Source organism: Hydrogenophaga sp. L310, assembly GCF_055703065.1.
The window spans coordinates 444141-501008 of sequence record NZ_JBVPZA010000002.1 but is presented as its reverse complement, the minus strand read 5'-3'; the positions used below and the strand labels follow the sequence as shown (position 1 = coordinate 501008).

49 protein-coding genes (1 of these 49 cut by a window edge) are annotated in these 56868 nt (G+C 67.0%); 18 read left to right on the top strand and 31 right to left on the bottom strand.

The annotated features are described in order from the left end of the window. Positions 1-102 precede the first annotated feature (102 nt). From AC0GNO_RS06075 to AC0GNO_RS06060, 4 genes are all read right to left on the bottom strand, one after another. Complete coding sequence (locus tag AC0GNO_RS06075; RefSeq protein ID WP_472903328.1) at positions 103-2190, bottom strand: DUF1631 family protein; 2088 nt, start codon at positions 2188-2190, stop codon at positions 103-105. A gap of 103 nt (positions 2191-2293) precedes the next feature. After that, the gene (locus tag AC0GNO_RS06070) at positions 2294-2839 is read right to left on the bottom strand and encodes a DUF1415 domain-containing protein (protein ID WP_472903327.1); all 546 of its coding nucleotides are present in this window, start codon (positions 2837-2839) and stop codon (positions 2294-2296) included. Between the two features lie 115 nt (positions 2840-2954). Next, positions 2955-4616 (bottom strand): energy-dependent translational throttle protein EttA, encoded by a 1662-nt coding sequence (gene ettA / locus AC0GNO_RS06065; protein WP_472903326.1) that lies wholly within the window; start codon positions 4614-4616, stop codon positions 2955-2957. Positions 4617-4671: 55 nt separating this feature from the next. Next, on the bottom strand, positions 4672-5217 hold the full coding sequence (locus tag AC0GNO_RS06060; RefSeq protein ID WP_472903325.1) for a hypothetical protein: 546 nt from the start codon (positions 5215-5217) through the stop codon (positions 4672-4674). A gap of 340 nt (positions 5218-5557) precedes the next feature. Here AC0GNO_RS06060 and AC0GNO_RS06055 point away from each other — a divergent pair, with 340 nt between their 5' ends. Further along, positions 5558-7369: a DEAD/DEAH box helicase gene (locus AC0GNO_RS06055; RefSeq protein WP_472903435.1), complete on the top strand. Its 1812-nt coding sequence runs from the start codon at positions 5558-5560 to the stop codon at positions 7367-7369. A 95-nt stretch (positions 7370-7464) separates the two neighbouring features. Here the strand turns inward: AC0GNO_RS06055 and fdhF are convergent, their stop codons facing one another. Then, the gene (gene fdhF / locus AC0GNO_RS06050) at positions 7465-10311 is read right to left on the bottom strand and encodes a formate dehydrogenase subunit alpha (protein WP_472903324.1); all 2847 of its coding nucleotides are present in this window, start codon (positions 10309-10311) and stop codon (positions 7465-7467) included. Next, complete coding sequence (locus tag AC0GNO_RS06045) at positions 10308-12128, bottom strand: NADH-ubiquinone oxidoreductase-F iron-sulfur binding region domain-containing protein (protein WP_472903323.1); 1821 nt, start codon at positions 12126-12128, stop codon at positions 10308-10310. The genes fdhF and AC0GNO_RS06045 overlap by 4 nt, the downstream gene beginning before the upstream one ends. Before the next feature lie 125 nt (positions 12129-12253). On the opposite strand from AC0GNO_RS06045, the gene AC0GNO_RS06040 reads away from it, so the two are divergent. Together AC0GNO_RS06040 and AC0GNO_RS06035 are read left to right on the top strand one after the other, a co-directional pair. Then, positions 12254-13324 (top strand): substrate-binding domain-containing protein, encoded by a 1071-nt coding sequence (locus tag AC0GNO_RS06040; RefSeq protein ID WP_472903322.1) that lies wholly within the window; start codon positions 12254-12256, stop codon positions 13322-13324. Between the two features lie 34 nt (positions 13325-13358). Beyond that, positions 13359-14393 carry an endonuclease/exonuclease/phosphatase family protein gene (locus tag AC0GNO_RS06035; RefSeq protein ID WP_472903321.1) on the top strand — a complete coding sequence of 345 codons (1035 nt, stop codon included), beginning with the start codon at positions 13359-13361 and terminating at the stop codon, positions 14391-14393. A 389-nt stretch (positions 14394-14782) separates the two neighbouring features. On the opposite strand, the gene AC0GNO_RS06030 is transcribed toward AC0GNO_RS06035, so the two are convergent. The 4 genes from AC0GNO_RS06030 to AC0GNO_RS06015 all read right to left on the bottom strand — a co-directional run bounded on the left by AC0GNO_RS06030 (position 14783) and on the right by AC0GNO_RS06015 (position 17413). Beyond that, the gene (locus AC0GNO_RS06030) at positions 14783-15877 is read right to left on the bottom strand and encodes a WD40/YVTN/BNR-like repeat-containing protein (RefSeq protein WP_472903320.1); all 1095 of its coding nucleotides are present in this window, start codon (positions 15875-15877) and stop codon (positions 14783-14785) included. Positions 15878-15905: 28 nt separating this feature from the next. After that, on the bottom strand, positions 15906-16175 hold the full coding sequence (locus AC0GNO_RS06025) for a MoaD/ThiS family protein (protein ID WP_472888040.1): 270 nt from the start codon (positions 16173-16175) through the stop codon (positions 15906-15908). Positions 16176-16277: 102 nt separating this feature from the next. Beyond that, the gene (locus AC0GNO_RS06020; protein ID WP_472888039.1) at positions 16278-16661 is read right to left on the bottom strand and encodes a cupin domain-containing protein; all 384 of its coding nucleotides are present in this window, start codon (positions 16659-16661) and stop codon (positions 16278-16280) included. 119 nt (positions 16662-16780) lie between these two features. After that, positions 16781-17413, bottom strand: a complete 633-nt coding sequence (locus AC0GNO_RS06015) for a DUF4148 domain-containing protein (RefSeq protein WP_472903319.1) — start codon at positions 17411-17413, stop codon at positions 16781-16783. A gap of 290 nt (positions 17414-17703) precedes the next feature. Between AC0GNO_RS06015 and AC0GNO_RS06010 the strand changes: the two genes are divergently transcribed. From AC0GNO_RS06010 to AC0GNO_RS05995, 4 genes are read left to right on the top strand one after another with little or no spacing between them, the layout of a single operon-like run. Then, positions 17704-18681, top strand: coding sequence for a LysR family transcriptional regulator (locus AC0GNO_RS06010; RefSeq protein ID WP_472888037.1), 978 nt, complete (start codon positions 17704-17706; stop codon positions 18679-18681). Between the two features lie 58 nt (positions 18682-18739). Then, positions 18740-19654 (top strand): hypothetical protein, encoded by a 915-nt coding sequence (locus AC0GNO_RS06005; protein ID WP_472903318.1) that lies wholly within the window; start codon positions 18740-18742, stop codon positions 19652-19654. A 55-nt stretch (positions 19655-19709) separates the two neighbouring features. Next, positions 19710-20285, top strand: a complete 576-nt coding sequence (locus AC0GNO_RS06000) for a sigma-70 family RNA polymerase sigma factor (protein ID WP_472903317.1) — start codon at positions 19710-19712, stop codon at positions 20283-20285. Continuing rightward, entirely contained in the window at positions 20282-21337 is a 1056-nt protein-coding gene (locus AC0GNO_RS05995; RefSeq protein ID WP_472903316.1) for an ankyrin repeat domain-containing protein, read from the top strand. The genes AC0GNO_RS06000 and AC0GNO_RS05995 overlap by 4 nt, the downstream gene beginning before the upstream one ends. Positions 21338-21350: 13 nt before the next feature. Here the strand turns inward: AC0GNO_RS05995 and AC0GNO_RS05990 are convergent, their stop codons facing one another. Both AC0GNO_RS05990 and AC0GNO_RS05985 read right to left on the bottom strand, forming a co-directional pair. Continuing rightward, positions 21351-22340, bottom strand: a complete 990-nt coding sequence (locus tag AC0GNO_RS05990) for a 2-hydroxyacid dehydrogenase (RefSeq protein WP_472903315.1) — start codon at positions 22338-22340, stop codon at positions 21351-21353. Between the two features lie 158 nt (positions 22341-22498). Then, a complete protein-coding gene (locus AC0GNO_RS05985; RefSeq protein ID WP_472903314.1) occupies positions 22499-22846 on the bottom strand; it encodes an FKBP-type peptidyl-prolyl cis-trans isomerase in 348 nt (115 codons plus the stop codon). A 191-nt stretch (positions 22847-23037) separates the two neighbouring features. Here AC0GNO_RS05985 and AC0GNO_RS05980 point away from each other — a divergent pair, with 191 nt between their 5' ends. Next, positions 23038-23850, top strand: coding sequence for a hypothetical protein (locus AC0GNO_RS05980; RefSeq protein WP_472903313.1), 813 nt, complete (start codon positions 23038-23040; stop codon positions 23848-23850). A 136-nt stretch (positions 23851-23986) separates the two neighbouring features. Here AC0GNO_RS05980 and AC0GNO_RS05975 read toward each other — a convergent pair whose 3' ends face one another. The 3 genes from AC0GNO_RS05975 to AC0GNO_RS05965 all read right to left on the bottom strand — a co-directional run bounded on the left by AC0GNO_RS05975 (position 23987) and on the right by AC0GNO_RS05965 (position 26245). Beyond that, entirely contained in the window at positions 23987-24721 is a 735-nt protein-coding gene (locus AC0GNO_RS05975; protein ID WP_472903312.1) for a nitroreductase, read from the bottom strand. 82 nt (positions 24722-24803) lie between these two features. Next, positions 24804-25247, bottom strand: coding sequence for an acyl-CoA thioesterase (locus tag AC0GNO_RS05970; protein ID WP_472903311.1), 444 nt, complete (start codon positions 25245-25247; stop codon positions 24804-24806). Next, positions 25244-26245 carry a histone deacetylase family protein gene (locus tag AC0GNO_RS05965; RefSeq protein ID WP_472888028.1) on the bottom strand — a complete coding sequence of 334 codons (1002 nt, stop codon included), beginning with the start codon at positions 26243-26245 and terminating at the stop codon, positions 25244-25246. The genes AC0GNO_RS05970 and AC0GNO_RS05965 overlap by 4 nt, the downstream gene beginning before the upstream one ends. A gap of 264 nt (positions 26246-26509) precedes the next feature. Here AC0GNO_RS05965 and AC0GNO_RS05960 point away from each other — a divergent pair, with 264 nt between their 5' ends. Continuing rightward, positions 26510-27052: a phasin family protein gene (locus AC0GNO_RS05960; RefSeq protein WP_472888027.1), complete on the top strand. Its 543-nt coding sequence runs from the start codon at positions 26510-26512 to the stop codon at positions 27050-27052. 408 nt (positions 27053-27460) lie between these two features. Beyond that, a complete protein-coding gene (locus AC0GNO_RS05955) occupies positions 27461-28504 on the top strand; it encodes an extracellular solute-binding protein (protein WP_472903310.1) in 1044 nt (347 codons plus the stop codon). Between the two features lie 29 nt (positions 28505-28533). On the opposite strand, the gene ppk2 is transcribed toward AC0GNO_RS05955, so the two are convergent. Continuing rightward, entirely contained in the window at positions 28534-29451 is a 918-nt protein-coding gene (gene ppk2, locus AC0GNO_RS05950; RefSeq protein WP_472903309.1) for a polyphosphate kinase 2, read from the bottom strand. A gap of 159 nt (positions 29452-29610) precedes the next feature. Here ppk2 and AC0GNO_RS05945 point away from each other — a divergent pair, with 159 nt between their 5' ends. Beyond that, positions 29611-30369: a 3-hydroxyacyl-CoA dehydrogenase gene (locus AC0GNO_RS05945; protein WP_472903308.1), complete on the top strand. Its 759-nt coding sequence runs from the start codon at positions 29611-29613 to the stop codon at positions 30367-30369. Between the two features lie 48 nt (positions 30370-30417). Here AC0GNO_RS05945 and AC0GNO_RS05940 read toward each other — a convergent pair whose 3' ends face one another. Beyond that, on the bottom strand, positions 30418-32373 hold the full coding sequence (locus tag AC0GNO_RS05940; RefSeq protein ID WP_472903307.1) for a GspE/PulE family protein: 1956 nt from the start codon (positions 32371-32373) through the stop codon (positions 30418-30420). Between the two features lie 178 nt (positions 32374-32551). Here AC0GNO_RS05940 and AC0GNO_RS05935 point away from each other — a divergent pair, with 178 nt between their 5' ends. Then, positions 32552-34369 carry a gamma-glutamyltransferase family protein gene (locus AC0GNO_RS05935; protein WP_472903306.1) on the top strand — a complete coding sequence of 606 codons (1818 nt, stop codon included), beginning with the start codon at positions 32552-32554 and terminating at the stop codon, positions 34367-34369. Here AC0GNO_RS05935 and AC0GNO_RS05930 read toward each other — a convergent pair. Then, a complete protein-coding gene (locus AC0GNO_RS05930) occupies positions 34366-36012 on the bottom strand; it encodes an acyl-CoA synthetase (protein WP_472903305.1) in 1647 nt (548 codons plus the stop codon). The two genes, AC0GNO_RS05935 and AC0GNO_RS05930, sit on opposite strands and share 4 nt — an antisense overlap. 44 nt (positions 36013-36056) lie before the next feature. Here AC0GNO_RS05930 and dnaG point away from each other — a divergent pair, with 44 nt between their 5' ends. Both dnaG and rpoD read left to right on the top strand, forming a co-directional pair. Continuing rightward, positions 36057-38063 (top strand): DNA primase, encoded by a 2007-nt coding sequence (dnaG, locus tag AC0GNO_RS05925; RefSeq protein ID WP_472903304.1) that lies wholly within the window; start codon positions 36057-36059, stop codon positions 38061-38063. Between the two features lie 293 nt (positions 38064-38356). Beyond that, positions 38357-40675 carry an RNA polymerase sigma factor RpoD gene (rpoD, locus tag AC0GNO_RS05920; protein ID WP_472888020.1) on the top strand — a complete coding sequence of 773 codons (2319 nt, stop codon included), beginning with the start codon at positions 38357-38359 and terminating at the stop codon, positions 40673-40675. Positions 40676-41080: 405 nt separating this feature from the next. On the opposite strand, the gene AC0GNO_RS05915 is transcribed toward rpoD, so the two are convergent. Both AC0GNO_RS05915 and AC0GNO_RS05910 read right to left on the bottom strand, forming a co-directional pair. Then, the gene (locus AC0GNO_RS05915; protein ID WP_472903303.1) at positions 41081-41929 is read right to left on the bottom strand and encodes a class III extradiol dioxygenase family protein; all 849 of its coding nucleotides are present in this window, start codon (positions 41927-41929) and stop codon (positions 41081-41083) included. A gap of 20 nt (positions 41930-41949) precedes the next feature. Further along, positions 41950-42294: a protocatechuate 4,5-dioxygenase subunit alpha gene (locus AC0GNO_RS05910; protein WP_472888018.1), complete on the bottom strand. Its 345-nt coding sequence runs from the start codon at positions 42292-42294 to the stop codon at positions 41950-41952. Positions 42295-42388: 94 nt separating this feature from the next. Between AC0GNO_RS05910 and AC0GNO_RS05905 the strand changes: the two genes are divergently transcribed. Continuing rightward, the gene (locus AC0GNO_RS05905) at positions 42389-43312 is read left to right on the top strand and encodes a LysR family transcriptional regulator (protein ID WP_472903302.1); all 924 of its coding nucleotides are present in this window, start codon (positions 42389-42391) and stop codon (positions 43310-43312) included. On the opposite strand, the gene AC0GNO_RS05900 is transcribed toward AC0GNO_RS05905, so the two are convergent. Further along, positions 43313-44251: a helix-turn-helix domain-containing protein gene (locus AC0GNO_RS05900; protein WP_472903301.1), complete on the bottom strand. Its 939-nt coding sequence runs from the start codon at positions 44249-44251 to the stop codon at positions 43313-43315. It abuts the gene before it with no gap. A gap of 111 nt (positions 44252-44362) precedes the next feature. Here AC0GNO_RS05900 and AC0GNO_RS05895 point away from each other — a divergent pair, with 111 nt between their 5' ends. From AC0GNO_RS05895 to AC0GNO_RS05885, 3 genes are all read left to right on the top strand, one after another. Then, on the top strand, positions 44363-45541 hold the full coding sequence (locus AC0GNO_RS05895; protein WP_472903300.1) for a cytochrome P450: 1179 nt from the start codon (positions 44363-44365) through the stop codon (positions 45539-45541). Positions 45542-45605: 64 nt separating this feature from the next. Next, positions 45606-45929, top strand: coding sequence for a 2Fe-2S iron-sulfur cluster-binding protein (locus AC0GNO_RS05890; RefSeq protein WP_472903299.1), 324 nt, complete (start codon positions 45606-45608; stop codon positions 45927-45929). Continuing rightward, positions 45926-47170 (top strand): NAD(P)/FAD-dependent oxidoreductase, encoded by a 1245-nt coding sequence (locus tag AC0GNO_RS05885; protein WP_472903298.1) that lies wholly within the window; start codon positions 45926-45928, stop codon positions 47168-47170. Before AC0GNO_RS05890 ends, AC0GNO_RS05885 begins: the two co-directional genes overlap by 4 nt. Before the next feature lie 13 nt (positions 47171-47183). On the opposite strand, the gene AC0GNO_RS05880 is transcribed toward AC0GNO_RS05885, so the two are convergent. The 10 genes from AC0GNO_RS05880 to AC0GNO_RS05835 all read right to left on the bottom strand — a co-directional run. Continuing rightward, entirely contained in the window at positions 47184-47609 is a 426-nt protein-coding gene (locus AC0GNO_RS05880) for a PPC domain-containing DNA-binding protein (protein ID WP_472903297.1), read from the bottom strand. Between the two features lie 60 nt (positions 47610-47669). Next, entirely contained in the window at positions 47670-49472 is a 1803-nt protein-coding gene (gene arsA, locus AC0GNO_RS05875) for an arsenical pump-driving ATPase (RefSeq protein WP_472903296.1), read from the bottom strand. A 60-nt stretch (positions 49473-49532) separates the two neighbouring features. Then, the gene (locus AC0GNO_RS05870) at positions 49533-50918 is read right to left on the bottom strand and encodes a HAMP domain-containing sensor histidine kinase (RefSeq protein ID WP_472903295.1); all 1386 of its coding nucleotides are present in this window, start codon (positions 50916-50918) and stop codon (positions 49533-49535) included. Positions 50919-50979: 61 nt separating this feature from the next. After that, complete coding sequence (locus AC0GNO_RS05865; RefSeq protein WP_472903294.1) at positions 50980-51684, bottom strand: response regulator transcription factor; 705 nt, start codon at positions 51682-51684, stop codon at positions 50980-50982. Between the two features lie 4 nt (positions 51685-51688). Next, positions 51689-51988, bottom strand: coding sequence for a hypothetical protein (locus AC0GNO_RS05860; RefSeq protein ID WP_472890457.1), 300 nt, complete (start codon positions 51986-51988; stop codon positions 51689-51691). 37 nt (positions 51989-52025) lie between these two features. Beyond that, positions 52026-52496 carry a Spy/CpxP family protein refolding chaperone gene (locus AC0GNO_RS05855; protein ID WP_472903293.1) on the bottom strand — a complete coding sequence of 157 codons (471 nt, stop codon included), beginning with the start codon at positions 52494-52496 and terminating at the stop codon, positions 52026-52028. A gap of 133 nt (positions 52497-52629) precedes the next feature. After that, positions 52630-53964 carry a ferredoxin reductase family protein gene (locus AC0GNO_RS05850; RefSeq protein ID WP_472903292.1) on the bottom strand — a complete coding sequence of 445 codons (1335 nt, stop codon included), beginning with the start codon at positions 53962-53964 and terminating at the stop codon, positions 52630-52632. A gap of 88 nt (positions 53965-54052) precedes the next feature. After that, on the bottom strand, positions 54053-55051 hold the full coding sequence (locus AC0GNO_RS05845; protein WP_472903291.1) for an aldo/keto reductase: 999 nt from the start codon (positions 55049-55051) through the stop codon (positions 54053-54055). 134 nt (positions 55052-55185) lie between these two features. Next, positions 55186-56139, bottom strand: coding sequence for a Gfo/Idh/MocA family oxidoreductase (locus tag AC0GNO_RS05840; RefSeq protein ID WP_472903290.1), 954 nt, complete (start codon positions 56137-56139; stop codon positions 55186-55188). A 1-nt stretch (position 56140) separates the two neighbouring features. Next, a protein-coding gene (locus tag AC0GNO_RS05835) for a class III extradiol dioxygenase subunit beta (RefSeq protein ID WP_472889693.1) crosses the window boundary here: on the bottom strand, positions 56141-56868 show its 3' portion. The gene runs 151 nt beyond the window's last position; the window shows 728 of its 879 coding nt (coding positions 152-879); the start codon falls outside the window, past its right edge; the stop codon is at positions 56141-56143.

Genomic DNA, 56868 nt, shown 5'->3' with positions numbered 1-56868 from the left:
AGAGCGCGGGGGCCATGGATCCGGCGCCGGGCCGCCCCAAGCCGGATCATCCCCCTCGGGGGGCAGCGACCCGCGCAGCGGCGGAGCGCGGGGGCCCGTTACCTAGCCTCTGCCGGAGTTGCGCAAAGCCTGGCGCACGACCGCATCCAGCGCTTCGTCAACCACCCCATGGTCGGCCACCACCCGCAGACGGCCCAGCGCCTGCAGCCGTTCCAGTCCGTGCTGGGTGAGTGATATCGAGCGCCCATCGGCCGTGGTGAACAGGAACATGGTGCCGTGCGGACTGGCCCAGCTCAGCTGACAACGCAGCCACTGGTCCTGCTGCATCAGGTCCACCCAGCACCCCACGGTGAACGTTGCGGCGGGCGGATCGGCGGTCTCGCCGTCATCCAGGTCGTCCAGCCGGGCCATGGGCTGGGTGTCCATGAATGCCGGATGGGTTTCAATTGCCAGGTCCTCCATGAAGCCGGTATCGCGCGCTTCGTTCGGTTGCATCCACGGCTCATACTCGTCCGGGTCCTGCCGGCTTGGCGGGTTGTCCTGCGGCGAATCTGACCCGCTGCGTTCGGTCTTGTAGGCCGCCTCATACAGGCCCATCAGGGTCTGGAAAAAACTCTCGGCCTGCGGGCGCGGATAGTCGATCGCGTCCAGTCCTTCGTGCAGGGTACGCAACAGGCCGGGAATGATCTTGATCAGACGCGGGCGGTTGAGGCTGGTCTGCGCGAGCTGGCTGGACCACAACAGATCGGGCAACACGCTCATGTAGCGGTGGGCCGCGGCGTCCGCCGGCAAGGCTTCGCCGTGTGCGACCGTGTCCAGGCGCGCCTGCGCCACCACCTGTGCCCAGGGCCCCGTCAGGAAACGCCGCACCACGCCGGGGGCGCGGGCAAAATCGTTGCGCGCCTGGACCTCGGTGGCCACCCGCTCGGCCAGCAAACGGCGCTGCTCCACCCGCAGCAGCGTCTTCATCGCCAGACCACGCTTGGGCGCCTGGGTGCTGGCGATGGCGGCGTCCGCCTCGGTGAAGCGCTGCAGCAGCACGGGCATCAGCTCCGGCAGGCTCTGGGTTGGCGCCTGCAGGGCCATCACAATTTCATGCACCCTCTGTGCATAGGCGACAAATCCGGGATCCTGCTCGCTGGTGAAAGCCAGACTCTGCGTGGTGATGGCATCCAGCAGATGGCGGGCGGGATTGTGCCGGTCGGCAAAAAAACGCGGATCGCTGCGGGCCAGCTGCAGCAGGGCGGGCTTGATGCGCTGCACCATGTCGCGTACCGGTTGCAGCAAGCGCTGGTCTTCAACAATGCGCCGCAGCATCAGCGTGACCACCTCGGCCGCGAGCGTGCGCACCATGGCGTTGCCCGACCCCGACATGCCCTGGTCGGATGCTGCTCCATCGCTGTGCTCCAGGTTGCCCACCAGCAACTGGTGCAGGTGGTCCAGCGTGAGCAGCGCATCGTTGCCGAGCATCGCAGTCGCCGACACGCTGTCCGGTCGAGCCGCCGACGGCGCCACCGACGCGGCAGGTCGAGCCTTGGCGGCCTGCACCACCACGTAGCCTGCGGGCTGCACCCCCATGCCGTCGAGCAACATCGTCAGGGATCGGTAAAACTGCTGCAGCTCGTTGCCCAGTGACACCGCGCCGACATGCAACCAAAGCGCGCGAACCGCCTCGTCAACGTGCAGCCCCGACAGTGCTTTCATGAGCGCACCCACCACCGCCTCGGGCCGCAGCGGGTTGGTTTCGTTTCGCACCACCTCATGCCCCTGGGCACGACACAGGCGGGCATTGAAGGCGACCAGTTCCTCCTCGGCGGCCATCTTGATGACCTGCTGCACGCGCGCGCGCTCCACGGTCTCCTGCACCTGCTGGTGGTCCATGAGCTCCAGATCATCAAAGCTCAGCGATTTGAGGCTGCGCGCCGTCGCGGCATTCTTTTGGGTCGCCGAGGAGTCCTGCACCACCTGGGATATCTCGGCAATGAAGCGACCGGCCAGCAGATCTCGATGGCTGGCCAGCACCGTACGCGCCTGGGAAAAAACCTGTTTTTCATTCAGGTTTGAGGCCGAGGTCTCACGCTGGTGCAGCGTCTCCAGCAGTTTGCCCAACCAGCGTGGCACCCACCCACGCGTCAGGACAAGCGCCTCGACCAGACAGGTATCAAAAGGGGAATCAGTTCGAGCGCTCATGGCAGTGGAAAAGGGGTCGCCGGACAAGAAGGTATTCACTTGCCTGGATTATGAGCAAACCCTTCGCCATTCAGGTCCGAAAGGAGCAAAAAAGCCGGCCAGTTCAGGGTTTTGAGAGCAACGCCTGCAGGCCGGCCGCACCCAGTTCACGCAGGGTGGCGATGTTGCGCTCGACGATCGCCTCCGCGTCGCCACCTTCGGTGGCCACAGCGCGTTCCACGCTTTCTTCGCGCAGCAAGTGCAGCACGGGGTAGGGTGCGCGGTTGGTCGCGTTGCTGATGTCATCGGGCGGGACGCCCTCGAACTGGAACTGGGGGTGGAAGCTCGCCACCTGCACGATGCCTTCGAGCTCGTGCTCGAGCACCACATCGTCCACCACGTTCATGAAATCGTTGAAGACAACAAAGTCCGGGAACAGCGTGGGGTGCACCAGCAAGGTGGTGTCGATCTCTTCGGCCGGCGTGTTCACCAGCAGATCCAGTTCCCGGTCCAGCTCGTCCAGAAACGCATCCAGGTGCCGCGCACGGCTCACCACGATGCGCACCTGGTTCTTCACATAGACCGAACGCGCAAACGGGCACAGGTTGAGCCCGATCACCACCTTCTCGATCCAGTGGCGGGTGTCGGCCAGAACTTGTTCGTCGGTCATGAAAGAAAACGCCAATCGAGAGAAGGGAAGTTGACTCAGAATGCCGCGGGTCCGGGTTTCCCGGCCCGCAGGCGTTGCCCCCAGTGGGGGTGACCGCCGCAAGGCGCGGCGCGTCTTACTTCAAGGCTTTGTAGCGGAAGCGGTGTGGCCGGGCACCCTCTTCGCCCAGTCGCTTCTTCTTGTCGGCTTCGTATTCCTGGTAGTTGCCGTTGAAGAACACCCACTGGCTGTCGCCTTCGGCGGCCAGGATGTGGGTCGCAATGCGGTCGAGGAACCAGCGATCGTGGCTGATGACCAGCGCGCAACCGGCGAATTCCAGCAGCGCGTCTTCGAGTGCACGCAGGGTTTCCACGTCCAGGTCGTTCGAGGGCTCGTCCAGCAGCAGCACGTTGCCGCCTTCGGCCAGGGTCTTGGCCAGGTGCAGACGACCGCGTTCACCACCCGACAGGCTGCCGACGCGTTTCTGCTGGTCGCCGCCGGAGAAGTTGAAACGCCCGCAATACGCGCGGCTGGGCATCTGGAACTTGCCCACGGTGATCATGTCCAGGCCGCCCGAGATGTCTTCCCACACGGTCTTTTCGTTCGACAGGTCGTCGCGGCTCTGGTCCACCACCGCCATCTTGACGGTCTGGCCGATCTTCACTTCGCCGCTGTCGGGCTGCTCTTTGCCCGAGATCAGCTTGAACAGCGTGGACTTGCCCGCACCGTTGGGGCCGATGATGCCGACGATGGCACCGGCGGGGATCTGGAAGCTCAGGTTGTCGATCAGCAGGCGGTCGCCGAAGCTCTTGGAAACGTTCTTGAACTCGAACACTTCGTTGCCCAGGCGCTCGGCCACGGGAATGAAGATCTCGTTGGTCTCGTTGCGCTTCTGGTAGTCGACGTCGCTGAGCTCTTCAAAACGCGCCAGGCGCGCCTTGCTCTTGGCCTGGCGGCCCTTGGGGTTCTGGCGCACCCACTCCAGTTCCTTCTTCATGGCCTTGGTGCGTGCGTCTTCGGTGCGCTGCTCCTGCTCCAGACGGGCCTCTTTCTGCTCCAGCCAGGTGGAGTAGTTGCCCTTGTACGGAATGCCATGGCCGCGGTCGAGTTCGAGAATCCACTCGGCCGCGTTGTCCAGAAAGTAACGATCGTGGGTGATGGCGACCACGGTGCCCGGGAAGCGCTTCAAGAACTGCTCCAGCCACTCGACCGACTCGGCGTCCAGGTGGTTGGTGGGTTCGTCGAGCAGCAGCATGTCGGGCTTGGACAGCAGCATGCAGCACAGGGCCACGCGGCGTTTTTCACCGCCGGAGAGCAGGCCAATTTTGGCTTCCCAGGGCGGCAGGCGCAGCGCGTCGGCGGCGATTTCGAGCTGGTGTTCGCTGTCGGTACCGGCGGTGGAAATGATGGCTTCGAGCTGGGCCTGTTCGGCCGCCAGGGCGTCGAAGTCGGCATCTTCTTCGGCGTAGGCCGCGTACACCTCTTCGAGGCGCTTCTGCGCCGCGCGCACGCCGCTCATGCTGGCCTCGACCGCTTCGCGCACGGTCTGCTCAGGGTCAAGCTTGGGTTCCTGGGGCAGGTAGCCGATGCGGATGCCCGGCATGGGGATGGCTTCGCCCTCGATTTCCTTGTCGATGCCGGCCATGATCTTGAGCAGCGTCGATTTGCCCGAGCCGTTGGTGCCGAGCACGCCGATCTTCGCGCCGGGGAAGAAGGACAGCGAGATGTCCTTGAGAATCTGGCGCTTGGGCGGCACGATTTTGCCGACCTTGTTCATGGAAAAGACGTATTGAGCCATTGCTGTCCTGTCGCTGGAGACGGTCTGAGAAAAGTCTTCGATTATCGCCGGCCCGTCAACTTTCATCCAGATCGTCGGGCAAGGGCCTGTTGACCCGTTCCTGCAGCGATGCGGGCAATACACCCGCACCCAGCCATTCGGGCAGGCGTTCGGGCAAATCCCAGCGGGCCTGCCTGAGCACCATCACCAGCCCCTGAAACCACAGGTGCATGCCTTTGCGGCTCAAACGCAGGACCAGCGGGCCCGTTTCGGTGTCAAACGTCATCACGACCGACTGGCTGTCTGTGCGCGTGGTGATCCGGGTGCAGAGGCGCTCCTGGGCACCGCTCTGTTCGCCGGGCAACACACGACCCGAGCGGATCTGCGCCGGGCGCTGGCCGGGCGCGACCTCGTTCAGTGACAGATCGTGCTCGATGGCGGCCCGGGTTGCCGCCGTCGCCCCACCCTGCTCGCCCGGCGTGGCCGCCTCGAAGGCCTTGAGCACCGGCCCCACGATGTTGGCGACCATGCGCCGCGTGAGCCAGACCATGGCGTCCTGCTCGTGCACACGCATCCAGATGCGGTCCTGGGTCGCGCTGAAGCCGAAGGTGGTGGTGGTCAATCTGCTGTCCCGGGTGCATGAAACGATCAAGCGGCATCATGCCTCGGCGCCATCCCCGGGCACGCCTTGGGCCGTCGCTCAAGGCATCGGCCGACCCAGTGTGGTCAACGCCAGAGCGGCCTGCCGCACGCCGTGGCCGACTCCATGCGACAATACACGCTGTTGGGCACTTCAGTAGGCCCGGCACCAGCACAATGCTGGGGGTGTGCACCAGCCACTGGCCGCCACCCACCTTGTGAATCCATCAGCCCCAGACTGACCGGTCGCAGCCCTCTCACTCAGAGGACGGCAACCGGAGTGGCCGATGCCCCCAGCGCCCTGGACGGGCGCCTCACCTCTAATGAACTTCGAAGAACTGAACCTGGCCCCGGCCATTGTCCAAGCTGTGCGCGAGCACGGTTACGAAACCCCCACCCCCATCCAGGCCGAGGCGATCCCCGCCGTGCTGGCCGGGCGCGATCTGCTCGGCGGTGCCCAGACCGGCACCGGCAAGACCGCCGCCTTCACCCTGCCCATGCTGCACCGCCTGAGCGTCGGCGAACGCGCCAAGAGCAAATTCGGCGGCGTGGCCATCCGCGCCCTGGTGCTCACGCCCACCCGTGAGCTGGCCGCCCAGGTCGAAGAGTCCGTGCGCGTCTATGGCAAACACACCTCGCTGACCTCCACCGTCGTGTTCGGCGGCGTCGGCATGAACCCGCAGATCAACGCCATGAAGCGTGGCGTGGACATCCTCGTGGCCACGCCCGGCCGCCTGCTCGACCTGCAGCAACAGGGTTTCCTGGACCTCTCCGGTGTGCAGATGCTGGTGCTCGACGAAGCCGACCGCATGCTCGACATGGGCTTCATCCACGACGTGAAGAAGATCCTGGCCCTGGTGCCGAAAGAAAAGCAGAGCCTGCTGTTCTCGGCCACCTTCAGCGACGAAATCCGCGACCTGGCCAACAACCTGCTCAAGGACCCGCTGAGCATCCAGGTGACCCCGCGCAACACGACGGTGCAGCGCATCACCCAGGTGATCCATCCGGTGGGCCGCGGCAAGAAGAAGCAACTGCTGGTCCACATCATCAACGAGCACAACTGGAGCCAGGTGCTGGTGTTCACCCGCACCAAATTCGGCGCCAACAACGTGGCCGAGTTCCTGACCAAAAACGGCATCCAGGCCATGGCGCTGCACGGCAACAAGAGCCAGGGTGCCCGCACCCAGGCGCTGGCCGGCTTCAAGAGCGGCGACATCCGCGCCCTGGTGGCGACCGACATCGCGGCGCGCGGTATCGACATCGACGAGTTGCCGCACGTGGTGAACTACGAGATTCCGAACGTCAGCGAAGACTACGTGCACCGCATCGGCCGCACCGGCCGCGCGGGCAAGAGCGGTGAAGCCATCAACCTCGTGAGCCTGGACGAAGAGGGCTTCATGATGGACATCGAGCGCTTCACCAAGCAGCAGATTCCGGTGCAGATCTTCCCCGAATTCATGCCCGAGCCGGGTGAGAAGGCCGAGCCCATCGCCATGGGCCGCCAGACCATCTGGGGCGGCGCCGGCAAGCCGCCGAGCCGCGACGTGATGGCGGCTGCCGCCAAGGCCGCACGCACCGAAATGCTGCAGCGCGTGCGTGAGAAAAAAGCAACCGACGCACCGCAAGGCGCCCGCGGCAATGGCGGTGGCCAGCGCCAGCGCCCTGCCGCACAAGGTGAAGGCCAGCCGCGTGGCGAAGGTGCCCGCGACGGTCAACGCGCCGACGGCCGCCGCAATGCCGGCCCAGGCCGCAACGGCCCGGCCAACGGTCCCCGCAACGGCCCGCCGCGCAGCGGTGGCAACGCACCGCGCAATGCCGAGCGCGCCGACCGTGGACCCCGTGAGGACCGTGGCCCGCGCGAAGACCGTGGTGATGGCAGCGAGCGCCAGCCCGGCCCGAACGCGCACCTGGGCAGCCTGCGCATCCGCGAGCCGCGCGCACGCGCCGCGGCGCCGGGTGGTCAGCCCGATCCGCTGCGCACCAGCATCGATTCGATCGGTGGACGCGGTCGTGGCAACGGTGGCGGTGGTGGCAATGGCAACCGCGGTGGCCGCGGCGGCCCGGGCCGTGGCGATGGCCCGCGCGGTGGTGGCCCGGCCGATCCGCTGCGCACCAGCTTCGGTCGCATCCGCTGATAGCGAACACCAGCCCCCCGCCCTGAACCTCGCGTTCAGGGCCCCCATCACAGCGGACTTCGGTCCGCTGTTTTGTTTATGGGAGCGCCGTGTGCTCAAGGGGTCAGCACTGACGTGGCCTCACCACCGCCGTAGCCCACACCCGCGTGCAGATCGCCCCCCGCGCTCACCGCCACCGCGCAGTACTTGAACTCCGGAATTTTTCCGAACGGATCCAGCGCGGGGTTGGTCAGCAGGTTGGCCGCCGCTTCGGCGTAGGCGAAGGGAATGAACACCGTGCCGGGCGGCATGCCGTCGTCGCAGCGTGCGTGCAGCGCCACCGTGCCCCGGCGGGAGCGCACGGTCACCACGCCACCGGCCGGTACACCCAGGCGCGCCAGCTCGGTGCCGCTCAGGCTCACGGTGGGATGGGGCTCCACGGCGTCCAGCACCTGGCTGCGCCGCGTCATGCTGCCGGTGTGCCAGTGTTCCAGCTGGCGGCCGGTGATGAGCACGAAGGGGTAGTCGGCATCGGGCAGTTCGGCCGCGGGCCTGAACGCTGCCGGCACCAACTGCACGCGACCGTCGGCCGTGGCGAAATGTTCGGTGAAGACGATGGGCTGGCCCGGGTCTTCCGCGCTCAGGCAGGGGTAGGTCACGCTGTCTTCGCGCTCCAGGCGCTCCCAGCTCACACCCGCGATCACGCCGTGCATGGCCTGGCGCATCTCTTCGTAAACCGCGGCCACGCCGGACTCTTCGCCTTCGTAGTTCCACGCGAGTCCGAGACGCTTCGCTATTTCCTGAATGATCCAGAGATCAGGTTTGGCTTCCCCCGGCAAATCGAGCGCACGCCGGCCCATCTGCACCATGCGGTCGGTGTTGGTCACCGTGCCGGTCTTTTCGGGCCAGGCGCTGGCGGGCAGCACCACGTCGGCCAGCCAGGCGGTCTCGGTCATGAACAGGTCCTGCACCACCAGGTGCTGCAGGCTGGCCAGCCCTTCGCGTGCGTGGTTCAAATCCGGGTCGCTCATGGCGGGGTTCTCGCCCATCACGTACATGCCCCAGATCTTCTGCGGATCGCTCGCGGGGGCCTGGGCCTTGTGCAGGATTTCGACCACGGTCAGGCCGGGCTGGTTGTCCAGCGCCGTGTTCCAGAACGCCTCGAACCAGTCATGCACCCCGGGCGTGTCCACGCGCTGGTAGTTGGGGTACATCATCGGAATCAGGCCCGCGTCGCTCGCGCCCTGCACGTTGTTCTGCCCACGCAGCGGGTGCAGACCCGTGCCCGGCCGGCCGATCTGGCCGGTGATGCTGGCCAGCGCGATCAGGCAGCGCACGTTGTCGGTGCCGTGGGTGTGCTGGCTCACGCCCATGCCCCAGAGGATCATCGACGCCGGGCTCGTGGCGTAAGCGCGCGCCACCTCGCGGATGGTCTCGGGCGCGATGCCGCAGATCGGCGACATGGCTTCCGGGGTGGTGTGCTCTACCTGCGCGCGAATGGCGTCGAAGTTGTCCACGCGGCGGGCGATGAAGTCGGCGTCGGTCAGGCCTTCTGCGATCACCACGTGCAGCATGGCGTTGAGCAGGGCCACGTCGGTATCGGCCTTGAACTGCAGGCTGCGCCAGGCGTGGCGGTGCAGGTCGGTGCGGCGCGGGTCGGCCAGCACGATCTGCGTGCCGCGAGCGGCGGCGTTCTTCATCCAGGTGGCCGCGACCGGGTGGTTGCTGGTCGGGTTGGAGCCGATCACCATCACGAACGCGGCGTGTTCCACATCGTTCACGGGGTTGCTCACCGCGCCCGAACCCACGCCTTCGAGCAAGGCCGCCACGCTGGAGGCGTGGCACAGGCGCGTGCAGTGGTCCACGTTGTTGCTGCCAAAACCGGTGCGCACCAGCTTCTGGAACAGGTAAGCCTCTTCGTTGCTGCCCTTGGCCGAGCCGAAACCGGCGAGCGCCTTCTTGCCGTGGGTATCTCGCAGCGCCTTCAGGCCACCGGCCGCCGCTTCCAGCGCTTCGTCCCAAGTGGCTTCGCGGAACACGTCGCGCCAGTCACCGGGACGGGCCGTGGAAGCCGGGTCCTTGGGCACACCGGCCTTGCGGATCAGTGGCTTCGTCAGGCGCTGAGCGTGGTGCGCGTAATCAAAACCGAAGCGGCCCTTGACGCAGAGGCGGCCCTGGTTCGCCGGGCCGTCGCGGCCTTCGACGGCGACGATGGTGTTGCCCTTGACCTTGTAGGTCAGCAGGCAGCCGACGCCGCAATACGGGCAGACCGAATCCACCGACTTGTCCACGCGCTGGTCGCCGACCAGCGTCTTCGGCATGAGCGCGCCGGTGGGGCAGGCCTGCACACATTCACCGCAGGCCACGCAGCTGCTCTCGCCCATGGCGTCGCCGAGGTCGAACACGATCTGCGCATGGCCACCGCGGTAGGCCACGCCGATCACGTCGTTCATCTGCGTCTCGCGGCAGGCGCGCACGCAGCGCGTGCACTGGATGCAGGCGTCCAGGTTCACCGCCATGCCCGGGTGGCTCAGGTCGGGCGCCGGCGCGGGCGCGCGCAGCGCTTTCAGCTCGGGCCGCGCCGTCACGCCCAGCTGACTCGCCCAGTGGCTGAGTTCGCCGTGGGGCTGCTCGCCTTGCTCGTCGACCCACTTGTGGCCCGCGTCGGGCCGGTCGGCCAGCAGCAGTTCCAGCACCAGCTTCTGGCTTTTCAGGGCGCGCTCGCTTTTGGCCTTCACGTCCATGCCGTGCGTGACCATGCGGCAGCACGAGGGCGCGAGCGTGCGTTCGCCCGCCACCTCGACCACGCAGGCGCGGCAGTTGCCGTCGGCGCGCAGGCCGTCGGAAAAACACAGGTGCGGGATGTGCACGCCGTGGCGCTGCGCGGCCTTGAGCACGGTCTCGCCCGCCTGGGCCTGCAGCTCGACGCCGTCGAGCTTGAAGGAAATGGTGGGTGTGCTCATGTCGAAGCCCTCGAGCCAGATGCTTGCACTTCGTGCGGGAAGTATTTCAGAACACAACGTATCGGATTCGGCGCGGCCTGCCCCAGGCCGCAGATCGACGCATCGGTCATCACCACGGCCAGGTCTTCCAGCGTGAGCGCATCCCAGTCGCCCGGCTGCGCCATCAAGGTCGCGGCCTTCTCGGTGCCGACGCGGCAGGGCGTGCACTGGCCACAGCTCTCGTGCGCAAAGAAGCGCATGGCGTTGAGCGCGGCATCGCGCGCGCTGTCGGCCTCGCTGAGCACCACCACCGCGGCCGAGCCGATGAAGCTGCCGTGGGGTTGCAGGGTGTCAAAGTCCAGCGGCTCGTCGGCCAGCGAAGCCGGCAGGATACCGCCCGACGCGCCGCCGGGCAGGTAGGCGTAGAGCGTGTGCCCCTCGGCCATGCCGCCGCAGTATTCGTCCACCAGTTCGCGCAGCGTGATGCCCGCCGGCGCGAGCTTGACGCCGGGTTGCTGCACGCGCCCGCTCACGCTGAACGAGCGCAGTCCCGTGCGACCGTTGCGCCCAAAACCGCTGAACCAGGCCGGGCCGCGCTGCACGATGTCACGCACCCAGTACAGCGTTTCGAAGTTGTGTTCCAGCGTGGGCCGGCCGAACAGACCGACCTGCGCGATGTAGGGTGGGCGCAGGCGCGGTTCGCCGCGTTTGCCCTCGATGCTCTCGATCATGGCGGACTCTTCGCCGCAGATGTAGGCGCCCGCGCCGCGCCGAAGCTCGATGTGCGGCAGCGGAAACGGCGGCTCGGCCTGAAGCCGCGCCAGCTCGGCGGCCAGGATGGCGCGCGCGCCGTGGTACTCGTCGCGCAGGTAGATGTAAACGGCCGCTGTGCCCACCACCTGCGCCGCCACCAGCAGCCCTTCCAGGAAACGGTGCGGATCGCGCTCCAGGAAGGTGCGGTCCTTGAAGGTGCCGGGTTCACCTTCGTCGATGTTCACCGCCATCAGGCGCGGTGCGGGTTGCTCGCGCACGATGCGCCACTTGCGCCCGGCCGGGAAACCGGCGCCGCCCAGACCGCGCAGGCCCGAGTCTTCCATGGCCTTGAGCACCGTCTCGGTGGTGCGAGCATCGGCCTGCACCGCCGTCGCCAGCGCGTAGCCGCCTTGCGCGCGGTAGGCGGCGTATCCCACATACGCGGGCGCCACATCCTGAGGACCGGCCGTGATCACGCAGGGTGCCACCGCCGCCGGGTCGAAGGCGCCGTCGTCGCGCGCAGCGGGGTGCGTCGTCGACCCCAACTTACACGCGTTCTGCACAGAGGCCACATCGGCCAGCAAGACGGGCGACTGCCCCACCACCGCCACCGGTGCCTGCTCGCAGCGGCCCACGCAGGGCGCGGGGATCACGCGCACATCCGGCCCCAGGATCGCGGGCAATTTCGCCAGCAGGGCCTGCGCACCGGCCATGGCGCAGCTCAGCCCGTCGCACACACGCACGGTGATGGCGGCTGGCGTGTCGCCCTCGCGCAGCACCTCGAAGTGGTGGTAGAAGCTCGCGACCTCGAACACCTCGGCCATGGACAGGCGCATTTCGGCCGCCAGCGCCACCAGGTGGCGCTCCCACAGGCCGCGGTGCGCGTCGTTGAGCGCGTGCAGGTGTTCGATCAGAAGGTCGCGCCGGTGCGGACCGGTGCCGATCAGGGCGCGCACCTCGGCGCGCGAAGCGTCATCGGGCTGGCGCCCCTTGAGCTGGCCGCGGCGGCGCAGCTGGGCACGCAGGGCATCGGGTGTGGCCACCGGGATAGCTGTGGGAGTAGACAAAGGGCTGGTGGCAATCATGGGCTGGTCGTGGTTCGCGCCCGGTGCCCGGGACGCATGGACAATGGTCGCTTGCGCGGAGGCACTTGGCAATATGAGCGGCATCGCCACAGCCATATGAGCCGCGCCGCATAAAGTTGCCCACGATGAAAAAAATCACCATCAAACCCGTCTGGACCATCCAGGGCGCCGACGGCGTGGCCTTGTCGCCGCGCCTGATCGAGCTGCTGAGCGCGGTGCACCAGGAAGGCAGCCTGCTCGCGGCCTGCCAGCGGCTGGGTCTGTCGTACCGCCACGGCTGGGACCTGGTGCGCGCGGGCGAAGCCCATTTCAACACCACGCTGCTGCACATGGAACGCGGCAAGGGCTCCACCCTGTCACCACTGGCCGAAAAGCTGGTCTGGGCCGATCACCGCATCCTGGCGCGCCTGCAGCCCATCCTCGACTCCATCGCATCCGAGCTGGCCACCGAAATCCACCGCGTGTCGCCCACCGGCGGGCAGGCCTTCCGCATCCACGCCAGCTACGGTTTCTCCATCGAAAAACTGATGGAGTCGCTGATGGCCGAGGGCGTGCCGATCGAGCGCCGCTACGCCACCAGCACCGCCGCCGCCGCGGCCCTGCACGACGGCGCCTGCGACGCCTGCGGCATCCACATCCCCATCGGTTCGCAGCAGCCGCGCGCGCTGGCGCACTACGCTCAGTGGCTCGACGGCGAAGACCTGCGGGTGATCGACATCGCGACGCGGCGCCAGGGTCTGATGGTCGCGCCGGGCAACCCGCGCAAGATCTACGACCTGCAGGACCTGACCCGCGGCGACGTGAAGTTCATCAACCGGCCGGCGGACTCGGGCACCCGTTTCCTGCTCGAAGGCCTGCTGCGCGAAAAGGGTCTGGCCGACCGGCCGATCCAGGGCTTCGAGCAGAGCGAAGCCACGCACGCCTCGGTGGCCGCGTATGTGGCCAGCGGCCTGGCCGACGCCGGCTTCGGGCTGGAACGGCCCGCGCGCTATTTCCAGCTCGACTTCATCCCCATGGTCAACGAGCGCTACGTGCTGGTCTGCCGCGCGGCCACCCTGGACCACCCCGCCATGCAGGCGGTGATGCGCACGCTGGCCAACCCCGACTTCAAGCGCACGGTCGACGCCCTGCCCGGCTACGACGCGGCGCACTCGGGGCGGGTCACGCCCTGGCGCGAGGCCTTCGCCAGCGCCTGAGCACGCAGGCGTGCACTCTGGTTACAGTGCACCCATGCAAGCCCCTGTCCCGCCCGTCCCCTCGCGTTTTGCCACCCTCATGGTGGCCACGGCCAACGTGCTCAACCTGGCGCAACCCGGGCGGCATTTCTACGACGGTCAGAACCCCTACAGCCAGCACGAGTTCGACCGCAAGGTGGCCTGGCTCGGCGAGCGCTTCAAGGCACTCAACGCCGACGTGCTCGCCGTGCAGGAAGTGTGGGACGAGCTCGCGCTGCGCGCGGCCGTGGCGCGCAGTGGCTTGCAGTACAGCTTCGTGGCCGTTCCTGGCGCAGAAAACGGCCCCGGGCAACAGGGCGCGCAGGGCACGCCGCGCGTGGGCATCGTGACGCGGCTCAAGGTGGAATCGGTCACATCACTGACCGATTTTCCCGCCGCTGCGGTGGTGGACGTGCCGGGCATCGGACCGCACACCCGCTTCGAGCGTCCGCCGCTGCTGGCCATCCTTCGTTTGAAGCACGGCCAGGACGTGGGCGTGATCACGGCGCACCTGAAATCCAAACGGCCCAAGTACCTGCAGGACGCCGAAGGCCACCCGCTGGAAGACCCGGATGACCCCTTGGTGCAGGCCGTAGGCTCTCTGCGCTCGCTGGTCATGCGCGCCGGCGAGGCGCTGGCACTGCGCCTGAAAGTGGTGGAACTGCTGCACCGCACCCGCCTGCCGCTGATCGTGATGGGCGACCTGAACGACGGGCCGCACAGCGTCACCACCCAGCTCATCGCCGCCACTTCGCAGGTGGCCTACGACAAGGGTGCGCGCGACAACGCACTCTTCAGCGCCTGGGACGTGATGGGCGAAGCCGCGCTGCGCCGCGACGTGGCCTTCTCCCACATCCACCAGGGCTACCCCGAGGTGCTGGACCAGGTGCTCGTGAGCGAGGAGTTCGTGGCCACCAGCCGCTCATCGATTGGCGATGTGCGACGCGTCGAGGTGTTCAACGACCACCTGTTCGAAGGGCGCGACCGCAGCCGCAGCGACCACGGTTTTGTGCGCGCGTTGTTGCGCTTGAAACTGCCCGAGTTGGGCTGAGGACCTGGTTGCTTTTCTTTCGTTGCACCTCGCGGGCCAAAGCGTGTGCGGGCAAGCCGCACACACCTTGGCAAACAGAGGCGTTGGCGCTCTACCGGTGGAGAACCAGTTCATCTCTTGCTGCGGCAGGCGCTGTCCGGTGGGGGCGATTTCTGGGGCGGCTGTGACCAGCAGCCTGGGGCCGGGCGCGCAAGTGCGCGCATCGTTGTCTGACTCGCGGCCACTGTCTGAGCGTAGAGAGCGTAGCGAACGCAGCGAGTTGGCCGCGCCGGCTCCAGGCTGGTGGGCGCAGCGGAGTCGGTGCGAAGTGCCGACCGGCCCGGTATGAGCCCCCGCCGGACAGCGCCTGCCGCAGCCGTGAGGTGCTGCGACCGAAGTGAACCCAAGACTCACACAAACCGCAGCATCGCCACCGGCGGCAGGTCGTTCGACACGGCCGTCCAATGCTCGCCAGCATCGGCACTCACCCACAGACCACCCGTGGTCGAGGCCATGGCCAGGGTCTGGCCGTCGGCGCCCACGTCCAGCCCGTGGCGGTAGACCAGGTGGTAGGCGTGGGCCTGGGGCAGGCCATGGGAGAACACCCTGAAGCTGGCGCCACCGTCGTCCGTGCGCGTGACCACCAATCGCCCGTCCACCGGGATGCGGCAGACATCGGCCTGCGCCGGCACGAACCAGGCACGCTGCGGGTTGTTCGGGTCGCAGGCCACCGCGAAGCCAAAGCCCGAGGGCGCGGGCGGCGCGATGCCGCCCCACTGATGACCGCCGTCGACCGAACGGTAGATGCCACAGTGGTGCTGCACCCACAGCACATCCGGGTTGGCCGCGCACTGCACCATGCAGTGCGGGTCCTGCGCGTTGCCGTCTTCGGCGTTGTCGGGCGGCAGGTAGTCGGCCTTCATGCCGCTGGCGGTGAGGGTCCAGCGCTCCCCGCCATCGTGTGTCTGCCAGACACCGCCGCAGGACACGGCCACCGTCACATGGCGCGCATCGCGCGGGTCGACCAGGACGGAGTGGATGCCCGCGTGGTCGTAACCGCCGCCCATCCAGTCGCGACGCCCCGGCTGCTCCCACAGCGGGGTGTTGAGCGACCAGCTGGCGCCGGCGTCATGGGAGCGGAACAGCCCGGCCGGGATGCAGCCCGCCCAGAGTGTGCCGGGCTGGTCGGGTCCGCCGGCCGCGAGTGCCCAGATCAGGTCCACACCCCAGGGGGTGGTGTCATCGGCCCAGGGCCCTTCGGTGGGCTTCTGCGGAAAGGCGGGGGCGGCGATCTCCCGCCAGGTCTGGCCGCGGTCGGCGCTGCGGTGCAGCTTGACGCCGAAATGGCCCAGGCGCAACGCCGCGGTCCAGGCGCCGTCGCGCGCATCGGCGAGCACGGTGGTGACCGGCTCGCCAGGAAAGTGGTGGGCGGCGATGGTCCAGTCCGTGCCCTCACCGTGCAACACGAACAGGCCCTTGCGGGTGGCGAGCAACAGCGTCTGCATCTCGATCTCCTGGCATGGTTGGAGGGGTTCAACCGCCGCTCAGGGCCTGCACCACCAGCACCCGGTCGCCCGCGGCCAGCGGCTGGTTCAAAACGCTGCGGTCCTGCACCATCTGGCGGTTGACGAACACCGCCACGTGTTTGCGCACCGCGCGCTGGTCGTCGAACACGTAGTGCGCCAGCTCGGGCGCGGCGAGCAGCGCGGCTTCCAGCACTTCGCGCAGTGCGCCGGGTGCGACGAGCTGGGGCGCGCAGTCCACATGGCGGCGCAGAGTGGGGGCAAATTCGACCGTGACCATGGCGATGAACGGCCCGCCAGTTTCCGGCAGGAGCGCGGGCTGCGCAAGCGCCACCCCGCCGCGTTCAGGGTTGTCGCCCGGGTGGCCCGGCGGCGCGACGGATCAACCGCGCACGAACAGCGTCACCAGCGGTTGATCGCCCACCTGGCGGCTCCAGTGTCCGTGCACCGCGGGGTCGAAGGTCGCGCCTTCGGGCAGGGTGTCGGCCGAATAGAAATGATCGCCCGGGCCGAAGGTGCGCGAGCTGCCGTCCTGCAGACCGATCTCCATCTGCCCGCGCAGCACGAACAGCCACTGCGGTGCGCCGGTGCAGTGGAACGGGCTGCGAAAGCCCACCGGGCTCTCGCGCAGTTGAAAACCGTCCGAGGGCATCAGCGGCGACAGGCGGGCCGCGGGCGTGCCCTCGCTCAAGGCCACGGATTCTTCGCGGAATCGCGCGCGGCCATCGGTGCCGGTGAACAACACCACTTTGTTGAACGTGCTCATGGGTCTCCTGGGTTGCGCCGTTGGTTGGCTCCGGGTTGTACCAGATGGCCATCGCACACAAAAAAAGCGGCCTGGCGACTTGAGGGTCACCAGGCCGCCACCGCGGGGTCCGACGGGGATCAGTTCATCGACGAGGCAGGGTAGCGGCCGGGGTTCAGTTCCTTGAGCGTCTGGCCACTCTCCGAGTTGGCCATCACGTCACCGTTGCGCTGCGCTTCGCGCAGTTCGGCACGCACCTGCTCACGCGTCTTGCCCTGCGCCACGGCGGTGTGGGCGTAACGGCCGGGGTTCAGGTCCTTGGCGGTCTGGCCGGACTCCGAGTTGACGACCACGTCGCCACGGGCCTGGGCTTCGCTCAGTTCGGTCTTGACCTGATCACGGGTCTTCGCCGCGGCCACGGCGCGGTCCGGGTAGTTCTGGGGCGCCATTTCGGCCGCCGTCTGGCCCGATTCGCTGTTCGCCACGACATCACCGCTGCGCTGAGCCGCCAGCAACTCGGCCTGCACCTGAGCGCGGGTCCTGGTCTGCGCGACGACCGCGGGATAGGCCTGCGGGTTGACCTGGCGCTGGGTCAGACCCGACTCGCCGTCGGCCAGCAGGTCGCCGTTGCGCTGGGCGTTCAGGAAGTCGGCACGGACCTGGTCGCGGGTCTTGGCTTCGGCCGGATCGGCAGCCAGGGCCTGGCCAGCGCTCAGTGCAGCGATGGCGAGGGCGACGGAGGAGAGAACGGTGGAGCGGTTTGCGAATTTCATGGTGCGTTTCCTTTCGGGGGAGTGAAAAATTGGATGGCAGATGGATCGTGCCGGGCTGGCCCTGGGGTGTCTTCTCAGCGAGGTTTCGCTGTTTTTCGGTTGGTTTCGTTGCCGTTGAAAGTTCAGAAACACCGGTCAGGCCAGTCGGGCTTCGTAGCGGTTCAAGGGGTTGTTTCGCTGCGATGGGTGAACTTTAAAGTTTCTGTTTCCAAAGAAAAATCACCATATCAACGTCAATCTATTTCGTTTTCAGCAACAATAAAGCCATTGAATCTCTGGAGCCCCACCTCATGGACCGACTGACTTCGATGCGTGTTTTCCTGCGCGTGATCGACGAGGGCAGCTTCGCCGCCGCGGCCCGGGCACTGGACATGTCGCCTGCGGTGGTGACCCGCCTGGTCGCCGATCTCGAAGACCACCTGGGCACGCGCCTGCTGCACCGCACGACCCGGCGCCAGTCGCTCACCGAAGCCGGTGAGCAGTATCTGCAGCGGGTGCGCCACATCCTGCAGGACCTGGACGAGGCGCACGCCGTGGTCAGCTCGCACACCCAGGCGCTCTCGGGCGTGCTGCGCATCCTGGCGCCACCGGTGCTCGCCACCCACGTGCTCGCGCCGCTGATCACGGGCTTCCGCCAGGCTTACCCGGACATCCGGCTCGACATCGAGGTCGAGTCACACCGCGAACCGCCGATCGAAGACTTCGATATCACTCTGCTTGGCGCCAGCGACAGCTTTGACGGCGACGTGATCGCGCGCAAGGTGATCAGCACCGAGGCCATCCTGGTCGCTTCACCGGCCTACCTGGCACGGCGCGGTGTGCCCCTGACACCGGCCGACCTGCAGCAGCACGACTGCCTGCGCATCAAGCCCGAAGGCCTGCGCAGCCGCTACTGGCGCCTGTTTCGCGCCGACGACGACAACGAGCAGGTCGAGCTGGATGTGACGCCCGTGCTCTGGGCCAACCACTCCGACACCCTGCAGCGCGCGGCCCTCGACGGTGCGGGCATCACCGGCGCCACCGTGGAGATCGCCGCCCCGCACCTGGCCAGCGGCGCCCTGGTGCGCGTGCTCAACCCCTGGATCACCGGCCGTTTCACCCTCTACGCGGCCCTGCCCAGCCGCAAGTTCATGCCACAGCGCACGCGGGTGTTTCTCGACTACCTGACCGAGCAGACCCGCCTCGGCGTGGCCCAGGCGCTGAGCGCCTGCGACGGCTGCCGACCCACCGGTTTACAGCCTGTTGCACAAAAAGCCGCGGCGCTATAACCCCATCGGACGCCCGGCCGCGTTTCAGTGAGCTCCATCCACCTTTTCCGGAGCTTGCATGAACCCCCTTCTGCCGACCCTGCGCCGCCTGGCCCTGCCCGCGCTCGCCGCCCTTGCCCTCTTCAGCGCCCTGCCCGCCCACGCCCTGGGGCGGTTGAGCGACATCCAGGTCATCGACCGCGACAGCGGTGAAACCCTGCCGGTCTACCAGCACCGCGGCGAACACTGGGTGGCCGGGCGGCCCGGCGCGCGCTACGCCGTGGCCCTGCGCAACACCACGCACGGCCGCGTGCTCGGTGTCGTGTCGGTGGACGGCGTCAATGTCGTCTCGGGCGAAACCGCCGCCTGGAGCCAGACCGGCTACGTGCTGAGCCCCGGGCAGCGCTACGAGATCACCGGCTGGCGCAAGAGCGACGCCGAAGTCGCCGCCTTCCACTTCACCGCGGCCCCCGCGTCCTACGCCGCGCGCACCGGCCGCCCGGCGCAGGTGGGCGTGATCGGCGTGGCCGTGTTCCGCGAAAAGACGCCGCCTCCGCCAGTCCTCGCACCGCCACCCCTGCCCGAGCCCTACAGCCAGTCATACCCCTCACGCGAACGCCTGTCCGACGCCGAATCGGCAACGAACTTCAAAAGCCGCGCCGAGGCGGTCGGAGCCCCTGCAGCTTCAGCGGGCAGCGCCAATCACAGCAGAGCCAGCGCGATGGCCCGTGAAGCGGCACCGGCTTCGCGCCGCATGGCCCCGGCCAGCCCGACACCCCGCCTGGGCACCGGCCACGGCGAACGCGAAGGTTCGTGGGTGGGCCACACCAGCTTCGAGCGCCGCAGCGAGCGGCCCGACGAACTGATCCGCATCCGCTACGACAGCCGCGAAAACCTGATCGCCATGGGCATCCTGCCGACCACGCCCATGCCCCTGCGGCCCAACCCGTTTCCCGGTGCACCACACCCCGGCTACGTGCCCGACCCTTCATGAGACCGAAGCGCATGGTGAGCCGCACGCTGCCCGCCCGCTCGCCATAATCCACCGCATGTCCGCGGTGAATGCGCCCTCTGACGAGCAACTCATGATGGCCTTTGCCGCCGGGGACGCGCGCGCCTTCGAAACCCTCTACGACCGCCACGCCCTGCCGGTGTGGCGCTTCGTGATGCGCAGCGTGAACGACCGGTCCCTGGCCGACGATCTGGTGCAGGACGTGTGGTTCAGCCTCGCGCGGCAGGCGCCGGCCTACACCGTCCGCGCCCGCTGGCGCACCTGGCTGTTCACGCTCGCCCACCACCGGCTGGTGGACCACTGGCGCACGCACAGGCACCACGCCAGCCTCGATGCCGCCACCGAAGACGGTGCCAGCCTGGCCGACACGCTGGCGGCCGAATCCGGCTTCGGCCCCGAGCGCCGGCTGACCTCGCGCGAGCAGGCGCAGGCGCTGCTGGACGCGCTCGCTGCGCTGCCCGCCGCGCAGCGCGAAGCCTTTCTGCTGCAGGCCGAAGGTGGCCTGAGCCTGGCGGAGATCGCACAGACCACCGGCGTGAGCCCCGAAACGGCCAAGAGCCGCCTGCGCTACGCCCGCGCCCGCCTGCGCGAAACCCTGGAGGCGCACGCATGAACCGTTTTTCCCCACCGCCCAGCGGACCCGACGACGGCGGCGAAGACCGGCTGCTGCGCCGTTACCACGAAGCCAATGCCCTCGACGACGCTCGCCCGGGCCCCGCGCTGCGCGAGACCGTGCTGGCCCATGCGCGCAGCGTGGCCACCGCAAAGAAAGACGGGGCATTGGCCAAAGGCCGTGCACCCGCCAGCAACGACACCTCATGGACCCTGCGCGCCCTCGGCAGCCTGGCCGTGCTCGGCCTCGTGGGCCTGCTCGTGCTGCAGTTCGACCGCGGGTCGCCCGAGGAGCGCGAAGCAGCGTTCGGCGCACCTCCAGCGCCGGCTGCCGTACGGCCAGCGCCCGCCGCTGCGACAGACAGCCGGCCCGCGGGTGTACCGGCTGCAGGCCCGACGGACAGCCGCGAGGAGGCCGCAGCCCCATCGCTGAAAACCGTGCCCGCGCCACCGCCCGTTCCCGACGCCAACCGGGAAGCCCCGGCAGCAGCCACGCCGGCACCCGCCAAGGCCCGGCCACCGGCACCGCCGCGACCGGCGGCGCCCGCTGCCGGCCCGGCGCCAGCACCCATGGCAGCCGACTCGGCAGGCGCTTCGATGGCCGGTGCACCGTCAGCGCCAGCCGCGGCACCGTCCGCCGAGCGGGCGGCACCCGACGCCCTGACCCAGGCGATCCCGGACTCGTCCAACACCGAGCCAGCCGCGGCACCCGCAGCCCGGGAACCGGCCCGCAACGCAGCGACACTGCGCCGGGAAGCGCCTGCGGCCGACCGCGCTCGATCAGCGGCCGCCCTGCCGCCCCTGCACGCGGCCACCGCGCAGGGGGATCCTGATGCCGTGCGCCGCCTGCTCGCCACGGGCACCGATGTCAACACCCGCGATGCAACTGGACGCACGGCCCTCATGCTCGCGGCGCAGCGCGGCAATGCGGCATTGATCCGCTTGTTGCTGGATGCGGGCGCCGAGCCTGCGCTGCGCGACAAGGAGGGTCTGAGCGCCACCGACCACGCCACGCAGACCAGGCAGACTGCGGTGCTGCCACTGCTGCGTTAGACCCTCGCGGTTTTCAGCGCGGGTTCGGCAAACCGGCGTTGAGCGGGGTGAGTGTTTCGCCGCGGGCCAGGTAGGCGATCAGGTTGTCGGCGGCCAGATCGGCCATGGCGCGGCGCGTCTTGAGCGTGGCGCTGGCGATGTGAGGCGTGAGCACCACGTTGGGCACGTCGAGCAGGCCGGGGTGCACGCTGGGTTCACCTTCGAACACGTCCAGTCCCGCGGCCGCGATGCGCTTCTCGCGCAGCGCCACGGCCAGCGCCGCGTCGTCCACGATGCCGCCGCGCGCGATGTTGACCAGCGTGGCCGTGGGCTTCATCTGCGCAAGTTCAGCCGCGCCGATGGCGTGGTGCGATTCGGCACTGTAGGGCAACACCAGCATCAGGTGGTCGGCCTGCTGCAGCAGTTCGGTCTTGCTGACGTAGCGCGCCCGGCAGGCGGCCTCGCTGTCGGCGTCGAGCCGGGAGCGGTTGTGGTAGATCACGTTCATGCCAAAGCCGTTGGCGCCGCGCCGTGCAATGGCCTGACCGATGCGGCCCATGCCCAGGATGCCCAGCGTGCTGCCGTGCACCTCGGCGCCAGCGAACATGTCCAGCGCCCAGCGGTTCCACTGGCCGGCGCGCAAGAAATGCTCGCTCTCGGTGATGCGCCGCGCCGTGGCCATGAGCAGGGCAAAACCGAAGTCGGCCGTGGTCTCGGTCAGCACGTCGGGCGTGTTGGTGGCGAGCACCCCGGCCGCCGTCAGGGCCGGCACGTCGAAGTTGTTGTAACCCACCGCGATGTTGCAGACCACCCTGAGCTGCGGGCAGGCCGCCAGCAGCGCCGCGTCAATGCGCTCGCTGCCGGTGGTGAGCACACCCACCTTGCCCTGCAGCCGTTCGATCAGTTGCGTGGGCGTGAACGGCGCGTCTTCGTCGTTGGTTTCAACTTCGAAGTGCTCACGCAGGCGCGCCACCACCTCGGGAAACACGGCGCGGGCGATCAGGATGGCAGGGCGTTGGTTCATGGCGAAGTACCTTGGAAACAGGCGAAACAGGCATCACCCCCAAAGATGAGAAGGTGGGGCGAAGGGACGTTGCCCAGCACACGCCGAGGATCCGGTTCCGCCGGTCCAAGGGCGTGGTCCCCCTGGGGGGAAGCCGCGAAGCGGCGCAGGGGGGAGCCTTATACAGCGAGGAGGTCGACTTCAAACAGCAACGTGGCGTTCGGCGGAATCACGCCGCCGGCGTCGCGCGCGCCGTAGCCCAGTGCTGCCGGGATGACCAGGCGGCGCGTGCCGCCCACGGCCATGCCCTGCACGCCTTCGTCCCAGCCCTTGATGACGTGGCCGGCGCCGAGCGGGAATTCGAAGGGCTGGCCGCGGTCCTTGCTGGAGTCGAACTTGGCGCCCTGCACGCCGTCGTTGAAGAGCCAGCCGGTGTAGTGCACCTGCACCGGGCGACCGGCCTGGGCGACTTCGCCACTGCCGACCACGGTGTCTTCGTATTGCAGGCCGCTGGGGGTGGTGATCATGGAATGTCCTTGGAAGGGATGAATAATGGAAGTGGCGATTATTCCAGTCCTTGTGCGCACCGCACCGACGTGGGTCCGTTGCACCTTTGGCAACACGGATTTACACCCGCTTTTCAATCGCGATGGCAAGCGTTAACGCGCACCGTTTGTACTGAAAGCTCCCATCCACCCCAGGCCTCAGGAGTGCCTCCATGAACCCCAACAACACCACCCTCACCCGCCGCATGGCCCTCGGTGCCATTGCCGGTACGGCCCTGCTGACGGCGCTGCCCGCCATGGCATTGGGCCAGCTGGCCGACGTGCGCATCATCAACCGCGACAACGGTGAAATCCTGCCGTTCTACCGTCACCAAGGCGAACTCTGGATCGCGGGCGAGCCCGGTGTGCGCTACGCCGTGGAGCTGTACAACCGCACACGCAGACGCCTGCTCAGCGTGGTGTCGGTGGATGGCGTGAACGTCATCACCGGCGAGACCGCCGCCTTTGACCAGGCCGGCTACGTGCTGGCGCCGGGGCAACGCTACGACGTGAGCGGCTGGCGCAAGAGCCGCCGCGAGATCGCTGCCTTCGAGTTCACCCGCCTGTCACGCTCCTACGCTGCACGCACCGGTCGTCCGGACGATGTCGGTGTGATCGGCGTGGCGGTGTTCCGTGAGCGCCCGGGCTACCGGGCACCGGAACCGCAGGCGGAGATCTACGGACGCAGCGCGCCGGTGCCGCAGGGCGAAGAGTCCTTCCAGGGCAAGTCCCACCGCAGTGACGGGCCTTCAGCCGCCGGCCCGCAACTGGGCACCGGTCATGGGGACCGCGAACGCGACCGGGTGGGCGAAACCGAATTCGAGCGGCGCAGCACGCGGCCCGAAGAGATCGTGCGCATCCGCTACAACAGCCGCGCGAACCTGGTGGCCATGGGCATCATCCCGGCGTACCAGCGCCCGCCACGTGAATACAACCCCCGTGCCTTCCCCGGCGCGCGCCCGGGCTACGTCCCGGACCCGGAGTGAAACAACCACCCCTGCGCCGCCTACGGCGTCTTCCCCTCAAGGGGACGCAACTGGCAGCCCGGCAAAGCCGGTTCCGCGGCTGTCACTGAGTGGCGCTTCCTCGCTCGTCAGTAATTCGCGAACAGCGGTCGTGGTCTCACTCCAGCCATTTTGTGAAGCTCTCGACGGGTTCGCGCGGCGTGATGAAGGTGTTGACCTTGTCGGTCGGGTCGGCATAACCCAGCGACATGCCGCAGACCAGCATCTCGTTCTCGCCCGCTCCGATGTGCGGCAGGATGATCTTCGCAAAGCCGTTCCAGGCCGCCTGCGGGCAGGTGTGCAGGCCGTGGCCGCGTGCGGCGACCATGAGGTTCTGCATGAACATGCCGTAGTCCACCAGCGAGCCGCGGCCCATGACACGGTCGAGCGTGAACATCAGGCCCACAGGCGCGTCAAAAAACCTGAAGTTGCGCTGGTGCTGGGCGTGCATCTTGTCCTTGTCGCCCTTGGTGATGCCGAGCAGGCCGTAGAGCCCCCAGCCGTTTTCGCGCCGGCGGTCGATGTAGGGGCTGACCCATTTTTCCGGGTAGTAGTCGTATTCCTCGCGGTACTCGGCGGCCAGCGACGGGTCGGCGCGCAGGGCGTCGTGTGTGGCGCAGCATTTTTCGACCAGCGCATCGCGGCTCGCGCCCTGCAGCACGTACACCTTCCAGGGCTGGGTGTTGGTACCCGAGGGCGCGCGGCTGGCCAGCTGCAGCAGGTGCTCGATGGTCTCACGCGGCACCGGTGTGGGCAGGAAGGCCCGGGCCGACATGCGGCTGGTGATGGCGGCGTCGACACTGTGGGCGTCGATCGGGGTCAGGGCGCCGGTCGATGGGGGGTTGAAGCTCATGCGGGGGTCTCCGTGTTGTATTGACGTTTACGTCAACGTCAACGTCAATTATGGCAAGAACCCCGTCAGTGCGCTGCCGCCGTCACAGGATCGTCTCAAGCACCGTCTTGAGCGCCGCCGGCAAGGGCACAGGCCGGCGCGTGGCGCGGTCCACGTACACATGCACGAAGTGCCCACAGGCCGCGGCCATCTCGCCGTCTTCGGCAAACAGGCCGACCTCGTAACGCACGCTGGAACTGCCCAGGTGCGCGACGCGCAGGCCGGCGTGCACGGTCTGCGGAAAAGCCAGCGGCGCGAAGTAGTTGCACTGCGTCTCGATCACCAGACCGATGACCTCACCGGCGTGGATGTCCAGCGCGCCCTGCTCGATCAGCCAGCCGTTGACCGCGGTGTCGAACCAGCTGTAATACACCACGTTGTTCACATGGCCATAGACGTCGTTGTCCATCCACCGCGTGCCGATGGTGCGGAAGACGCGGTAGTGGCTGCGCGGGCGGGCCTGGGGACGGGTGACGGGCGTGCTCATGGCGCGGGATTGTGCCAGCGGGGTGTTGCAGGGCCTGTCGCAGAACAGTCAGCCGACCGGGCAGATGCCATCCCTTGCCAGCGGCGGTGGTAGTCGAGCGCGGTGCGGTAGGTGTTCACCTGGATCTGCACCGTGGCTTCCATGTCGGTGCCATAGCCACCCGCCATGGTGAAGGCCAGCGGCAGTCGGCGCTGCCAGGCCCAGTCCATCACGCGGCGGTCGCGCGCCTCCAGCCCGTCGAATGTGAGCTTGAGACGCCCCAGCCGGTCACCCTCGTGCGGATCGGCGCCGGCCAGGTAGATCACCAGCCCGGGATCGAAGCGCTGCTCCAGCTCTTCCAGTGCGCGCTCCAGCGCTTCCAGATATTCGGTGTCGCCGCAGCCGTCGGGCAGTTCCACGTCGAGATCGCTCGGCTCCTTGCGGAACGGGAAATTCCGGGCGCCGTGCAGCGAGAGCGTGAACACCGAGTCGTCGCGAGCGAAGATGCTGGCCGTGCCGTTGCCCTGGTGCACGTCCAGGTCGATGATGGCCACCCGCAGCGGACCCGTGGAGCGGTGGCGGCGCGCATGTTCGGCCTGCATCAGGCGGGCTGCCACCGCAGCGTCGTTGAAGACGCAGAAGCCGCTGCCCTTGTGGGCATAGGCGTGGTGTGTGCCCCCCGCGAGATTGGCCGCCAGCCCCTCGCCCGCCATGGCGTGGCGGCAGGCCTGGATGGTGGCACCCACCGAGCGCCGCGCGCGTTCGGCCATGGCAGGGCTCCAGGGGAAACCGATCTCGCGTTGCGCCGCGGCGTCCAGCGTGCCGCTCTGGATGGCCCGGATGAACGCCGGCAGATGGACCAACGCCAGTTCACCATCGCTGGCCGGCAGCGCCTGACCCAGGCGCACCTGCGGCAGCTCGGCCGTGAGGCGCTCGCGCAGGCGCCCGTACTTGGCCATGGGAAAGCGGTGGCCGCTGGGCAGGGGCAGGATGAAGTGATCGGCGTAGAAAGCGTGCACGGGGGAATCGGCGTTGGAGAGGTGCGGCCATTGTGTTCGTCGCTTGAAACCAGCGCGTGGGTCCGTGTTTTAGTAAGACCCTTCTAGATTGCTGCAATGCAACAAAAACCGCTTGCAACGGCTCGAGTTTTCCCTATAATTCGAGCCATGTTGCAGTGCAGCAAAGCGAACGAAAAGAACAGCGTCGAGACAGCGCGGAGTTCGGGAGCAGCTCTCAACTAGGCCACTACCCCCCTATTTACTTCCTCTTTCGGAGAACCCCACATGCTGACCGCTGAACAAATCGTCGCCGCACAAAAAGCCAACATCGAAACCCTTTTCGGCCTGACCCAGAAAGCCTTCGAAGGCGTGGAAAAGCTGGTTGAACTGAACGTTCAGGCCACCAAGGCTGCCCTGAGCGAGTCTGCCAACAGCACGCAAGCGCTGCTGTCCGTCAAGGACGCCCAGGAACTGCTGACGCTGCAAGCCAGCCTCATGCAACCCCTGGCCGAGAAGACCGTGGCCTACAGCCGTCACCTGTACGACATCGCTTCGGGCACCGGCGCCGAATTCGGCAAGGCTGCTGAAGCCCAGGCTGCTGACGCACAGAAGAAGTTCATGTCCGTCGTGGACAACGCTTCCAAGAACGCCCCTGCCGGTTCCGAAACCGCCGTGGCCGTGATGAAGAGCGCCGTGTCCGCCGCCAACAACGCCATGGAATCGGTGCAGAAGGCTGTCAAGCAAGCCACCGAAATGGCCGAAGCCAACTTCAACACCGTGACCACGCAAGCTGTCAGCGCCACCAAGGCCGCTGCCAAGAAGCGCTGAATTGCAAAGGTTTCATGCCTTTGATGGGGCTTTTGACTTCTGTCAAAGCACTCACACCGAAATCACTGGAGACTAGCGCCAGACTTGAGAAGGCGGCGCTGGTTCACCAAATCCGTTTTTTCTGGTTGTCTCCTCGGGTCCTTTTCGAAATTCGGTTTCATCGGACCCCTTAAGCCCTCGCTGCAAAGCGGGGGCTTTTTTTTGCGCGTCACATGGAGCCCTTCGGGTGTCAGCCAGTCCAGTGCTGCCGGCTGGTTCGCCGAACCACCGCATGTTGACCCAGATCAACTGTTTTTTATTGAGAACCATTCGTGTTTGTGTTAGCATCTGACTTGGATGAATCGTGCCCGCAGCGCTGGTAATCTCCAGACGAATGCGGGGTTATTGGCTCCAGAGAAAGTCCCCCACATGCGCAACACCATCAAGCTCAGCATTGTCCTTGCCGCGGCCTCCGCAGCCTTGGGCGCCCAGGCCCAGGACAAAGTGCTCAACCTGTACTCCGCCCGCCACTATCAGACCGATGAGGCGATGTACGACACCTTCACCAGGACCACCGGCATCAAGATCAACCGCGTCGACGCGGACGACGCTGGCATCGTGGCGCGTCTGCGCGCCGAAGGTGCCGCATCACCCGCCGACGTGATCCTGCTGGTGGACGCGGCCCGCATGGCCAGCGCTGACAGCCAGGGCCTGTTCCAGCCCATCAAGTCGGCCAAACTGGATGCCGCCATTCCCGCCAACCTGCGCGCCGACGCTGGCCCCGATGGCGTGACCTGGACCGGTTTCTCCACCCGCGCCCGCGTGATCATCTACGACCCGCTGCGCGTCAAGGCCGCCGACGTGGCCACCTACGAACAACTGGCCGACCCCAAGCTCAAGGGCCTGGTCTGCACCCGCTCGGGCTCACACCCCTACAACCTCTCGCTGTTCGCCACCGTGGTCGAACGCCTGGGCGATGCCAAGGGCGAAGAATGGCTCAAGGGCGTGGTCGCCAACATGGCGCGCGCACCCAAAGGCGGTGACACCGACCAGATCAAGGCCGTGGCCTCGGGCGAATGCGGTGTGGCACTGACCAACACCTACTACGTGGCCCGCATGATCAAGTCCAGCAAGCCCGAGGACCGTTCGGTGATGGAAAAAGTGCGCGTGGTCTTCCCCAACCAGGGCACCAGCGGCGCGCACGTCAACATCGCCGGCGCAGCCGTTGCCAAGCACGCCAAGAACCGCGACAACGCCGTGGCCTTCATGGAGTTCCTGGCCAGCCCCTTTGCGCAGGACTACTTCGCCAACGGCAACAACGAGTTCCCGGCCGTCAAGGGCCTGAAGGTGAACAACCCCGCCATCAAGGCCATGGGTGGCGACAACTTCAAGGCCGAGCAGATTCCGCTGGGCGTGGTCGCGAAGAACATGACCAAGGTGCAGCAGATGCTGGACCGCGTGGGCTACAAGTAACCCCCCGCGCCGCAGGCGCGGCGGGAGTGTTAATAAACCTGCGGCACGTAGATCTCGCCGGGCACCTGGTGGCGGCGGTAGTCTTCGTGGCGCATGCGTTCGGGCAGTTCGATGCCGGGGCGCTGAATCTCGTGGTACGGCATCTGTGACAGCAGGTGGTGGATGCAGTTCAGGCGCGCCTTTTTCTTGTCATCGGCCGGCACCACCCACCATGGCGATTCGGGGATGTGGGTGCGTTCGAGCATCACTTCCTTGGCCTTGGTGTAGAGCTCCCAGCGGCGGCGGCTCTCCAGGTCCATCGGGCTGAGCTTCCATTGTTTGAGCGGGTCGTGGATGCGGCCAAGGAAGCGCAACTCCTGTTCGGCATCGGACACCGAGAACCAGTACTTGATCAGCTGGACGCCGGAGCGCGCGATCATCTTCTCGAACTCGGGCACGTCGCGGAAGAAAGCTTCGTACTGCTCGTCGGTGCAAAAGCCCATCACCTTTTCCACACCGGCGCGGTTGTACCAGCTGCGGTCGAACAGCACGATCTCGCCGGCCGCCGGCAGGTGCGGCACGTAACGCTGGAAATACCACTGCGTGCGCTCGCGGTCGCTGGGTGCGGGCAGCGCCACCACCCGGCACACGCGCGGGTTCAGGCGCTGCGTGATGCGCTTGATCACGCCGCCCTTGCCGGCCGCATCGCGCCCTTCGAACACGATCACCACCTTGTGCCCGGTGGCGTGCACCCAGTCCTGCAGCTTCACCAGCTCGGCCTGCAGACGAAACAGTTCGCGGAAATACGTGCGTCGGCTTTCCTTCTGCTGCAGCAGCGTCTCGGGGTCCAGCTCACCGCCGAGCGCGTCCACGTGGCGGTCCTCAATTTCCATCTCCAGCTCTTCGTCGTAGCCGTCCATGAGATCGTAGTGAATGCGGGTCAGCAGCTCGTCGTGGCTGTCAAACATGGGGGCTCCGTGCGGGGGTCAATGGTGATGGCAGGCTACGGCCCTTGTGTGACAAGCTCGTGAAATCACGGCGCCAATCCGGTGACATTTCGAGCGCCACCGGCTGAGCCATAATTGACGTTTACGTCAACGTCAACTCACCACCCGAGGAGCACACCCATGGACATTCAAGGCAAGGTATTCATCGTCACCGGCGCCGCATCCGGTCTGGGCGAAGGCACGGCGCGCATGCTGGCGGCCAACGGCGGCACCGTCGTGATCGCCGACATGCAGGCTGAAAAAGGCGAAGCGGTCGCCAAGGACATCGGCGGCGCGTTTGTGAAATGCGACGTGAGCAGCGAAGCCGACGGCCAGGCCGTGGTGGCCAAGGCCCTGTCCCTGGGCAAGCTCATGGGCCTGGTCAACTGCGCCGGCATCGCGCCGGCCGAAAAGACCGTGGGCAAGAACGGCGCGCACTCGCTGGCCGTCTATACCAAGACCATCATGGTCAACCTGGTCGGCAGCTTCAACATGATCCGCCTCGCCTCGGAAGCCATGTGCAAGAACGAACCCGAAGCCACGGGCGAACGCGGCGTGATGATCTCGACCGCCTCAGTCGCGGCCTACGACGGCCAGATCGGCCAGGCCGCCTACGCCGCCTCCAAGGGCGGCGTGGTCGGCATGACGCTGCCCATTGCGCGCGACCTCGCGCGCAACGGCATCCGCAACATGACGATCGCCCCCGGCATCTTCGGCACGCCCATGCTGTTCGGCATGCCGCAGGAAGTGCAGGACGCGCTGGCCGCCAGTGTGCCGTTCCCCAGCCGCCTGGGTACGCCGCAGGACTACGCCAAGCTGGCGAAACACATCTTCGAAAACGACATGCTCAACGGCGAGGTGATCCGTCTGGACGGCGCGATCCGCCTGGCGCCGCGCTGAAGCGATCTGCTCGCACCCGCCCGGCCTGGGCGCCGGGCTTTTTTGTGCTCAGCGGTAGGCCGTGCGGGCCTGCTTCAGGTCGATCAGGCCCTGCACCACCTTCTCGATCGCATCGTGGCGCAGGCTGCGCATGCCTTCGCTCACGGCGGTGTCAAAAATCTCCGATGGCCGGGCGCGGTTCTGGATCAGCAGCTTGATGGCGCGGCTGTTCTGCAGGATCTCGTAGACGCCCAGCCGCCCCTTGTAGCCCTTGCCGCCACAATGATCGCAACCGACTGCGTGCCGGGTGTTGATGCGGGTGTGGAGGTCGGAGGAGGCTTCCACGCCCGCGGCCTTGAGCAGGCGAGCCTGGGCCTCCTGGCGGCTCAGGTTGCTGCCCTCCATGTATTCCTGCCGCAGCGCGTCCCACTCTTCATCGGTGACCGGACGGTCGTGGGCACAGTGGGTGCACAGGGCTCGCACCAGGCGCTGGGCGACGATGCCCAGCAACGAGTCGGCGAAGTTCATCGGGTCCATGCCGAGGTCGAGCAGGCGCACCACGCTCTCGCTGGCATTGTTGGTGTGCAGGGTGGAGAGCACCAGATGGCCGGTCAGGGAGGCCTCGATCGCGATCTTGGCGGTCTCGGCATCGCGGATCTCGCCGATCATGATGATGTCCGGGTCGGCGCGCAGGAAACCACGCATGGCGCTGGCGAAAGTCAGGCCGATCTTGCTGTTCATCTGCACCTGGCGCAGGCCGGGCTGGGTGATCTCGATCGGGTCCTCTGCGGTCCATATCTTGCGCTCGGCGGTGTTCACCTCGGCCAGCATGGAATGCAGTGTGGTGGTCTTGCCCGAACCGGTGGGGCCGGCGGCCAGCACCAGACCAAAGGTGCGCTCTGAAAAACCGGCAATGAGATCCCGGTCACGGGGCTGCAAGCCCAGCCTGGACAAAGGCAGCGGCTTGGCCGATTCCAGCAAGCGCAGCACCACGTCTTCCAGACCGTCGTGGGTGGGCATGATCGCCACGCGCAGCTCGAGGGCTTTGCCGCCGAACTCAGAGAAATCAATTTTGCCGTCCTGCGGTCGGCGGCGTTCGGCGATGTCGAGCCGCGCCATGATCTTGATGCGCGAAACCAGCGGCGCCCGCAGCTTGGCCGGCAGCCGCAAATAAGGCTCCAGATCGCCGTCGCGCCGGAAGCGGATGACCGTCAGCGCCTCGCCCGGGTTGCTTTCGATGTGGATGTCGGACACGCCCGTGCCCTGGGCCTCGGTGATCATCTGGTTGACCAGCCGCACGATGCCGGCCGAATCCGCGGCCGAGACCAGTTGCTCGGCTTCACCGGCTGTGCCCACCTCCACCATCGCCTGCATGACCAGATCCTCCAGCACCGCCTGGTCGTTGTGCTGTGCCAGCTCATGGGGCGGCAACATCTGGCGCCGAACGTCGTCGGCGAGGGCGCTGTGGGCATGCCCGGCGCGTTCGATGCGGTCCTGCAGCGCCAGCCGCCGCTCGATCGCTTCGCTGCTGGCCCACACCAGGCGCACGGTGTGACCGGTCTGCGTGCAAAGCTGATGCTGCAGCACTTCGTTGGTCGGCGCGCAGGAAGCCACATAAAACTGCTCGTTGGCCATGCCCAGCGGCACCACATGAAAGGCATGCGCTGCGCGCAAAGGCAGGATGCCGAACGCATCGCGTTCGATGTCGAATCCCAGCACCTCGATCTCCAGCAAGCCGGCCACACAAGCCAGCGCCCGGTGCAGTTCATCCTCGGTCAACAGCAGGCGCTGCACCAGTTCAGAGGAGCGCGAACGCAGCAGGTCCGGACTTTCCATCGCCAGCTCGTTCAGCCGGGGCTCGTCGAGGAGGCGCAGCCGCAGCAAGGCGTCGCGCAGGCTGACAATGGGCTGGCGGTGTTGCTCCTCCTGCGCCAGGATCAACTGGGCCAGGTTGTGCGCCGCCTGACGCGAGGGTATGCCCAGCGTTTCGGGAGCGGCGGATGGAACAACCTGGGTATGTGTCATGGGGATTTCTTGGCAGACTGCTGGAGTGGATGGCACTTCAGGACTCAAAATTGCACGATCATTCTTATTGTTGCCTGATCTTCGGCAAGCTGCGCACCAGCGCGGCCCCTAAACCCCCCCCAGCATGAAAGAACGCACAAAAGGCCTTCTTCGAACGGTCACATGCCCTTTGCCGGCGATGCTGATCACACTGAGCCTGTTGCTGGCGGCCTGCGCCGTGCCCACCGCTCACGACAGCGCCGCGGTGTCTGCGCCCACCAGCCCGGCGGTACAGCCCGAAGGCGCGTCGGGCACGGCGCCCAAGCCGGGCTGGACGCTGCACCAGCACGCCGTGGCGGCCGCCAACCCCCTGGCCACCGGAGCCGGCGTGCACATCCTGCGCGCCGGTGGCAGTGCCGTGGACGCGGCCATCGCCGTGCAGATGGTGTTGACCCTGGTGGAGCCGCAGTCCAGCGGCATCGGCGGTGGAGCCTTCCTGCTGCACCACGATGGTCAACGTGTCCAGGCCTTTGACGGGCGCGAGACCGCGCCGGCCGCAGCAACGGAAGAGCTGTTTCTCGCAGACGATGGCCAACCCCTGCCCTTCCTGCAGGCCGTGGTGGGCGGCCGTTCGGTGGGCGTACCCGGCACGGTGGCCATGCTGGCGCTGGCCCACCGGCAACACGGCCGGCTGCCCTGGGCCCGGTTGTTCGATCCCGCCATCCGGCTGGCCGATCAGGGTTTCCCGGTCAGCCCGCGGCTGCACACGCTGCTGGCGGCCGAAAGCGCGCTGAAGCAGGATCCGGTGGCCGCGGCCTACTTCTACCAGCGCGATGGCCAGCCGCACCCGGTGGGCCATGTGCTGCGCAATCCCGAGTTGGCTCAGGTGCTGCGCGACATCGCCGCCGTCGGCCCGTTGGCTCTGCACGAAGGCCCGGTGGCACGGGCGCTGGTCGCAAAGGTGCAGCAGCACCCGGGCAACCCCGGTCGGCTCAGCCTGGACGACCTCAAGGCGTACCGGCCCAAGGAGCGGGAAGCCCTGTGCTTCGACCACAAGGCCGCACAACGCGCGCTGCGCATCTGCGGCTTCCCGCCGCCGAGTTCGGGGGCCATCGCCATCGGACAGATCCTCGGCCTGCTCGCGCGCACGCCGCAAGCCGATGCGTCGCTGTCGGGTGGCCTGCCCGGCCCCGACTGGCTGCACACCTACGCCGAGGCGTCCCGCCTGGCGTTCGCCGACCGCGCGTTGTACCTGGCCGACCCCGATTTCGTGGCACCACCGGCCGGACGCTGGGGGAGCCTGCTCGACGCCAGCTACCTCGACGAACGAGCCCGCCTGATCACGCCCGCCCGCGCGCCGCAAGCTGCCCCGGGCCAGCCCGACGGCAGCGCCAGCGCCTGGGCGCCCATGCCGGAACAAGCCGAGTACGGCACCAGCCACATCAGCATCGTCGACCGGTTTGGCAACGCGCTGGCCATGACCTCCACCATCGAAGCCGGCTTCGGCGCCAGGCTGATGGTGAGCACCGACCCCTCGCGCCCTGGGGGTTTTCTGCTCAACAACGAGTTGACCGATTTCAGCTTCGCGCCCGCCGACGCGCAGGGCCGGCCGGTGGCCAACCGCGTCGAACCCGGCAAGCGGCCGCGTTCGTCCATGTCGCCCACGCTGGTGTTCGACCGCGACAGCGGTCAGTTGCTCATGAGCACCGGCAGCCCGGGTGGCGCGCTCATCATCCACTTCACGGCCAAGACCCTGCTGGGCGCACTGCAGTGGGGCCTGAGCCCGCAGGCCGCGATCGACCTGCCCAACTTCGGCACGCTGGGCGGCCCCTTGATGCTCGAAACCGGCCGCTTCCCTCCCGCCACCGTGCAGTCCCTGCAGCAACGCGGCCACACGGTGAGCGAAACACCCATGCCCAGCGGGCTGCAGGCGATCCAGCGCGGCATGAAAAACGGTCAGGTGGTGTGGCTGGGTGGCGCCGACCCGCGGCGCGAGGGCATCGTCGCAGGCGACTAGACGTCGATGGCTTCGGCAGAGCCGGCGCGCTTGCGCAGCTCGAACTTCTGAATTTTTCCCGTGCTGGTTTTCGGCAGTTCACCGAACACCACGAACCGTGGCACCTTGAACCCCGCCAGGTGTTTCTTGCAGTGGGTCACGATCTCTTCGGGCGTGGTGTGCACACCGAACTTGAGTTCCACGAAGGCACACGGCGTCTCGCCCCACTTCGGATCGGGCCGCGCAACGACCGCGGCAGCCAGCACGTCGGGGTGGCGGTAGAGCACATCTTCCACCTCGATCGACGAGATGTTCTCGCCACCCGAAATGATGATGTCCTTGCTGCGGTCCTTGATCTTGAAATAGCCGTCGGGGTACTGCACCGCCAGGTCACCGCTGTGAAACCAGCCGCCGGCAAAGGCCTCCTGCGTCGTCGTCGGGTTCTTCAGATAACCCTTCATGGTGATGTTGCCCTTGAACATGATCTCGCCCATGGTCTCGCCGTCCTGCGGCACGGGTTTCATGGTTTCCGGGTTCAGCACGCGCACGTCGCGCTGCAGGTGGTAGCGCACGCCCTGGCGCGCGTTGAGCCGGGCGCGTTCACCGATGTCCAGATCGTCCCAGGCGGCGTGTTTGGCGCAGACCGTGGCCGGGCCGTAGACCTCGGTCAGCCCGTACACATGGGTCAGGTCAAAACCCATCTGCTCCATGCCTTCGATCATCGAAGCCGGTGGCGCTGCGCCCGCCACCATGGCCTTGATGCCGGCCGGCACACCGGCTTTCATCGCCGCGGGCGCGTTGACCAGCAGGCCGTGCACGATGGGTGCGCCGCAATAGTGCGTCACGCCGTGCTCGCGCATGGCGTCGAAGATGGCCTGCGGGTCCACCCGGCGCAGGCACACGTTGACACCCGCGCGCACCGCCAGCGTCCAAGGGAAACACCAGCCGTTGCAGTGGAACATGGGCAGCGTCCAGAGGTAGACGGCGTGCTTGGGCATGTCCCACTCCAGCACATTGCTGATCGCGTTCATGGCCGCACCACGGTGGTGGTAGACCACGCCCTTGGGGTTGCCGGTGGTGCCGCTGGTGTAGTTGAGTGCGATGGCGTCCCACTCGTCGGCGGGCAGGCTCCAGGCGAAAGCCGGGTCGCCACCGTCCAGGAAAGATTCATAGGTGGTGTTGCCCACAGGCTGCGCCTCGCCGGTGAAGAGGGCATCTTCCACATCGATCACCAGCAAGGGCGATTTGTGCTGCCGCAGAGCCAGCGCCCTGCGCAGGGTGCCCGCAAACTCCGGGTCCACGATCACCGCCTTGGCCTCGCCGTGGTCCAGCATGAAGGCAATCGCTTCCGGGTCCAGCCGGGTGTTGAGCGCGTTGAGCACGGCGCCGGCCATGGGCACGCCAAAGTGCGCCTCCACCATCGGCGGGGTGTTGGGCAGCATCACCGCCACCGTGTCGTTCTTGCCGATGCCGGCGCGCTGCAGGGCGCTGGCCAGCTGGCGGCAGCGGGCATAGGTCTGACCCCAGGTCTGGCGCAGCGCACCGTGCACGATAGCCAGCCGGTCCGGGTAGACCTCGGCGGTGCGCTCGATGAACGACAGCGGCGAGATGGGAGCGTAGTTGGCCTCGTTGCGGGGCAGGTCCTGGTCGTAGATACTGGTCATGTGGTGTCTCCTGTCGTTCTTGTCGCGTGGGGGAGAATAGCCAGGTGGCCATACCGCAAACCTTCATCCAGGAACTGCTCAACCGTGTCGACGTGGTCGACGTGGTGGGCCGCTACGTCCAGCTGAAAAAAAGCGGAGCCAACCTGATGGGGCTGTGTCCGTTCCACGGCGAAAAATCGCCGTCGTTCAGCGTCAGCCCGACCAAGCAGTTCTACCACTGCTTCGGCTGCGGCGCCAACGGCAACGCCATCGGCTTCCTGATGGAACACGCCGGCATGAGCTTCATCGAGGCGGTGAAAGACCTGGCCCAGCAGGCCGGTCTGCAGGTACCCGAGGACGACGCCTCACCGCAAGACCGCGAGCGCGCAGCGTTGCAGCGCCAGAAGCAGGTGACGCTCAACGATGTGCTGGAAAAGGCCGCACACGCCTACATGAAGCAGCTCAAGGCCTCGCCGCGCGCCGTGGATTACCTCAAAGGCCGCGGTCTCTCGGGCGAGATCGCCAGGACCTTCGGCCTGGGCTACGCGCCCGAAGGCTGGCGCAGCCTGGCCAGCGTGTTCCCGGACTACACGGATGCGCTGCTCGTCGAGTCCGGCATGGTGATCGTGCACGAGGATGAATTAGGCCAGGACGGCGAAGTCAAGCGCTACGACCGCTTCCGCGACCGCATCATGTTCCCGATCCGCAACGTCAAGGGCGAATTCATCGGTTTTGGCGGGCGCGTGCTCGACAAGGGCGAACCCAAGTACCTGAACTCGCCCGAGACGCCGGTGTTCAGCAAGGGCCGCGAGCTCTACGGCCTGTTTGAAGCGCGCACCGCCATCCGCGTGGCAGGCTACGCGCTGGTCACCGAGGGCTACATGGACGTGGTGGCCCTGGCCCAGCTCGGCTTTGCCAACGCCGTCGCCACGCTCGGCACGGCCTGCACGCCGGACCACGTGCAGAAACTCTTCCGCTTCACCGACAGCGTGGTATTCAGCTTCGATGGCGACGGCGCCGGCCGGCGCGCGGCCCGCAAGGCGCTGGATGCCGCCCTGCCCCTGGCCACCGACACGCGCAGTGTGAAGTTCCTCTTTCTGCCGGCCGAACACGACCCGGACAGCTACATCCGCGCCAACGGCGAAGAAGCGTTTGCACAATGCGTGAAGGACGCCGTACCGCTCTCGCGCTTCCTCATCGACGCCGCGAGCGCCGACTGCGACCTGACCAGCGCCGAAGGCCGCGCCCGCATGGCGAGTCAGGCGCGCCCGCTGTGGAGCGCCCTGCCCGACGGCGCACTCAAGCGCCAGCTGATCACCGAGCTGGCCAACAGCATCGGCATCGGCAGTGCCGACCTGCTGCAGCTCTGGCAACAGACCGGTGGCGGCGCGCGCGCCCAGCGCCCGTCGAACCACGAGTCCTCGGCGTCCCCAGCGCACGCCTATGACGGTGGCAGCCACACCCAGGACCACGGGGACCACACGGGAGGCGGCTACACCCAGTCATTCAGCCCATCAGGCGGAGGCACTTACGGCGGCGGCGCGAGCAGCGGCTACGGCAAAGGCACCTACGGCAACAAGGGCTATGGCAAGTGGCGCAAAGGCCCGCCCCCGCCGCCGCGCATGCTCGGCCAGCGCCGCGCGGGCGGCAGCCGGGCCGACCGGGCCGTGGGCCTGCTGCTGGCCAATGCCCAGGCCTGGGACACGCTGTCCGCGGACGACCACGCCATGCTCGCGCACCTGCCATCGCCGCACGGCCCGGTGTTTGCCTGGCTCGAAGCCCAGTTGCACGAACACGGTCCCCAGCCCTGGGCGGCCCTGCGCGAGGCCCTGCGGGGTGGTGAACACGAAGCTTTTGCCTGCGGCCAGGTGGAGCAGGCCACCATGGGCGCCGACTCGGCGATGGAGCTGGCCGAGTTGGCCGACGTGATGGACCGCCTGCGCGGTGACGCACTGGAGGCCTTGGCAGGCCTGCTGGCGGCCCGGGTACAGCAGGGCGATGCCACGGCGTATGAAGACTACAAAAGGGTCAACGAGCGCATCAAGGCCTTGAAAAGCGGCCCACCGGTATAATCTAAGGTTTTGCACCGCAAGCGCGACAGCAGCACCTCCGGCACAGGCCTGACCCCAGCACAGGGGCGACTCGGAACCTTTTCCTGGCCACCACAGCGACCCCACGGTCCTGACGGAAACCCGCAAGGGCTGCACACCAAATGTTCGCCCACACAGCTTGCAGGCCCGCCCTTTCCGGCGAAAGGTGGGCGTAGTGCCCGACAAAAACCACCGGAGTGGCCGCCTGCGGCGACCTTTTGGCGATTTTTGTGAGTTCTGCCGGTCCTGTCTCTGCCATTTTTTTTGAGGTCCTCATGCCTGCGAAGAAGTCCAGTACGCCTGTCCAGTCCAGCACAAAAACAGCCACCAAGGCCAAAGCCGGCCCAGCCGCTCCCGAAGCGCCCAAGAAACCCTCAGTGACCGCCAAGATGCCTGTAAAACCCGCTGCCAAACCCCCCGCCCGCAAGACCGCCGACGACGAGCTCGACGTTGTCGACGCGAGCGCCGAGTCGAAGAAAAAGGCGGGCCGACCGGCCAAAGCCGCTCCGGCCGGCAAACCCGCTGCCAAGCGGGGCCGCAAGCCCAAGGCGGGGGCCAAAGAAGGCGCCGATCTGGATGACGCCGACCTGAGCGACATCGAAGACGACCTGACCGGTGAAGTCGAAGCCGAGACCGAAGTGGTCGACGCCACCGCTCAGCCGGTCGAGAAGGTCAAGCCGCTGCGCATGAAGATCAGCAAGGCCAAGGAGCGCGCGCTGATGAAGGAATTCGGCCTGGACGAAACCGTCCTGTCCGAAGAAGAAGCCAAGAACCGCCGCGAACGCCTCAAGACCCTGATCAAGCTGGGCAAGACACGCGGCTACCTGACGCACGGCGAAATCAACGACCACCTGCCCGACAAGCTGGTCGAGGCCGAGACGCTGGAAGTGGTGGTTTCGCTGCTGAACGACATGGGTGTGGCCGTCTACGAACAGACGCCCGACGCCGAAACCCTGCTGCTGAACAACACCGGCCCCACCGCCGCGACCGAAGAAGAAGCCGAAGAAGAAGCCGAAGCCGCTCTGTCCACGGTGGACAGCGAGTTCGGCCGCACCACCGACCCGGTGCGCATGTACATGCGTGAAATGGGCACGGTCGAGCTGCTGACGCGCGAAGGCGAAATTGAAATCGCCAAGCGCATCGAGGGTGGCCTCAACGACATGATGGCCGCGATTTCCGAATCGCCCGCCACCATCGCCGACATCCTGGCCATGGCCGAGGACATCCGCGAAGGCAAGGTCGTGATCTCCACCGTGGTGGACGGTTTCGCCGACGCCGATGCGGCCGACGATTACGTGGCCGAAGAGGACTTCGACGACTACGATGAAGCCGATGACGACGACGGCAAGGGCGGCTCCAAGGCCCTCACCCGCAAACTCGAAGAACTCAAGCGCGAAGCGCTGACCCGCTTCGACACCCTGCGCGGCCAGTTCGAGAAACTGCACAAGACCTACGACAAGGAAGGTTACGGCACGCCGACCTACCTGAAGACGCAGCTCGCCATCACCGAGACGCTGATGTCGATCCGCTTCACCGCCAAGGCGATCGAAAAGCTGTGCAGCACGATGCGCAACCAGGTCGATGAAGTGCGCAAGAAAGAGCGCGAACTGCGCCGCATCATCGTGGACAAGTGCGGCATGCCGCAGGACAAGTTCATCGCCGACTTCCCGGCCAACCTGCTGAACCTGAAGTGGGTTGAAAAGCAGGCCGCTGCCGGCAAGCCCTGGAGCGTGATCATGCAGCGCAACATCCCGCCGGTGCAGGAACTGCAGACCGGCCTGATGAACATCCAGAGCAGCGTGGTCGTGCCGCTGGCGCACCTGAAAGACATCCACAAGCGGATGAATTCGGGCGAGTCCACCTCGCGCGACGCGAAGAAAGAAATGATCGAGGCCAACCTGCGCCTGGTGATTTCGATCGCGAAGAAGTACACCAACCGTGGCCTGCAATTCCTGGACCTGATCCAGGAAGGCAACATTGGCCTGATGAAGGCCGTGGACAAATTCGAATACCGCCGCGGCTACAAGTTCTCGACGTATGCCACGTGGTGGATCCGCCAGGCGATCACGCGCTCGATCGCCGACCAGGCGCGCACGATCCGCATCCCGGTGCACATGATCGAGACGATCAACAAGATGAACCGCATCAGCCGCCAGCATTTGCAGGAGCACGGTTTTGAACCCGATGCGTCCATCCTGGCCGAGAAGATGGAGATGCCGGAAGACAAGATCCGCAAGATCATGAAGATCGCGAAAGAGCCGATCTCGATGGAAACGCCCATCGGCGACGACGACGATTCGCACCTGGGCGATTTCATCGAAGACCAGGCGAACACCGCGCCGATCGAGGCTGCGATGCAGGCCGGTCTGCGCGACGTGGTCAAGGAAATCCTCGACAGCCTGACACCGCGCGAAGCCAAGGTGTTGCGCATGCGTTTCGGCATCGAGATGTCGACCGACCACACGCTGGAAGAAGTGGGCAAGCAGTTCGACGTGACGCGCGAGCGCATCCGTCAGATCGAGTCCAAGGCGGTGCGCAAGCTCAAGCACCCGAGCCGTTCGGACAAGCTGCGCAGCTTCATCGATTCGATGTAATCGTCGGACTTTCTGACTTGTCTGTAGAGGGAGCCTTTGGCTCCCTTTTTTTCGTGCCAGCTTGTGTGGTGTGTCTCGCCGAGGCGGGGCGCACTGCTCCGCTCATGTCCCCCGGCCTCGGCCTGCGGCCGAGCCCTCCTCCTTTACTTCGCTGCGCAGTACGCCCCACCTCAGCGAGACGCCTGCAGATGGGCGTGCCCGCAGGGGTGGGCGCGCCCACATAGCCTCAGTGTATGGAGCGTCGGGTGCTTGACGCAGCGAAGTAAAGGAGGAGGAACGGGCGCAGCCCGTTCCGGGGGACATGAGCAGAGTCAAGCGCCCGGCGCTCTATGCACCCACCAACCATGCAGGCACGAAAAAAAGGGAGCCAAAGGCTCCCTCCCTCGAATCACGACAAGAACAACTTCAAACCGTCTCCAGCGCCAACACCCCGGTAGCGGTGTTCGAAATCGGGATGTGGTAATTGCTGTGCACCTTGCGCACACCCGAACCACCGGCCGTCAGCGCCGCGCGCATCGCCAGCCACATCAGCAGCTCCACGCCCTGCGTGCCCGCCTTCTCCACCAACTCCAGATCGCTGAACTGCGTTGCCCACTCGGGGTTCGTTTCCATGCTGTCCAGGAACTGCAGGTCGAACTTCTTGTTGATGAAGCCCGCGCGCTCACCGTCCAGCTGGTGCGAGAGGCCACCCGTGGCCATCACCGCCACGCGCTTGTCGCTGTCCCAGCTCTGGATCGCCTCACCCACCGCCTTGCCCAGCTTGTAGACCCGCTTGGCCGTCGGCAACGGGAACTGCACCGTGTTGATGTCGATCGGCACGATCTGCACCGGCGCCACGTCATGTTCGGGCCAGAACAGCTTGAGCGGCAGCGTGCAGGCGTGGTCCACCAGCATCTCCTGGCAGGTCACGATGTCGAACTCTTTCGCGATCAGCTGGTTGATGATGTGCCACGACAGCTCCGGACAGCCGGGAATCGGCGGCAGCGTGGGAATGCCCCAGCCTTCGTCGGCGTTGCTGTAGGTGGCAGCAGCGCCCACCGCGAAGGTCGGCATCTTGTCGAGGAAAAAGTTCAGGCCGTGGTCGTTGTAGAACACCACCACCACGTCCGGCTTGACCTTGCCCAGCCAGTCGTGAATCGGCGGGAAACCGTCGAAGAAAGGTTTCCAGTAGGGCTCGTTCTGCAGGCCCTTGTGGATGGCGCCGCCGATGGCGGGGATGTGCGATGTGGCCAGGCCACCGATGAGTTGTGCCATGTCTTGTGTCTCCTGTGGGTTCAGCACTGCTCGTTCGCGGCCACCAATTTGGCCTTGAACTCGTCCTTGCTCATGCCGGTCTGCTGCGCGCCGATGTCCTGCATGTCCAGGCCGAAGATGCCGGCGAACTTGGCCAGGTAGTAGGCGTTGCCGCCGGCCGCGATCAGGGCCAGCACCTGCTTGGAGCGGATGGCCCCGGCCTGCTCCTCGTTCAGGCCGTACTGCTGCATGAAAGCCTCGGGATCGGCCACGAAGGCGTCGCGGTTGGCCTTGTCATTGAACGAGAAGCACATCTTGTTCAGGGCATAGCCCTTCTGTGCCGCGCTGCCGTCAAACGGTGTGGTGCCGGGAATCGTTTTGCTCACATTCGTCTCCTGCGTGGGGTGGATTGACTTGGGTCAAGCCGCCAGTATTCCCAACCCATTGCCAAAGATAAACCGATGAATGATCATATGACCAATGAGCAAATTCGATTGGTCGGACCTGGATGCCCGCCTGCTGCAACTGCTGGTGACGGTGGTGGAGGCCGGCAGCGTCACCCGCGCAGCGCAATCGCTGGGGGTCACGCAGTCGGCCGTCAGCCACCAGCTCGACAAGCTGCGCAGCATCACCGGCGACGCGCTGTTCGTGAAGAGCGGGCGCGGCATCGTGGCCACCGCGCGTGCAGGCGAGCTGGCCGTGCAGGCGCGTGAACTGCTGCGCCAGTTGCAGGGCTTTGCCCACACGGGCGCGTTCGACCCCGCGCGCTGGCAGAGCACGGTCACCATCGCCGCCAACGACTTCCAGCGCGACGTGCTGCTGCCCGCACTGGCGCAGATGCTGCGCGAACAGGCGCCCGGCGTGGTGCTGCGCATCATCCCGTCGGACATCCCCAGCCTGGAGATGCTGCGCGACGGCGTGTGCGACATCGCCATCAGTCCGCGCCCACCCGAAGGCAGCGACATCGTGCAGAAACGCATCTTTGAAGACCGCTACTGCGTCTACTTTGATGCGGCGGTGCGCGAGGCGCCGGCCACGCTGGCCGAATACCTCGCCGCCGATCACGTCACCGTGGTCTACGAACCGAAACGCACGATCTACCTGGACCGCACGCTTGCCGCGCAGGGTATCCACCGGCGTTTTGTCGTCATGGTGCCGGGCTTCGGTGGCCTGCCCGCGTTCCTGCGCGGCAGCCCGCTGCTGGCCACGGCGCCGGCCCTGCTGCACGACAGTTTCATGCGCGAATTCGCCCGGGCAGACGTGCCGACGCCCTGCCCCACGCTGCCGATGTACATGATCTGGCACCGGCGCCACCAGGACGACGCCGCCCACCGCTGGCTGCGCGAACGGCTCGACGCGCTGGCGCCAGGCGCGGCGGCCAGGTCACAAAACAATGCGCGCTGATCACGTCACTGGCGGGCGCTGTGCCTCGCGCCAGCGCTGTGGGCTCAGACCGGTGCGGCGTTTGAAAAAACGGGAAAAGTAGGCCGGGTCCTCAAAGCCCAGTTCCAGCGCCAGGCTGGCCGCCGGCGCGGCGATGTACACCAACCGTCGGCAGGCCTCGCGCGTGAGGCGTTCGTGCACCAGCTCCAGCGCACTGCGCCCGCTGCCCGCGCGCGCCAGACGGTTGAGCCGCTGGGTGGACAACCCCAGGCGCGACGCGTAGCGCTCCAGCGGCCAGTGCTCCAGAAAATGTTCCTCCACCAGCAGCAGGAAGCGGGTGAACAGCGCCTGGTGCTGGTGGGCGCGCTCGCCTCCCTCGCGCTGGCCCTGCTCGCTCGCGCGGGCCAGGCGCCAGACCACGGCCCGCGCCAGCCACTGCACCACCGGCGCATCGGCCGAGCCGGGCAAGTTGAACTCGGCGGCCAGCTCCCCGAGCTGCACGCTCAGGCGCTGGGCCTCGCCATCGTCGGGCGAAAAATGCAAGATCCCCGGCGCCGAGAAGAGCGCTCGGAACGCCTCCCCCACGGCCTGGAACTCACCCTCCACCAGAAACCGCGCGCTGAGCGTGAGCACGCGGCCATCGGTTTCGGGCGCAAAAACGAAGCCGTGCACCACCCCCGGCGGCACCACGATGGCGGCCGGCCCGGCCACCGAGGCGCGCCATTCGTCCAGCACCACCTCGGCCGAACCCCTTTGCAGCCAGAGGATCTGGTACAGGCCCTGGTGCACATGGGGCTCGATCTCCCAGTGGTAGAGCCGGCTGCGCGACGCTACCGACTCGATGTGCAGCATGTCCTGGCCGGGTGCCGCGGCCTCGCCGTAGAGCGCAAAACGCGGGATGGCCACGGGCTGGCCGCGGGAGGGCCGGGTGCGTGGCGGGGATGGGTTCGTCTGCGGCATGGCGGAACACCTTGATTCAAAAGTACAAGAATTATCCCTGCTAAGTGCAGTGCCAATCGGCGCCAGGAGGCCTACAGTCCGTACCGGATTCCACCCACAGGAGACACAGCCATGAGCTTCCATTTCGATCCGTATTCGCCGGCCGTTGACGCCGACCCGTTCCCTTATTACAAGCAACTGCGCGACGAAGCGCCCTGCTTCTGGAGCGAGGAAGCCCAGATGTGGATCCTCTCGCGCTACGCCGACATCGTCTCCGCCGGCCAGGACTGGCAGACCTACTCCAGCGCCAGCGGCAACCTCATGACCGAGCTGCCCGGCCGCGCCGGCGCCACGCTCGGCAGCTCCGACCCACCGAAACACGACCGCCTGCGCGGCCTGATCCAGCACGCCTTCATGAAGCGCAATCTGCTCGCGCTGGAAGAGCCCATCCGCGATGTGGCCAAACAGGTGTTTGGCCAGCTCAAGGGCACGAAGCAGTTCGACTTCAAGGAAGTCTCGTCGCAGTTCACGGTGAAGGTGCTGATGGCCGCGCTCGGCCTGCCCATGGGCGAAGAGGCCATCGTGGACGAACAGATCGTGCGCGACAACGCTGTGTTGATGGTGCAGAGCGACGCCCGCACCCGCGCCAAGGGCCCTGAGCACATCGCCGCCTACAACTGGATGCAGGAGTACGCCGCCAAGGTGATCGCGATGCGCCGCGCCGAGCCGCGCAACGACCTGATCAGCAACTTCGCGCTGGCCGAGATCGACGGCGACCGGCTGGACGACCGCGAGGTGCTGCTGACCACCACCACGCTGATCATGGCCGGCGTCGAATCGCTCGGCGGTTTCATGATGATGTTCGCCTACAACCTGGCCACGTTCGATGACGCGCGCAAAGCCGTGGTGGCCAACCCCGAGCTGCTGCCCGACGCGATCGAAGAAAGCCTGCGCTTCAACACCTCGGCCCAGCGCTTCCGCCGCCGCCTGATGAAGGACGTGAACATCCACGGCCAGACCATGAAGGAAGGCGACTTCGTCTGCCTGGCCTACGGCAGCGGCAACCGCGACGAGCGCCAGTACCCCAACCCCGACGTCTACGACATCGGCCGCAAGCCGCGTGGCCACCTGGGCTTTGGCGGCGGTGTGCACGCCTGCCTCGGCACCGCCATCGCGCGCCTGGCGGTGAAGATCGCTTTCGACGAGTTCCACAAGGTGGTGCCCGACTACAGCCGCGTGGCCGACCAGCTGCCGTGGATGCCCTCCAGCACCTTCCGCAGCCCGCTGGTGCTCGAACTCAGAGCCGCTTAAGGCGCCTCACTTACCATCGCGCTGCCTGTCACCGGGCAGCGCCTTTCTGTTTTCTGGAGACACCATGGCAAACATCACCTTCATCGAGGCCAGCGGCCAGTCCACCACCCTCAACCTCGCCGACGGCTGGAGCCTGATGCAGGGCGCGACCGCCAACGGCGTGGACGGCATCGTCGGCGAATGCGGCGGCTCCTGCGCCTGCGCCACCTGCCACTGCTATGTGGACGAGCTGCTGGCCGGTGTGCTGCCCGCGCCCACGCAGGGCGAGCTGGACATGCTGGACAACGTGGTGGCCGAACGCCGCCCCAACAGCCGCCTGGCCTGCCAGATCAAGGCCAGCCCCGCGCTGGAAGGCGCCGTGGTGCACCTCCCGGAATGCCAGGAATGAGCACCGAAGCCAGCGCCGGCATCGTCATCGTGGGCGCGGGCCAGGCCGGCGTGATGACGGCCGAAGCCCTGCGTACCGGTGGCTTCGAAGGCCCCATCACCCTGCTGGGCGACGAACCCCACGGCCCTTACCACCGCCCGCCGCTCTCCAAGGCCTGGATGGCCGGCGAGATCGAAGCGGCCCAGCTGGTGATGCGCGCGCCCGAGATGCTGGCGCGCAAGAACATCGCGCTGCGCACCGGCGTCACCGTCAAGGCCATCGACCGTAGCGACCAGACCGTGATCCTCGGCGACGGCAGCGCCCTGCCCTACACCGGCCTCGTGCTCGCCACCGGCAGCGCGCCGCGCGCCCTGCCCCTGCCCGGCAGCGACGCGCCCGGTGTGCTGGCCCTGCGCACGCGCGACGACGCCAGCGCCATCGCCGACCGCCTGGCCGCGTGCATCGAACAGCAGCGCCCGGTGGTTGTCATCGGCGGCGGTTTCATCGGCCTCGAAGTGGCGGCCACCGCGCGCAAGAAAGGCCTGGCCGTCACCGTGCTCGAAGCCGCGCCGCGCCTGCTCGGCCGCGTGCTCGCACCGGTGCTGAGCGACTGGTACGCCGAGCTGCACCGCGGCCACGACGTGCAGCTGCTGCTGGGTGCGCAGGTCACCGGGCTCGAAGCCGACGCGAACGGGGTGACCGGGGTGAAGCTGGCCGACGGCAGCGTCGTGCCCGCGGGCCTGGTGGTGGTCGGCATCGGCGTCAGCGCCAACGACCAGCTCGCCCAGGCCGCCGGTCTCGAATGCGAGCGCGGCATCGTGGTCGACGCCTGCTGCCGCACCAGCGACCCTTCCATCGTGGCCGCCGGGGACTGCACCGCGCGACGCCTGGCCGACGGCAACCTGCTGCGGCTCGAATCGGTGCAAAACGCCACCGAACAAGGCAAGAGCGCCGCCGCCGCGCTGCTCGGGCAAGAGCGCCCCTTCACCGCTACGCCCTGGTTCTGGAGCGACCAGTACGACAAGAAGCTGCAGATGGCCGGCCTGTCCATGGGAGCAGACGGCTGGGCCGTGCGCGGCGACATGGCTGCGGGCGCATTCACCGTCTACCACTTCAAGGGCGAGCAGCTCATCGCCGCCGACAGCGTCAACGCCAGCAAAGACCATCTGCTGGTGCGCAAGCTGCTCGACGCCGGCGTCTCGCCCACGCGCGAGCAGGCGGGCGATGTGGGGTTCGACTTGGCGAATTTGCTGGTGAAGTGAGCGGCTGCGAGGTTCAACCTTCGCGCGTCTTCACCACCAGTTCGGCGAATCCGGTGGTGGCATCCGCCTCACGCGTGAACGTCCATTCGGGCAGCAAGGCCAGCAACACCTCGGCCGTGGTGCGCACCCGGCAACCCGGCGCCACATGGCCGCCGAACACCTCGCCCGTGGCGGCCGCCACGGCCATGTGCAGGTGTGAATGGCCCCGCCCAGCATCGTCCGCAGCCCCCACCCCCACCGTACCTGACAGACTCAAGATTTCCGAGTCCCCGCAGATGCACAGCGGCTCGTCGGCCCCGGCAAAGCGGATGCGCGCATCCACCAGACTGCCGATGCCCGAGAGCACGAACGCAGCTTTGCAGCCTTGTGCGCGCACGGCGGCTTCGAGCGCTTCGCGCAGGTCCTGGCCGGGGGTGAGGCGGAGGGGGAGGGTTTTCATGAGAACATGCTTCGAATCTGGGAGGTCCAGTGCATCACGGGTTCAACACCGCCCCGACCACTACGCGGCTGGCGATTGCCTTGGCGCTTCAACCAGCGCCCCCAGCGCCTCCACGCCCACCGGCGACTCCGGCAACCAAGGCAACACAAACGTCCGCTTCGCCAGCCCGCCCGCAATCCGCTCGGTCTGCCGGATTTCGCCCGCCAGCCGCGCCTGCAGCAGCGGGTCTGTCGTGCCGGTGGCGGCGATGCTTTTGTTGATGACCCAGGCCCAAGGTTCGATCTTCGCGCGGCGCAGGTCGTCTTGCAGCGCAGCGGCCTGGCTGACCGGGGTGACTTCGGGCAGGGTGACGATGATCACGCGCGTCATGCTGCCGTCTTGCAGGCGCATGAGCGGCGTGATGATGTGCAGGCCCTTGCCTTCCGCCTTGCCTTCGTACTGCCGCGTCATCTGCCGGTGGTAGGCGCCGGTGGCGTCCATGAGCAGCAGGCTGTGGCCGGTGGGCGCGGTGTCGAGCACCACGAAGGCGCTGCGCGCCTCGTTGACCACGCGGCTGAAGGCGTGGAACACGGCCACTTCTTCGGTGCAGGGCGATTGCAGGTCTTCGAGCAGCAGGGCTTTGCCGGGTTCGTCCAGATCCTTGCCGCGCGTGGCCATGATCTTGGCGATGTAGGCGGCGGTCTCGGCCTTGGGGTCGATGCGGCCGACCTTGAGACCTTCCAGGCTGCCGTTGAGCGCGTCGGCCACGTGGGCCGCCGGGTCGGTGGTGGTGAGGTGCACGCTGTGGCCGCGCTGCACCAGGCCGACGGCGAGTGCGGCGGCGATGGTGGTCTTGCCCACGCCGCCTTTGCCCATGACCATGATGAGGCCGTGGCCCACGGCGGCGAGCTCGTCGGCCATGCGGCTGAGCGGTTCGGCGGGCAGCACAGGTGTTGCGGCTTGGGGCGCAGGCGCGGTCACGTCACCGCCTTGCAGCAGTGCCCGCAGCGCGGGCAGACCCACGGTGTCGAAGGCGCGCAGCGGCACCTCGTCGCGCGGCAGGCGGGCGAGCGCGTCGGGCATGTCATGCAGGGCTTGACGGCCGAGGGCTTCGATGGCGTTGGCGATCGGGTCGCTGGCGCTGATGGCGTGGAACACGCCGTTGACGGCGAGGCGCTGGTTGGCCAGGCCGAGCTGGCTCAGTTCTTCGGCTGTGCGCGCGGCTTCCTGCATGGGGCGCGGGTCGGGCCGGGTGACGAGCACCACGGTGGTGAGCGCGGGGTCGCTCAGCGCCTGCAGCGCGGCGTTGAAGCGGGCTTCCTGCATCTTCAGCCCCGAGTGTGGGCCGAGGCACGATGCGCCGCGGTCGTTGCCGGCGAGGAAGCCGGTCCATGCCTTGGGCAGGCTCAAGAGGCGCAGGGTGTGGCCGGTGGGCGCGGTGTCGAAGACCACGTGGTCGTAGCCGCCGTCGATGCCCTCGCTCGCCAGCAACGCGGCGAATTCGTCGAAGGCGGCGATCTCGGTGGTGCAGGCGCCCGAGAGCTGCTCGCGCACGGTCTGGCGCTCGTCGTCGCTGGCGCCGGCTTCGAGCTGCGCGAGCACGCGCTGCCGGTAAGCTTCGGCGGCGGTATCGGGGTCGATGTTGAGCATCTGCAGCCCCGGCACACCGGGCACGGGCACCGGCTGGTTGGACAGCGGCACGCCGAGCATCTCGTCAAGATTCGAAGCCGCGTCGGTGCTGACCAGCAGCACGCGCTGGCCCGCGTCGGCCAGCGCGATGGCGGTGGCGGTGGAGAGCGAGGTCTTGCCCACGCCCCCCTTGCCGGTGAAAAACAGGAAGCGCGTGGGCGCGATGGCGAAGCCGGGGAGCGTGGGGGTGTTCATGAGGGCAGCATGGCACAGGCCACGATTGCGGGGGCTGACCCGCGTCAACCCCAGGGGCTTTCAACCCGGCAGCGTGACCGTGACCGCCAGCCCGGGCAACGCATTGCGCACCTCAAACGTGCCGCCGTGCGCCTTCGCCACCAGCTTGCACAGATACAGCCCCAGGCCCACGCCACCTTGCGCGCGGGTGCGTGCGGTGTCCGGGCGGAAAAAGGGTTCGGCCAGGTGGGGGATCTGCTCTTCGGGCACACCCGGACCGTGGTCGCGCACCTCGATCCGGATGCCCTGCCCTTCGGTGCTCAGGTGCAGTTCGGGCGGCAGCGACGCCCCCGCGCTGTGGCGCAGGGCGTTGTCGAGCAGGTTGCGCAGCAGCAGGCGCATGCGCGCCGGGTCGAGCTGCAAGGTCGGCAGGTCGGGCGCGGCGTGCAGTGCGGTGCGCGCGGCCTCGGGGTGGCGGGCCTGCAGCTCGCCGATGACCTCGCGCGCCAGTGCCTCCAGCGCCACGGGTTCGCGCTGCAGCGCGGCGTGCTTCGTGGCCAGGCGCTCGCTCTCCAGCAGGTCGGTGATGAGGCGGGCCATTTCCTGCAGGTCGCGCAACAGGGCTTCGCGCTGCGGGTTGACCTCGGCCGTTTCGGGCAGCAGTTCGGTGTTGAGCCGCGCGCGGGTGAGCGGGCTGCGCAGTTCGTGGCTGATGGCAAGCAGCAGCGCGCGCTTGGCATCGAGCATCTGCTGGATGTCCTGGCCCATGGTGTTGATGGTGACCGCGAGTTCGCCCAGTTCGTCGGGGCCGTGCAGGCAGCGCTCGGGAATGGGCTGGCTGAAATCACCGGCGCCAAAGCGGCGCGCGCCGGCCTGGATCGCGTCCAGCGGGCGCAGCAGGCGGCGCACGTAGAGAAACGCGAGCAGCGTGAGCACGAGCAGCGAGGTGAGCGCGTAGCCCACCATGCGCGGGCGGCGCTCGAAAGCCTCGCCGTTGATGCCGAACTCGATGCTGTGGCCGTCGGCGGTGCTGCGTTTCAGGATGCGCTGCCAGTCCTTGCCGCCGCCCCCGTCTTCGCGGTCGCGCCGGTCCGGGTCGTCGGGGTTGTCGCGCAGCCAGTCGGGCGGGCCCTGATCGGGATGCGAGGCCCAGTTCACCTGCGGGCCGGTGATGCGCACGGTCAGCGGCAGGCGCCCGGTGATGGCGCGGGCGCGCTCCAGGTCCGGTGCACCGCCACCCACGGTGATGTCGGCCACCAGGTGGTCCACATAGTCCATGAGCAGCGGGCGCGCGGCTTCACGCCAGCCAATGGAAAAAGCCTTCTGCGCACCGGTGATGAAGACAAAGGTCATCGCTGCGGCCAGCAGCAGGAAGACCAGCACCATGCGCAGCTTGATGGAGTGCGCCAGCCGGTGCTTGGCGCGCTTCCACGATGAGCGATGGGCCGGGGGCGTGGTGGCGCTCACTGGACGACCCTCCGTGCTGCGCACTGCGGGGCTGAGCGCCTTCGGAGCGGCCGCGCGGCGCTCATGGCTGAACGCGGCGCAGCGCGAGCGAGTAGCCGGCGTTGCGCAGCGTCTTGATGCAGTCCAGCGGCTCCAGCTTCTTGCGCAGGCGGCTGACCACGATGTCCACCGCGCGGGTGTACAGCTCGGCCTCGTGGCCGCGCAGCTGGTTGAGGATGTCGTCGCGGCTGAACACCTTGCCCGGTTCCCGCGCGAGCAACAGCAGCAGTTCGAATTCGGTGCCGGTGAGTTCGATGTCTTGCCCTTCGCGCACGACGCTGCGGCGCGCGGGGTCGAGCGTGAGGCCCTCGAAGCGGAGTTCACCGTTGGTGGGGTTCGGCGCGGTGTGCCGCGGCGCCAGGCTGGCCCGGCGGCGGCGCAGCACGGTCTGCAGGCGCGCCACGAGTTCACGCGGCTCGAAGGGTTTGGGCAGGTAGTCGTCGGCGCCGATTTCCAGGCCGACCACGCGGTCCATCACCTCGCCGCGCGCGGTGAGCATGACGATGGGAATATCGCTCTCCTTGCGGATGGTTCGGCAGAGTTCGAAGCCGTCCATCTCGGGCAACATCACGTCGAGGATGGCGGCGTCGAAGCCCCCCGCGCGCAAACGGGCCAATCCATCACTGGGTCGAAAAGCGTGGGTGAGTTGCAACTCGAAACGCTGGAAGTACGTCGCCAGCGGAGGGCCGAGCTGTTCGTCGTCGTCGATGAGCAGGATGCGGTGCATGAACTCATTCTGACAGGGCACGGTGTCGCACGATCAGGCGGCGCAGCCGGTGCTGCACCGGAACACCCAGGGTGTCGAAGCGGTCGGCCGCCGAGATCAGTGCGGGCAGCAGCGGCAAGGCCTCGGCGGGTTGTTGCTGCGAGAGCCGGGCCCAGAGATCAAGCGCGTGCTGGCGGTCGAAACGCGGGCCCCAGACCATGGCCAGCAGCTCGGCGTGCGGATCGTCGGCCCCGGCCAGCAGAGCCGGGGCATGGGCCCGGCTCTGCTGCGCCAGGTGGTGGATGGGTTCGAAGGCGGGCGACATGGTCCGTGCATTCAGAACGTGTGCTTCGCTCGCCCGATCAGCCCCGGCCCCACCGGCCGTGACCGCGCTTGTCCAGCTTTTCGCGCACCTGGCGTTGCTGCTCGGGGTTGAGGCTGTCGTAGAAGTCGGCCAGTGCGGTCAGCACCTTGGGCGCGTTGCCTTGCACGGCGGCGGTTTTCTGGTCGAGCAGGCTCTGCGCCTTGGCACGGTCAAACTTCTCGCCCGCGACCAGGGCCTTGAAGTCGGCGCGTGGATCGGCCCCTTCACCCCGGAAGGCCTTGCGCGAGGCGATCATCTGATCGGCCAGAACACCGAGCTTCTGCTTCTGTTCGGCGTTGAGTTCGAGCTTGCTGCTGATGCGTTCGATCGCCTTGCCGCGCATTTCGGTGACGCGCTCTTCGCTCCAGCCACGGGCGTGGTCGCCACGGCTGCCGCAGGCGGTGAGGCCGCCCAGCACCACGGTGGCGGTGGTCAGACCGATGAGGGTGCGTTTGATCCAGGTTTTCATGACGGTGGTCCTTTCAGAACCTTGTTGAACATGTCCGTCATGGTGCCGGCGGGCGTCGCCTGGGGGGTGTCAGCGCGGTTTCGGTTCTTTTCGTTTTGTATCGGCGTTGGGGGGAGATCCCTGCCGGCTTGCGTCACCGCATCTCGAACAGTTCCTGGTGGAAGCGTGTCTCGTCCAGCCCCAGGGCCACGAAATCCTTCTTCAGCGTGCGCCCGAACGCGGCCGGTCCGCAGAACCAGAAGTCCGCATCGCGCCATTCGGGAACCTGCTCCGCGATGCGTGCCGCGGTCAGCCAGCCGTCGCGTTCGTCCCACGACACGTGCAGGCGGACACCCGCGGCTTTCGCGTCCGCCTCGATCAGACCGATGGCATGGTCATCGTAGACGGCTGTGGTGTGGAACAGGTCGATGGTCTTGCCATCGGGCGCCTGGGCCAGGGCCTTCATGCGCCCGATGAAGGGCGTGATGCCAATGCCCGCGCCCACCCAGATCTGGCGCGGCTGCTGGCCCGCGAAATTGAAGCGCCCGTAGGGCCCCTCCACCTTGACCACGTCCCCGACCTTGACCGTTTCGGCCAGGGTGCTGGTGTAGTCGCCCAGGGCCTTGATGATGAAGGTCAGGCGGCCATCGTCGGCCCACGCGGACGTGATGGTGTAGGGATGCGCGCCCTCCTTTTCGTGCAAGGTCACAAAGGCGAACTGGCCCGCCTCGTGGCCTGCCCAGCGGCCCTGGAACCCGATATTGACCTCGATGACATTCAGCGCGGGGTGAAGCCGCACGGCCGTCACCTCACCCACCAGTTGCCGATGAACGGCCACGCGGCCGAACAGCACCATCACGGCAGCAACGCTGCCCGCAGCCATCAGCAGCGCCATCACCGGCCCCAGCACGCCGCTCCAGTAGTCGAACTGCAGCAGAACCACCGAGTGCCAAACCAGCACCAGATAGGCCACGGCGAGCAGGCGGTGGGTGCGGAAGAAATACCGGTACGGGAAGCGTTTGATCAGTGCCAGCGCCATCAGCGCCACGGCCGCATAAAACGCCCACTCACCCAGGCCCTCGGCCAGTCCGCGCTGGTTCATGAAAAACTGCCGGACCGGTTCATCCACCAGGGTCGGGCGGGGTCCGCGCTCGGGTCGGGTCAGCCAGCCCAGGCCGACCATCCATTTGGCCGCCTCGGACAACAGCCAGTGGCCGATGGACAGCACCAGGCCCGAGATGCCCAGCCACTTGTGCAGCCGGTACATCTTGTCCAGACCACCCAGCCAGGGCTCGAACACCACGGGCCGCACGGCCAGCACCATCGCCGCACTCATCACCCCGATGGCCAGCACGCCGCTGCCCTGCATCAGGACACTGCGCCAGGCAAAAAAGTGGGGAAGCTCGGCCCAGACGGTCTGATCGGTGAACCACCAGAGACCCGCCAGGACCAGCAGGTAGGCCCAGAAAAACCGCTTGATGTGCTGCATGGCGCTCCCTATCCCGTTGCTCTGGTTGTTGTGTCCGTGCCCAGCTTACACCGTGGCGACCGGGGTTTCCCCGCTGCACCACCGCGCCTCAGAACACCTCGGTGTCCACCTCGCTGTTGCCCTGCGCGTTGTAGCGATCGCCCTTCACGGTGTGCTGGTTGATGTGGTCGCCGAGCCGCGCCATCACGGAAGCGTCGAGCTTGACGTTCACCGCACCCAGGTCGTCCTGCAGGTGCTCCACGCTGGTGGTGCCGGGGATGGGCAGGATGTCATCGCCCTGGTGCAGCAGCCAGGCGATGGCGAGCTGCGCCGGGGTGCACCCCACCTCGGCGGCGATCTGGTTGTAAGCCGGCAGCAGGGCCACATTGGCAGCGTAGTTGTCGGGCAGGAAGCGCGGCATCGTGCGCCGGATGTCTTTCGCATCGAAGGCCTTCACGTCCAACTCGCCGCACAGGAAGCCGCGCGCCACCGGGCTGAAGGCCACGAAACTGACGCCCAGTTCGCGGCAGGCCTGCAGCACGGCGATCTCGGGGTTTCGCGTCCACAGCGAGTACTCGGTCTGCAGCGCGGCGACGGGGTGTTCGGCGTGGGCCTTGCGCAAGGTGGGGGCCGAAACCTCGGAGAGGCCGATGCTTCGGATCTTTCCGGCGCGCACCAGGTCACCCAGCGCGCCCACGCTCTCTTCGATGGGCACCTGCTTGTCCCAGCGGTGCAGGTAGTAGAGATCGATCACATCGGTCTGCAGGCGCTTGAGTGCTGCTTCGCAGGTGGCCTTGATGGTCTCGGGCCGTCCGTCGATCACGCGCACCTTCACGCCATCGGCATTGGGCACGCCCTGCATGCCGCATTTGCTGGCAAGCGTGAATTTCGCGCGGTGCTTTGACAACACCTTGCCCACCAGCGTCTCGCTGGCGCCAAAGCCGTAGAGCGCCGCGGTGTCGAAGTGGGTCACGCCCGCGTCCAGCGCGCCGAGCAGCACACGCTCGGCCTGCTGCTCGGAAACGGGTGCGCCGTAGGCGTGGCAGATGTTCATGCAGCCCAGGCCGATGGCTGAGACTGTGAAGGGGCCGAGTTGGCGTTGTTGCATGCTGGGTTCCTCGCATCAAGAAAAAAAGGCCAGACCGTTCAACGCTGTGCGGAGAATGGTCTGACCCCATTGTGCTTGGGGCGCACAGAGCCCTCACCCCTGCCCTCCCCCAGAGGGAGAGGGAGGAAGGCACTTCAGTTCGCGTTGAGTTGCTGTTCCAGGTTGTGCAGCACCTGGTAGCAGTTGAACACCTTGCCCACGCTGGAGTTCGGCTCGCGGCCTTCCTGGATCGCAGCGAAGAACTCGCGGTCCTGCAGCTCGATGCCGTTCATGGACACCGCCACCTGGCTCACGTCGATCTTTTCTTCCTTGCCGGTGAACAGGTCGTCGTAGCGCGCGATGTAGGTCGCGGTGTCGCCGATGTAGCGGAAGAAGGTTCCGAGCGGGCCGTCGTTGTTGAACGAGAGGCTCAGCGTGCAGATGGCGCCGTTGGCGGCTTTGAGCTGGATGCTCATGTCCATGGCGATGCCCAGCACCGGGTGGATCGGGCCCTGAATGGCGTTGGCCTGCACGATGGGGCTGCCGCACTGGTAGGCAAACAGGTCCACCGTGTGGGCGGCGTGGTGCCACAGCAGGTGGTCGGTCCAGCTGCGCGCCTGGCCCAGCGCGTTGGTGTTGGTGCGGCGGAAGAAGTAGGTCTGCACATCCATCTGCTGGATGTTGAACCGGCCCGCCGTGATTTCCTGGTTCACGTACTGGTGGCTGGGGTTGAAGCGGCGGGTGTGGCCGCACATCGCCACCAGGCCGGTCTGCTTCTGCAGCGCCACGACTTCTTCGGCGCCCTTCAGGTTGTCGGCCAGGGGAATCTCCACCTGCACGTGTTTGCCGGCCTTCAGGCAGGCCAGCGTCTGCTCGGCGTGCATCTGCGTCGGGGTGCAGAGGATCACGGCGTCCACTTCCTTCATCGCCAGGCTGTCGGCGAGGTCGGTGGTGACGTGACCGATACCGTACTTGTCGGCGACTTCCTGGGTTTTTCCGAGGTCGCGGCTGATCAGCGAAACCACTTCAACGCCGTCGATGTTCTGGATGCCGTCCAGGTGTTTGATACCGAAGGCGCCGGCGCCGGCGAGGGCTACTTTGATGGTCATGTCAGTTGTTCTCCAGGATGAGGTGGCCCACGGCCGTGTTGGATGCGGGCACATGGTAGAAGCGGTGTTTCACGGTCGGGGCCGGACCCTGCACCTTGCCATCGACGATGTCGGACATGGCGCCGCGGGCGATCAGCCACATCACGAGTTCAATGCCTTCGCTGCCGGCTTCGCGCACGTAGTCGATGTGCGGCGTGTTGGCGCAGCCCACCGGGTCGGCGATCATCTGGTCGAGCCAGGCGTTGTCCCACTCGCGGTTGATCAGGCCGGCGCGTGCGCCCTGCAGCTGGTGGCTCATGCCGCCCGTGCCCCAGATGTGCACGTTCAAATCTTCGTCGTAACTTTCCACCGCCTTGCGGATGGCCTGGCCGAGCATGAAGCAGCGCTTGCCCGAGGGCACCGGGTACTGCACCACGTTGACTGCGAACGGGATCACCGGGCAGGGCCAGGCGTCCTTCTTCGGGTCCAGCTCGCCGCACATCAGCGACAGCGGCACGGTGAGGCCGTGGTCCACGTCCATCTTGTTGACGATGGTGAGGTCGAAGTCCTGCTGGATCACGCTCTGCGCGATGTGCGAGGCCAGGTCGGGGTGGCCGATGACCTTGGGCACCGGGCGCGGGCCCCAGCCTTCGTCGGCCGGCTGGAACTCGGCCGCGGTGCCGATGGCAAACGTGGGGATCATCTCCAGGCTGAACGCCGTGGCGTGGTCGTTGAAGACGAGGAAGATGA

Bases quoted from the DNA above. Each gene is read 5' to 3' on its own strand.
- AC0GNO_RS06075 (WP_472903328.1), bottom strand. From the start codon at position 2,190: ATGAGCGCTCGAACTGATTCCCCTTTTGATACCTGTCTGGTCGAGGCG.
- AC0GNO_RS06070 (WP_472903327.1), bottom strand. From the start codon at position 2,839: ATGACCGACGAACAAGTTCTGGCCGACACCCGCCACTGGATCGAGAAG.
- ettA (WP_472903326.1), bottom strand. From the start codon at position 4,616: ATGGCTCAATACGTCTTTTCCATGAACAAGGTCGGCAAAATCGTGCCG.
- AC0GNO_RS06055 (WP_472903435.1), top strand. From the start codon at position 5,558: ATGAACTTCGAAGAACTGAACCTGGCCCCGGCCATTGTCCAAGCTGTG.
- fdhF (WP_472903324.1), bottom strand. From the start codon at position 10,311: ATGAGCACACCCACCATTTCCTTCAAGCTCGACGGCGTCGAGCTGCAG.
- AC0GNO_RS06045 (WP_472903323.1), bottom strand. From the start codon at position 12,128: ATGATTGCCACCAGCCCTTTGTCTACTCCCACAGCTATCCCGGTGGCC.
- AC0GNO_RS06040 (WP_472903322.1), top strand. From the start codon at position 12,254: ATGAAAAAAATCACCATCAAACCCGTCTGGACCATCCAGGGCGCCGAC.
- AC0GNO_RS06035 (WP_472903321.1), top strand. From the start codon at position 13,359: ATGCAAGCCCCTGTCCCGCCCGTCCCCTCGCGTTTTGCCACCCTCATG.
- AC0GNO_RS06030 (WP_472903320.1), bottom strand. From the start codon at position 15,877: ATGCAGACGCTGTTGCTCGCCACCCGCAAGGGCCTGTTCGTGTTGCAC.
- AC0GNO_RS06025 (WP_472888040.1), bottom strand. From the start codon at position 16,175: ATGGTCACGGTCGAATTTGCCCCCACTCTGCGCCGCCATGTGGACTGC.
- AC0GNO_RS06020 (WP_472888039.1), bottom strand. From the start codon at position 16,661: ATGAGCACGTTCAACAAAGTGGTGTTGTTCACCGGCACCGATGGCCGC.
- AC0GNO_RS06015 (WP_472903319.1), bottom strand. From the start codon at position 17,413: ATGAAATTCGCAAACCGCTCCACCGTTCTCTCCTCCGTCGCCCTCGCC.
- AC0GNO_RS06010 (WP_472888037.1), top strand. From the start codon at position 17,704: ATGGACCGACTGACTTCGATGCGTGTTTTCCTGCGCGTGATCGACGAG.
- AC0GNO_RS06005 (WP_472903318.1), top strand. From the start codon at position 18,740: ATGAACCCCCTTCTGCCGACCCTGCGCCGCCTGGCCCTGCCCGCGCTC.
- AC0GNO_RS06000 (WP_472903317.1), top strand. From the start codon at position 19,710: ATGTCCGCGGTGAATGCGCCCTCTGACGAGCAACTCATGATGGCCTTT.
- AC0GNO_RS05995 (WP_472903316.1), top strand. From the start codon at position 20,282: ATGAACCGTTTTTCCCCACCGCCCAGCGGACCCGACGACGGCGGCGAA.
- AC0GNO_RS05990 (WP_472903315.1), bottom strand. From the start codon at position 22,340: ATGAACCAACGCCCTGCCATCCTGATCGCCCGCGCCGTGTTTCCCGAG.
- AC0GNO_RS05985 (WP_472903314.1), bottom strand. From the start codon at position 22,846: ATGATCACCACCCCCAGCGGCCTGCAATACGAAGACACCGTGGTCGGC.
- AC0GNO_RS05980 (WP_472903313.1), top strand. From the start codon at position 23,038: ATGAACCCCAACAACACCACCCTCACCCGCCGCATGGCCCTCGGTGCC.
- AC0GNO_RS05975 (WP_472903312.1), bottom strand. From the start codon at position 24,721: ATGAGCTTCAACCCCCCATCGACCGGCGCCCTGACCCCGATCGACGCC.
- AC0GNO_RS05970 (WP_472903311.1), bottom strand. From the start codon at position 25,247: ATGAGCACGCCCGTCACCCGTCCCCAGGCCCGCCCGCGCAGCCACTAC.
- AC0GNO_RS05960 (WP_472888027.1), top strand. From the start codon at position 26,510: ATGCTGACCGCTGAACAAATCGTCGCCGCACAAAAAGCCAACATCGAA.
- AC0GNO_RS05955 (WP_472903310.1), top strand. From the start codon at position 27,461: ATGCGCAACACCATCAAGCTCAGCATTGTCCTTGCCGCGGCCTCCGCA.
- ppk2 (WP_472903309.1), bottom strand. From the start codon at position 29,451: ATGTTTGACAGCCACGACGAGCTGCTGACCCGCATTCACTACGATCTC.
- AC0GNO_RS05945 (WP_472903308.1), top strand. From the start codon at position 29,611: ATGGACATTCAAGGCAAGGTATTCATCGTCACCGGCGCCGCATCCGGT.
- AC0GNO_RS05940 (WP_472903307.1), bottom strand. From the start codon at position 32,373: ATGACACATACCCAGGTTGTTCCATCCGCCGCTCCCGAAACGCTGGGC.
- AC0GNO_RS05935 (WP_472903306.1), top strand. From the start codon at position 32,552: ATGCTGATCACACTGAGCCTGTTGCTGGCGGCCTGCGCCGTGCCCACC.
- AC0GNO_RS05930 (WP_472903305.1), bottom strand. From the start codon at position 36,012: ATGACCAGTATCTACGACCAGGACCTGCCCCGCAACGAGGCCAACTAC.
- rpoD (WP_472888020.1), top strand. From the start codon at position 38,357: ATGCCTGCGAAGAAGTCCAGTACGCCTGTCCAGTCCAGCACAAAAACA.
- AC0GNO_RS05915 (WP_472903303.1), bottom strand. From the start codon at position 41,929: ATGGCACAACTCATCGGTGGCCTGGCCACATCGCACATCCCCGCCATC.
- AC0GNO_RS05905 (WP_472903302.1), top strand. From the start codon at position 42,389: ATGAGCAAATTCGATTGGTCGGACCTGGATGCCCGCCTGCTGCAACTG.
- AC0GNO_RS05900 (WP_472903301.1), bottom strand. From the start codon at position 44,251: ATGCCGCAGACGAACCCATCCCCGCCACGCACCCGGCCCTCCCGCGGC.
- AC0GNO_RS05895 (WP_472903300.1), top strand. From the start codon at position 44,363: ATGAGCTTCCATTTCGATCCGTATTCGCCGGCCGTTGACGCCGACCCG.
- AC0GNO_RS05890 (WP_472903299.1), top strand. From the start codon at position 45,606: ATGGCAAACATCACCTTCATCGAGGCCAGCGGCCAGTCCACCACCCTC.
- AC0GNO_RS05885 (WP_472903298.1), top strand. From the start codon at position 45,926: ATGAGCACCGAAGCCAGCGCCGGCATCGTCATCGTGGGCGCGGGCCAG.
- AC0GNO_RS05880 (WP_472903297.1), bottom strand. From the start codon at position 47,609: ATGAAAACCCTCCCCCTCCGCCTCACCCCCGGCCAGGACCTGCGCGAA.
- arsA (WP_472903296.1), bottom strand. From the start codon at position 49,472: ATGAACACCCCCACGCTCCCCGGCTTCGCCATCGCGCCCACGCGCTTC.
- AC0GNO_RS05865 (WP_472903294.1), bottom strand. From the start codon at position 51,684: ATGCACCGCATCCTGCTCATCGACGACGACGAACAGCTCGGCCCTCCG.
- AC0GNO_RS05860 (WP_472890457.1), bottom strand. From the start codon at position 51,988: ATGTCGCCCGCCTTCGAACCCATCCACCACCTGGCGCAGCAGAGCCGG.
- AC0GNO_RS05855 (WP_472903293.1), bottom strand. From the start codon at position 52,496: ATGAAAACCTGGATCAAACGCACCCTCATCGGTCTGACCACCGCCACC.
- AC0GNO_RS05850 (WP_472903292.1), bottom strand. From the start codon at position 53,964: ATGCAGCACATCAAGCGGTTTTTCTGGGCCTACCTGCTGGTCCTGGCG.
- AC0GNO_RS05845 (WP_472903291.1), bottom strand. From the start codon at position 55,051: ATGCAACAACGCCAACTCGGCCCCTTCACAGTCTCAGCCATCGGCCTG.
- AC0GNO_RS05840 (WP_472903290.1), bottom strand. From the start codon at position 56,139: ATGACCATCAAAGTAGCCCTCGCCGGCGCCGGCGCCTTCGGTATCAAA.